The sequence below is a fragment of the Kosmotoga olearia TBF 19.5.1 genome, from assembly GCF_000023325.1.
Lineage (GTDB): Bacteria > Thermotogota > Thermotogae > Petrotogales > Kosmotogaceae > Kosmotoga > Kosmotoga olearia.
The window spans coordinates 980,418-1,038,088 of record NC_012785.1; the positions used below are offsets into that span (position 1 = coordinate 980,418).

Here is a 57,671-nt window from a genome sequence, read left to right on the forward strand (position 1 = left end):
CGAGGCAATGAAAGGATTGCCGGATTTCGAAGCAGATCCAGTTGTTAAGGAAAGAAAGGAACAGTTAAAGGAAGAAGCAATGCTTATCGTTAGAGCGATAGAAAGCCTTGGCAAAGATTCAGACAATCCTTTAATCGATCCAGAAGTCATCCAGGCCGCTATAAAAACAGGCATACTCGATGCACCGGGACTTAAAAAAATGTCAGTCGCCTGTGGAAAGCTTCGTACAAGAGCAATAAATGGTGCTTATTACGCTGTGAATGAAAAGGGAAAACCGATTTCCGAAGCTCAAAGACTTAAGTCGCTGGGATTTGAAGTATGAAGGAGATGATAGGATGAAAGTCGCGGTTGTTTATGACCTTCCAATGAGTGAGGAAGATAAAAGGATGGTGGAAGCCGTTATCAGGGCTCTTTCTAAGAAGCATGATTCTCAACCTCTTCCAATAGACGAAAAATTTATGGAAACAGTGAAAGAATACGACTTTGCTTTCAACCTCTCAACCGGTGGTGGAAAACTTTCCAAACAGGTTCATGCTCCTGCGATTTTAGATAGGCTTGGAGTACCTTTCACCGGCTCATCGGCGATCGTCCACGCAATATGCATTGATAAAAGCATAACAAAACTGATACTGGAAAAATCCGGTATCCCCACCCCAAGGTTCGTCAAGATAGATGACCCGAATAATATTCCTGAAATAGACTTTTACCCAGCCTTTGTTAAACCCTCCTGCGAAGGAAGTGCTCTTGGCATCTCCAGAGATTCCGTTGTAAAAAACCAGAAGGAATTGAAAAAACAGGTTGAGATGATCATGAACAAATTCAATCAACCTGCGATCGTAGAAGAGTTTATAGACGGAAGAGAATTTACCGTTGGAATTATAGGTAATGGTAATGATTTGAAAGTTTTACCCATACTGGAGATCGATTTTTCAAATCTTCCAGAAGGATTGGAACATTTTTATTCCCACAGGGTGAAACATCATTATGGGGAAAAAACGACCTACATTTGTCCTGCAAGGTTGGAAGAAAGCCAGAGAAAGAAGTTAGAAAATTACGCAAAAAGAGCCTTTAAAGCTATAGGTCTCTTTGATTTTGCACGGATCGATGTTAGAATGCGAGTTAACGAATTTTATATAATCGAAGTTAATTCACTACCGCTTCTTGTTCCTGTTTATTCAGACCTGACGAAAATGCTTGCACCTATTGGCTGGAAGTACGAGGATCTTGTTAACGCAATTCTTGAGGCAGCGATTGCACGATACCAGAAGTCTTCTGAAAACTCAAAACTCAATCTCGGATAAGGAAGATTCCACAGATTCAAGGAACGGCCATTGAGAAGCTCCTAACTCATTAACATCTTTCCAGTGTACCTGTGTCTTGATTTCTATTTTCCTGACATCCTTCGAAGCAAGTGAACGCTTTGCGAACTCTATCATCCTGCATTCCATAGCCTGAAGAAGGATCTCGCTGGCGCTTTCAAATTCAATTCGGGAGGGGTCACGAAGATTAACGATTACAGTATCACCATTTTCGAGAAATGACACGGGTATTTGAGAAAGATATGTTGTATTCACGTACTTTCCTTTGAAAAGCGGAAAAAATCCTGGAAAAGCTAAACAGGCTCTTGCCACATCGGCTGAAGAGGCTCCATAGAGTTCAACAGTTTGTCTGGAAAGATCTATTACTTCGGCTTTAACACAGGTGTTCCCACTTAATCCTGTCAGAAATTCGTCGGCTTGCTCCCAGGTGTGGGCAGCTATCGATGTGGTCCAGAGAACACAATATTCTATCTGCTTTTTTCTTGCCGTCTTTTTGTCTATATTCTCACTTTTTTGCCTTCTATTTATCACACGCAGGGTTCCTTCAAATTTCTTAATGAACCCCTGAAGTCTCTGACGGGCTTCTTCTTTACCAAAATTTTCAAAAAGAATCGCATAGAAACCAGCCAGTCCGTTAGCAATTATCTCCAATCTTTGTTTTTTTTCAGACAGAAGTTTTTCTAAAACCGGTATGGTAGCTAACCCTTGAAGACAGAACCCACCGACGTGTATTCTCGTTCGAACATCTCCTCAGGAAGTGTGAGATTAAGGGTATGTTCGTAGCTCTTCTCCATGATCTCAAGACAACGGCTGAAATCGAGACTATCTATATCTTGGACAGGTGGACGAATTATAAAATCTGCTTCTTTCCTTAAAAAAGAAAGAATTCTGTTCTCGCATATAAGATTCATCGCGTTCAACAAAGCGTTTGAAGTTTCGGGGATGGTAATTGGATAGCTTTTTCCAGATAAATCAACCGCAACCACATAATCAGCCCCAAGGTCTCTTGCAATATCTGCCGGTAGATTGTTCAGCGTACCGCCATCAGCCATGATGCTGTTTTCAAGTACGACCGGAGGGAAGATTCCGGGGATTGCCATTGACGCTTGAAGTGCCTGAAAAAGCTTCCCTGAAGAATGAAGGATAATTTTTCCGGCTTTTAGATCGGTAGATACGCAGTGAAACTCAATCTGTAAATCTTCAAAGTGTAGTTTGCCAAGATATTTCCGGAAAACCCTGAAATACAATTTTGATGGTAAAACAGAAGATTTCTTTGTCATGTAGGAACAGCTTATCTTCACAAGAAAACGATTGCGACCATAGGAGACTGAAGAAAAATTAAAAGGAAAAAACTTAGCGGCGCGCTTGTAGATTTTCACCGAATAGTCCCAGAGAAGTTCTGCATCTTTCAGGACAGCATATCCAGCTCCGACGACGGCACCTATACTCACACCAATTATCGCATCAGGAACAAATCCTCTTTCCTCAAGAGCACGAATCACGCCAACGTGCGCGGCACCTCTTGCACCTCCACCACTCAGTACAAGAAATTTACGAGATTTCTTCTCTCCCATTTTTTTCATTTTTCCTTTCCTCTAACCAGATTTCCAGGGTGATTTCGTACAGACGTTCCAAAAATATTTCGGTTACTTGTTATTGCTTTTCTTTCTTCTGAGACACAAGTTGCTCAATTTCTTCAGGGGTTTCATAAGAGAAACGGCCAAACTTGCCATTAGCAAGTTCCCTGAGGAAAGCAAACGCACCACGTTCGAGATTCAATTCTCCTCTGGATTGGAGGAACCTTCTCTTTTCTGTGAAATTTTCAAGAAACTCGAATGGATCATCGGTATTTATGTCAATAAGACCGGATAATACTGCCGTTCCATAACGTTCAGTAAGTAACGTGAAAACATCCCTGAAAGCTTCCAGAATATCAAGTTTTTCCAGCGGAAGGGAACCGACTGCGGCGAGTTTAGTAATTATCGAAGGACTATGGAGCCGCGTGTACAGAATACCCGGGGTATCTAAAACCATAAGTTGCTTACTGACGGTAATCCATTGAACTCCCCGGGTAACACCGGGGGTATTTCCAACAACGAGAGACTTCTTTCCCTTTAATCGGTTTATGAATGTTGACTTTCCAACGTTTGGTATTCCAACTATCATGATTCTTTTTTCAGCGTATCGACTTTTTATGAGAGGAAAGACCTTTTTTGTAAGGAATCTTCTAGCATCCGCACTTTTTAGATTGATTTTAAGAATAGGGACGTTACCTTTTAAAAAGTATTTCTGCCATCTGGAGGTGATGGCCGGGTCGGCGAGGTCTTCTTTATTGAGCACGAGGATTCTTTGTTTATTCCCAAAGAGCTTTTCATATTCATATGCTCTACTTGTATATGGAATGCGTGCATCTACCAATTCAACAATTGCATCGACAATCTTCAGATGTTTCTGAATGTTTTTCTTCGCTTTTTCAATATGACCCGGGTACCACAAAGCATTATACCCCCTGACGGATTATACAGTGGTTTTATCTGTACATGCAAACAGAATATACCACAAATACCAGGATGAAGTGGAAAACGAATTTTATCGAATTTCGATAAACCCGCCAGAAAGGCATTCGTTGACTTGTGAGTTGAAAATCTCTTTCAGGATTTTAATAGCTTTATTACCTGTACAATGGCACGGATAAAGACTTTCAAACTGGAAGGCTTTTAGAGATTCCGCAATCTTATAAAGTTCTTCGTCTGTTTTCTTTATTAGATGAAATCCTCCAACGATCGCTTTTATCTTTTTGTCTTTAGACAAATGCGACATTATGTTTATTATTCCACGATGGGAACACCCGGTGATTATAATTGTGCCTTCTGGAGATTCAAGAGAGAGATATAGCTCTTCTTCAAAAAAATCCCGTTTTAATTTTTTCGATTCATCTTCAACTTTAAATCTCTTTTCTGGTTGTTCAAAACTCACCATAGGTACAGCTGTTAAAAGCTGAATACCATCGAAGATTTCAGAATCCTTTTCTATCGTTTGAAACTTACCGCCCAGCTTTTCGTAATAATCTATGGTGTGTTCGAGACCTATGTACTTCCCTCCGCCGTATTTATGGTTGAAGAATCCATTTCCAATGAAAATCCGCTTGGGACCGGTTTCCCTCAATAATGATTCCAACCCATTTCCATGATCATAGTGTCCGTGACTTATAACCACAGCATCTATGTTTCTAAGATCCAATCCAAGTTTTCTGGCATTTTTGAGAAAGACATCACTTTGACCGGTGTCGAAGATAATTTTTTTGTCTCTGAATTCAATCAAGGCACTGAATCCATGTTCCGATTCAAATCCGGCTTTAGCCTTATCATTTATTAGAATCCATATTTTCAACGTTTTTCACCTTCTTTTGGTGACTTTCAGGAGCTTACAGTTTGATTTTTCTTATTCTTACCAATTGGAAAAGATGATATATAAAATGCACTGATGTTAGCCAAAACAAGGCTGAGAGAAATGACCACAAACATCCATTGATACCCTCTGCTGTCGATTACACTACCGATCAGACTTACAGAGATAGATTGGGAAATAACCACAATTACGCTGTTTATCCCAAATACTTTTCCTTGATCGATTTCAGAAACCATAGTTGAGAGTATAGAGGAATTTAAGGAGTATAAAAAACCTGTTGCTATGCTCAACGCGATGAAGCATGCTATTGCAAACACTGATGTTGCAGAGGCAGTTAAAATGGAGTGATAGAAAAGCGCTATAACCGCTGAAAACGAAGTGATTGTAGTTAACGAAATTATAAACAGCCTTTTTTGCCCGATTATTTTGCTGAACTTTCCGGTAGCGAAAGATACGATACCACTAAAAAAGGTGGAAGCTCCAATCCATGCTGAGGCCGTCCCTATATTCATGCTTGCCTCAGAATTCAAAAAAGAGGTTAAATAAGGGAAAAGCCCTCCAAGGGCGAACCATAACCCAAATTCCATTATGAAATAAGCCAGTAGTCCTGGATATTTTCTGAGAACATTGAAAGAATTGCTGTTCTTTTGTCCTGCTTCAAATTCCGAGAACTTTACAGGGTGCTTTTTGGTGTATATCATCGTGGGGGCTATAGAAATCAACACAACTACTCCCAAAACCAGGAAAGTCAGATTTGGTTTAGAATCATAGATAGCTCTTATAAACAACGATGTGATGAAAGTGGAAAGGCTCATTACTCCTGTCACAAAGCCATAATTTCTATCTTTGCTTTCGATGGTGCTATAGTCACTTACCAGTGCGGAATAAGGAGTTAAAAAACTGTAAGCACTGGCTACAAGGATAACCGCTGATATTCCTTTTAACACCAGCGAGTGTAATGTCAACCCAATTATTCCCAGTGATGCCATCAACGTTATGGCAAAAATAAAAGGCGTTCTCTTCCTGATCCTATCGCTGAGAAAGCCTAGCAATGGGCTTAGAAAAATCGTTGAAAGCATTCCCAGAGAAATAAGCTGTCCGGGTATGGATTGTGAGCCAAATTGCGCGGAAAGATAGGGAATGAGTATCAAATTGAATATCCCAAATATAACACCTACACTGATTATTCCCAGAGAGATTACTATCATTTTTTACCCCCAAGCATTTCTTGAACCATTTTAGCGTATCTTTCTAGATTCAGGTTGTTAATTCGAAGTACCTCTTCGACGACTTCGTTGGGAATATTGTGACCTCTGCTGTAAAGACAGGAAAGAGCTCCAGAAATCGCTGCTATGGTGTCGGTATCTCCACCAATAGAAGCACCAATCCGTATTGAAAGCCACGTATCATCTCTTGCGTAGGCAAAGATTGATACTGCTGCGGGAACCACTTCATTAGATTCCATATTAGTTCCAATAACATCATATATAAAAGACATTACCTCTTCTGGTGAATGGAGATTACTTATTTTATCCAGCGCATATCTTATCCTCTCACCTGTGGATGCTCCCACAAACTCATTGCCCGATATCTCTCTGCCTATTTTTGCACCTTCAAGAATTGACTCGAGTATCTCATCGAAAGAAGCGCCCATAACAGCGGTATGAAAACCAAAACCAAGACTCATGGCTGCTTCTAAAGCTATATTTGTATTATGAGTGGGAATAGAGCACGCGCGTATAGCTTCTTTGAGTTTTTCTTTGTTGCCCTTCTCAACGCTGAGTGCCGGTGCCAGAACCCTCATAGCGGCTCCACATGTCGTTCCACCTGTACCTGCTTTTTCAGGATTTTCACCGTCCTGTATCTTCTTCAGCGCTTTTAGAGAGCTTGGCCCGATATATCCTTTCTCATCTGCATGGGTCTCTTCTATCCAGCGACGAAGTCCTTCGACTGTCCCTTCAACTGTTACCCCTTTCTTTTCATAAAATGTCTCGAGCAGATAAAGCACCTGTTCTGTATCATCTGTTATCTGCCCTTTTTTCAAGTTTTTGTGGATAAGAGAAACTGAAGGGTCGATCAATGTATCGATCAAACCAAATCTATTACGTATCATTTTTAAGGTCATGAATTCAGTGGGCATCCCCATAGCGTCTCCGACTGCAAAGGCTTCAAGAACTTGCTTAAAAATGAGCACTTTATCTTTCCTCTCCTCTCTACCAGGGAATGTCTAAATTTTCAGCGATTTTTCTCAATTCATAATATGTAGGTTCGTCAATCTCCACTCCGCATTCGAGTGATTTCTCGCGTTTTTCATATTCTTTTTCTCCGTGCACATAAATCCTTTCTTTTCCATCCGCTTTTTTAGCGCTTCTCAAACTGTTTATCAACTCCATCGCATGTTCCTTTATTTTCTCAGGATTGCCGAAAATCGCCGGGTCAAGTGCGGCAAAAAAGTGTGTTATTTTACCTTTTCCTTTATAAGTATCGTAACTAAAAGAACCGAGCGACAACCCCGAAGTCAGAAGTTCAACCAGAAGCACCAATCCATAACCTTTATGACCGCTAAATTCTTCCCCTTCTCCACCTAAAGGCAGAAGTCCTCCGCCTTTTCTCTGTTTTAAATTAGAAAGAACTTTTTCTGGATCTGTTGTTGTATGCCCCGTTTCATCTACGGCCCAGCCTTTCGGAATCTTTTTGTTCAACCTGGAATACACTTCCAGTTTTCCCCGGGGCGCAACACTTGTTGCCATATCTATGAGTATCGGATATTTTTCACTTGTTGGAAAAGCAAAAGCTATTGGGTTTGTTCCAAGAAGGGCTTCCCTCGAGAATGTATGAACAACCAGAGGGGCTGTATTGGTGAGTGATATTCCTACTAAACCCATTTTCACAGCCATTTCAGCGTAATATCCAGCTATTCCATAGTGGTTTGAATTTCGGACGGTTGCCATTCCAATTCCGTATTTTTTCGCTTTTTCTATGACCTTTTCCATTGAAAATTTAGCAATGTGTTGTCCTACCCCGTTGTTTCCGTCTATAGCTAAAGTAACAGGAGTTTCAAAGATTATTTCCGGTTCACCATTCGGATCTATAATCCTTTCTTTTATATGATTTACGTATCGTTTTAACCTTGCTACTCCGTGTGACGATATTCCCCTCATATCTGCTTCAACGAGTACTTCGGCAACCACTCTCGCCTTTTCATCGTCGCATCCCATCTTTTTCATCACATCAGCGGTAAAGTTCATTAACTTTTCTCTTTTTACCTTCATTTTTTCCACCCCACTGGCCAACCAGCTTTTTGGCTACCTGAAAGGACTTTAACACATTTTCTGAGCCCTTGCAGTTTTATCGGGTAGTCACATTCACACATTGGATTTCCGTCAAGTACGATGTACACACCTCTCTTAATTCCAGATACCTCGATGGTTTCCCCATCTCCAAAAAGAATTTGCTCGATAAGTACTGGATCTTCCAGTTCGTGTTCTTTAAGGTATGAATCCACAATAACCCTGTTTGAGATAGTCAAAATTCCGACTGATTTGAAAAAAGAAGCCCAGGAAAGTTTTCCTGTGACTGCTTTTCCTATATAGAATTCCGAAAAATTCAAAGGAGATGCTATAATTTGTGCAACTTTTTTTGAGCTGAGAGAAATTCTCCTGCTGTTTTTCAAAACATCCAGTTTTTCTGCTATATCGTCGCAGGGTATTCTCTCAACTTTCCTGCCGGATTCCAGAAAATCTTTTACGCTGAGATTAACCATCTTTCCATTCAACGTTCCCAGAAAAGTATCCCCAAAAACGACATCGATAAATGCATAACCTATGTGCTCGTTCCCTTTCCAGACCTTCAGACAATCCACGAAGTCTATATGTGAAGGCTTTTCTATATTTTCCAATGAAAAGCGGACGAGGGGACCGACATTTGCGGTCCCCCCGGCTATACCCATTATGGGGGTGTTTAATTTTTCATCAATGAGCGTTGCAGCAATGAAATTGGCCGTGCCGTCTCCTCCAACACTTACTATAACGTCTGAACATTTTGAGAGCTCAATCGTTAATTCCCTGATCGCGCTTTTAAAATCGCTTGAAACAATGTCAACTATCTTAACGTCTTCCAGGAAATCTCCACCAAATCTACCCGAACCAGTAACTATCTCATCGAATACTTCTTTTAGCTTCGATATCCTTTTTCTTATATATTCGAATTTACCAGCCGATGTGTTTACTATCACTCCAGCTCTCAAGCATGTCACCCCTGCAAATTCGTTAAAAACTTCAACACGGCCTTCATCTTCTCCTCCGGTTCTTCAAGGAAGTATCTGTAGGATGGTTCTACGGTGAAGAACCCGGAAAATCCCTTTTCCTGCAAAATAGAAACGATTTTCACCCAATCGAGATCTCCTTCGTTCGGCAGAATATGTTTGGCTTCACCTTTATGATCACTTGCATGAATGTGTATCACATCCAGTTTTTTCAGCATCTCCACTGGATCTTGATCGGACTCAACCGCTTCTGTTGTATCAAGCATTGGAAAAATATTCTCATGGTTCACAGCACGAATTACCTGCAGCATCTCTTCAGGTGTACGCCCGCCCTTTGGTGAGTTTTCAAGAGCAATTTTTACACCGTTTTCCTTGGACTTTTCGCATAGATATCTCATATTATCCATTATAGGGGTGTAAAATAATCTTTCCGTGGTTTCATTACCAAAATAGGGCGGATGAATGACAATGACTTCCGTTCCGAGGGTTTCCGCAAGTGTGGTGATATTGTCTATCAGAGTTTTTGCTTCCCTCACCATTCCGGGATAAGGGTTGTAAAACATCGAGAAAAAGACAAGTGGGAAGTGTATGGAGGCAACTTTTATCTTCACTCTGCTCGTTATTTCTTTCGCAAAGCAAGGTTTTGTTTCCTCCATACACTGAGGCATTAATTCTGCATACTGAAATCCCGCTTCTTCTACAATTTTTAAAGAATCAAGACTGTTTCTCGGAAACAAGGCTGCAGTCGAAAAGGACAGGTTCATTTTCATTCGTTTTCTATCTCCTTCTTAAGCTTTTCTGCTGCTTCTTTCATTGCCTCTTCTGGTGTTAATATACCCCTCTCGATCTTGTCGAGGTATTCGTATAATAGATAGTCCATTGTTCCCATCTGTTCAAAATGCCAGTAAGCTTTTCCATATTTCATCTGTTCAAAAGCAACTCTATAATCTGGGTTTTCTTCCATGAATTTTTTAACCTCAGGTACTTCCAAAACAGATTCTCTTATAGGAATATAACCGGTCTTTATACAGAATTCACCGAGATTCTCGGGTGATACGAGCCATTTTATGAGTTTCCACATGGCGTCATCTTCTTCTTTGCTGTGAGGGAACATAACGAGAACAGCTCCACCTATTGGAATAGCCCTTTTAACCTTCTTTGGAAGGAATGCGACTCCAACCTCAAAGGGCAGTTTTCCGCACCATTTTCCTATCCTCGAAGAGCTTCCCATATAAAAACCGAGGGTTCCAGATATAAACTGTTTGTCAGCTAAATTATGCATTCCGACGGGCATTGCCTTTTCATCGATTAATTTCTTCCAGAAAGCAGCGGCTTCTACCCCTTTCGGACCATCGAAGAGAGGGGTCATAGTATCTGCATCTATTATTTCACAATCATTCTGGAACAGCATTGCTTTGAAAAGCCATGGAGTGTCTTTAATATTCAATCCCCATACGTCTGGTTCACCATCGCCGTTCAGGTCCTTTGTTATTTTCTTGGCGTATTCCAGTAATTCCTCCCATGTCTCGGGCGGTCTGTTGGGATCGAGTCCGGCTTCTTCCATAAGTTTCTTGTTGTATATGAGAACCGGGGTACTTATGTTGTATGGTATAGCACATATTCTACCCTTGTACTTTGCATAATCCCAGGCGACATCATAGAAATCACTAATATCAAAATCAGGATCGTACAACATATACTCGAGTATCTTGTAATTCCCATAAGCACCTGTGAATATTGGACCGGCAGGAATTATTCCTCCATTCGGAAGGCTCTTGGTTACCAGTGCCGACATAACCTTTTGAGCAGTTTCTCTGTATTTTCCAGTGTAAACAAGCTTTACCTTTATATCCGGATGAGCCTTATCGAACCTCTCGACAATCTCTTTCAATACCTGCCCTTTTGTTCCGCTCAAAGGATACCAGAACACGATCTCCACAGAAAGCACCGTAATTGTGAAAAGAACCAACAACCCCACTAAAAGAAGCTTTCTCATAACAAAACACCTCCTCCTTTAGAGTTCAAAACTTCAAACCGGTTAACGTTGTGGATTTAACCAGATATCTCTCGGCCAATATATATACAATTAATACAGGAACAATAGCCATCAGTGATGCGGCCATCATCAAGTTATACTGTGTACCGCCTTCTTCTACAAAATATTTGAGACCTATCGGCAGGGTTCTCATTTCAGGAGAATTGGTAACTACAAGTGGCCACAAATAACTTCTCCAGTATGTCAGGAATACAAAAAGGGAAATCGTTCCTATGGGAGCTTTAGAGTTTGGAACAATGACGTTAAAAAGGATTCTGAAGTAGCCACAACCATCTATCTTTGCAGCATCTTCAAGATCTTTGGGAATCGTTACAAAGAATTGTCTGAGGAAAAATATGGAGAACCCACTGTAAAGAAACGGAACAATAAGTCCCTGATAGGTATCAATCCATCCGAGCTTGTACACAATGATAAAAGTGGGTATTAGAGTGACCTGGAACGGCATTATCATTGTCGATAGAAGAAAGATCATTATTGGGATCTTTCCTGGAAAGTGCAACCTTGCCAAAGCATAAGCCGCCAGTATAGCTAAGAAAACCTGACCAAAGGTTATTGCAAAAGTCACTATAATGCTGTTCAGATAATATCTCCCGAAGGGGATCATCTCAAGAACTCTGGAGAAATTTTCAAAGGTCCAGGTTGATGGCAGCCATTTTGGGGGATAGGAGAAAACATCCATATCCGTTTTGAAAGCAGATAAAAACATCCAAACAAAAGGAAAAATCATGAGCATAGCACCGATCAAAAGTATCAAATGTATGTACCATGTCTTCTTCATTCCCATCACCCCGCTCAAGAATACTCAACGGATTTTCTGCCAAGTCTCTTTTGGACTTGTGTCAAAGCAATAACCATGCCAAACAGAATCAACGCCGCTGCAGATGCCCTTCCCATCTTGTAATTTTCAAAAGCTTGCTGGTATATGTAAAACACCATCACACCGGTACTGTACAAAGGACCACCTTTAGGTGTCATTACAGATATCTGTGCGAAGACCTTAAACGAATTAATAATCCCCATAAGTACAACAAAGTAAACGATCGGAGAGAGAAGGGGAAGAGTAATTTTGAAAAAGGTTTGCCTTGAATTGGCACCATCTATGTAAGCAGCCTCTATCAAATGATTTGGTATAGATTGAAGCCCTGCAAGGAATATGATGATATCGTAACCAAGCCCTTTCCAGAGAGAAAACAGGATTACAGACGGCATTGCCCAATTTGGATCATACAACCATTTTATGGGCTTCAAACCTACAAAAGACAAAATTTGGTTGAGCGGACCAAAAGTTGGGTCGAAAAGCCATATCCATATGAGTGCCACCGCAACCATAGGTGTTACCACAGGTGCAAAATAAGATACTCTGTAGAATTTCTTCATTCTGATCTTCTTGTCAAGCAAAACGGCAATAAAAAGTGATATCACAAGATCAAGCGGTATCTTCACACAGGCAAAGTAGAATGTATTCCTTATTGATTTGAGAAACTTTTCATCACTGAAGATATAGATATAGTTTTTCAAACCAACGAACTTTTTAACAGGGCTTACGAAATCCCAGTTGGTGAAACTGACGTAAAATACCACGATCATGGGAATTATCATGAAAATGGTGGCAAGTACCAATGTCGGTGAAAGGCACACATAAGCGGTTATGGTTTCGCGAAGCTTACGCTTTTTCATCATTTTCCCACATCCTCAGTGAGATTTTCATACACTCCTTGTCCATAACTTTTTCAAAAGCCTTGTCGTATTCAGATACTGAGTAACTGTGCGTAACAAGCTTTGAATAAAGCTCATTTTCTATTCCAAGTTCTTCAAGTGCTTCAGCAAAATCGGGCAAGCTATATCCGAAGCTTCCGCTAACGACTATTTCCCTGTAATGTAGATGGAATGGATTTAATGTGAGCCTCTTATCCTTCGGGTAACCACCGAATAGTAGCAAACTCCCGCCATCCTGCATCAAATCCATGTACTGGAAAGGTTCATCTATGGTTGCGGCAATCACTACCATATCGTAGCCTTTTTCTTTAAGAGCATCAGGTTCCATGACATCAAGCCCCATATCTTTCAAAAAAGAAGCCCTCCACTCGAAAGGTTCTAAAATCCTGACAGATGTTCCCCTAACGCTTAAATAAATGGCAAAAAGCGTTCCCATAACTCCTCCACCAACTATCAGAACACGTTCGGGAACACCAAACTTTCTAACCGTACCAATTACGCACGCAAGAGGCTCTGCCAGTACTACCTGTTTTCCCGGTTTCTCTATCTTGAAAAGACCCCTCAAACTATGATTCGCAGGAACTGTTATGTACTGTGCAAAACAGCCGCTCGGAAGATATGTCTTATTCTTACAAAGCTCGGGAAGCCCTTTTCTGCATTTTTCACAGACACCGCATTCACCGTACGGAGCGACCGCAACATAATCACCGACTTCGAGATGTTCTACAAAAGCAGGTTTTTCCACGACAATTCCGTAACATTCGTGCCCCAGTATCGTTGGCGGTTTAAAAAGATGATGCCCTCGCAAAAAGGTTTTAATATCGGTCCCACATATGCCTGTTTCCAAAACCTTGATGACTACACCGTCTTCATTCTTTGGTTCCTCAATATCCCTCAACTCAAGTTTCTTAGGTCCTAAATAGAAGAGTGCCTTCATTCCCCTCTCTCCTCTCTCAGCTTCTCAAGGACAAAATTAGCCGTTATGGAATCTGTTACAAGCACATTAAAATACCCTTTCTTAGAAGCTGTTATTATTCCATCCACTTTCTTTTCTCCACCGCACAAACATATTCTCAGAGGCACTTTTAGAAGATCATCTATATTTATGCCGAGGATAAGCTTATTCAGTGAAGACTTGCAGATTTCGCCATTTTTATTGAAAAATCTGGCTAAGATATCACCAACAGCCTTCTCCCTTATGAGATCTATTATCATTGAACTATCGATTTCGGACTTTATAATCTCAGAATCATGAATGGGCTTTCCAAGACCGAAGATAGCAACATCCAATCTTTTCCACATTTCCAGAACGTTTAAAACCTGTTTTTCTTTAAGAAATAACTCAAATGTATTCTTATCCGCAAAAAACGCCGGAGCATTGAGGTACATAACCTGAGCTTTGAAGATCTCCGCAGCTTTTTCAACAAGGGAATTAACCTGATAATACTTAACTGACTGTCCTGTTCCCCCAATAAGAGGAATGAACAAACTTGAAAAATGGGAATCTGTGCTGTTTAAGGATTGCACAGTCCTAAACATAGTTCTTCCCCAACCCCAGCCTACAATCTGACCGTTCTTCAACGTTCTGGATATAAACTCAGCACCGGCTTTTGCAACCCTTTTTAGAATGTCTTCCTCATTCCTCTCAATTGTCTCTGTTACTATCACATCCATTAGATTCAAGCGCTCTTTCAGGGATTTCGAGAGAAACTCCTTACTCTCAACGTCAGGCGCTTTCAACTTTATCTCAACCATCCCAACATCCCGTGCATAAGTTAAAAGCCTCGATACTTTTGGCCGGGATATACCAAGGCGATTGGCAATCTGTTGCTGGGTTAGACCATCAAGGTAATAAAGCCGCGAAACACGATACGCAAGTTCGTTTAAATCCATTCCGCTAAACTCCTTTGTCTCGCATCATTTTCTAATTACACTTTTAACCATGTACGATCTTTGAGAGCTCTTTTACGTATTTCATGGGATCCTCTGCCTGAAAGACATTTCGACCAAAGGCAACTCCCTTTGCTCCGAGCTGGATTGCTTCGCTTGCCATAACGAACGCATCCTTATCCTTTGGCCCGCCGGCGATTACCACCGGTATTGCGACCGAATCAACGATGGTGCGGAAAGAGTCATTTCCAGTGTAGTAGACTTTCAGTACATCAGCACCGAGTTCATATGCAGCCCTTGCACCGGTTGAAATATACGTTGGATCTGTAAAATGCTCAAGATCCTGCGGCAGCATTTCAACAATCAATGGCAGACCACACTTATCACAGGCTTCAGCAACATGCCCGATCAGTTCAAGAGATTTGCTTTCGCCAGGTCCACAGATAAAGCCCATAACGATAACCGCATCTGCACCTATCGAAAGGGCGTGTTCGACAGATGTTGTGAGTCGGTGATAATCGAAAGAAGGGCTGTAATTTGTCGATGCACCGGTGATCCTTACTATAACAGAAGTTTTGCCCGCGAGAAGATCATAATGTTTTGCAACAATTCCCGGATTCAATATCAAAGCATCAGGACCACCTGCAACAATCTTTCTTAAGGTTTCCGGCATGTTTGAAATGCCAGGTAATGGCCCCTGAAACTGCCCATGATCGAGCGCTACGATAACCGTTTTACCATCGTCCTTAAAAATTCTATTCAACCTCAATGCTTTTCCTGACATCTGCATCTCCTCCTGCACATTTGTGCTGAACATTCGTTCACATGTTAACCTTATAATATTTCATTTTGCTTTCAAAATGGTAAATACTCGTGAAGTAAAGCTGCAAATTTATATTATAAGCGTAAAACAATCGCATTCGTGAAAGAGAAAAAGAGTTATGAATAGTGACTTGTATTGGGTAACTGATAAAAAAACATTTTAGCCATTTTACTGGATATAGACGACAAAAAAACACCGGGGATATCCCCGGTGTTTTTTTGTTTTTCTTCAATCGCTTAATACTGAAAGTATGTCTGACTCAAAATATCTACTTTTATCTCTTCTAGCTTTTTCTCTATCTCTTTGTAATGAATTCTTCTTTCCTTGCTCATTGTGCGCTCCCCCTTTCAGTATTTCTGATTTCAGAACAAGAGAGGTTCAGCGTACAGTCTCTGCAATATTTCGAGTTTGCTTTTTTCAGCTATTCTCTTTTTCATCCTGCTCCCTCTTTTATAAAGGTCTTTATCTTTTACATCAATAATATACCGTTTAAATTTATAAATGTCAAGAGTGATATTAAAAATGTTATAGTTAATCTCAAAATAATTTCGATAAAAGGCGAGAGATACAGGGGGCAATTCGCCCAAACCAGCTTAGATAGCTGCATATTTCTGGTTTTATAATATAGAATAGAAAATTTGCTCTTTACTAAATAAATTTGAGTTTTTTATAAATAATCAACAAGTGTCTTTGGATATATTGTATGAATCCTATAGATGATGGTATTATACTAAAAAAAAATACGACTTCATATCTTCCGGGTATCATAAGGAGGTTCGCTATGAAAAATTTAATTCCGCTGTTAATAATCATGTTCCTTTTATCCGGGTGTTCGCTTTTGCAAATCACATGCCCAATGGAGGAAACCATTGCCAACGAGGTTGAGGTCAGACCTCCCGTTTTGAAATATTCTCTCGTAAGCTCTCTAGAAGAAATCTATCTGGCCAATGTACTCGTACCAGATAAATGGAGTGAGTACTATGAAGATGCCGACAGATCCGCTCAGGAGCACTACCAGTGGTTGAAAGACACATACGCAGCGATGGATGAAGACATGAAAGACTCTCTGGTGGAAATTTTCGAGAATGTTAGTGACTGGAAACTGATGGATCTGAGTACAAAACTATCAGATAGTTGCACGTTGGATGATATCCTGACGCTTTACAATTCAGCTATCTTCGAGCTTCCATATTCCGTGAGGCAGAATCTGAAAAAGCTTCTTCCATATTACTATGAAAATTTCTTTCGGGATTATTTTGAAAGACACGTACAAGAATTTGAGGAGTTAGCAGAAGCATTGACTCTTGAAGCCCAAAATTATGAAAACCCTTACGAGTTCATTGAAAGAATGAGCGGGATTGAGCTTGGCGATTATGCCTGTTTGTTCTATTTTACTTTCAAAAAGGTTGGAGCCTATGGATTCAGTTACGGCAACTTAAAAATCTCCACCCTTCAACGAAACGTCACAACTATCGAAAAACTTTATTTCACACCCCTGCATGAGTATTCTCACGCTTTTTTCCGGACTTTTACCAATTCAGATGAATTCGAAGATCTTGCGGAAAAGTTGAAAAATGATACCGGTTTCTATGATTTCTGGCGCGAAAACCGCAATTTAACCCGCTCCTACCCCTGGAGAAGCTTTTGCGAAGAAAATCTCGTAGAGGGATTCGCGAAGTTCCTGAGGGAAAAACTCTATGAAGAAGAAACTCACGTGGAAATTTACTACTACGATCTTGACTTCTACCTTTATCTTAAAGAGATTGATTATAATCCTGGAACAATGACACTTAAAGATGTCTCCCTGGATTTTTATAGACAAAAATTAAGTGAATGAGAAATTAGTTATCACAGAAAGTCTTTTGCTGATACTATGGCCGCCTTTACATAATCCTCCAGGCGGCCTTTCTTAATCTGTTCATTATGGCAAGTCCTACACCAGTCTCCGGAAATGCTTCGCTTACTATCCGTTCGAATTCTTCACCTGGTTCACGAAGTGCATAAAATAGATTCGCCGCAACCTCGTATAGATTATCCCTAGAACCTAAAACCCTTCTCTTGATCTCTCCCGGATAAAGGTGTTCTGTTTCTCTGGAACAGAGTATGATTGAGTTTTTTTCAAAAGCGAAGGTTATGATCTCCTTATAACGTTCCCGAGGATCACCTTCAACAAGTATCAACTCTATCTTCGGAGAATAATGTCTATATTTCATCCCGGGTGCAAGAGCCGGTCCTGAGTACTTTTCTTCCGCTTTCACGAATTCTGGAACCTCCAGATCCGGGAAAAGCGTTTTAAGCCTCTCGACAGAAATAGGCCCCGGTCTCAAAAGTGTTGGTTTTCCCCTGCTTAGATCTACGATGGTGGATTCTAAACCAAAAAGTGTCTTTCCTGCTAAAAGCATACATGCAATTCTTCCATCCATATCCTCAATCACGTGAAATTCATCGGTAGGGCTTGGTCTGCCGGAAAGATTTGCGCTCGGTGCTGCTATGGGCAATCCTGCAATCTCTATGAGTTTTTGGGCCACAGGATGGCTGGGAAATCTTATTCCTACATTGGGCAACCCTGCAGTAACGATATCAGGAATTCTCCTGGATTTTCTGAAGATTATGGTTACAGGCCCCGGCCAGAGAAGTTCTACAAGCCACTTGTAATCATTCAAGTCATCTAAAACGAGTTCTTGAGCCATTTCAATTGATGAGACATGTACTATCAAAGGATTATCCTGTGGTCTCCCCTTTGCCTCAAAGATCTTGCTAGCCGCTTTGGCATCCAGAGCATTCGCCCCAAGACCGTAAACCGTTTCTGTTGGAAAAGCAACGAGTTCTCCCTTCTGCAAATACCTGGCGGCTCTTAAAATAATACCTTTGTCCGGCTTGTTCGTATCAACGAACAGTTTTTCCGTTTTCAAAACCGCTCACTCTCCTCCATTCTCTCCATGGCAATGAGTGCCGCTCCGTAAGCACCGACGATGTCAGGGACATCTGGTATCAGGAGTGAGGTTCCGAGCATTTCTTCCAGTGTCCGTACCATCCCTTTGTTTCTGGCAACGCCTCCTGTGAAAACCGTTGGCGGTTCACATTTCAAACGCCTGTACATCGCTTTTATCCTTTTTCCAATAGACTCAAAAAGCCCCGCGGATATATCTTCAACGGATTCCCCTTTTCCTAAAAGCGAAATAACCTCGGATTCCGCGAAAACAGTGCACATACTGCTTATAGGAACTATTTTCTTCGAGTTGAATGCCGCTTCGCTCATTTTACCCAGATCCAATTGAAGAACATTCGACATAACCTCGAGAAATCTTCCCGTTCCAGCTGCACATTTATCATTCATGACGAAATCAACCACTTTGCCACTAGCATCCAGCCTTATGACCTTACTGTCCTGTCCGCCCATGTCTATAACGCTTCTCGCCTGGGGGAAGAATCTGTGCGCTCCTTTTGCATGGCAGGTTATCTCCGTTACGGCATCATTGGCAAAGTCGATTATATTCCTCCCGTATCCTGTGGCTATACAATAGGAAATATCATTCATATTGAATTCCAGTTCCCTCATTAAATCCTCGAGGAGTTCTGTCGCTTTTTTTGAAATATCCCTTCCTGTCTTTTCGCTTCTCCAGCCTATTATATTACCCATCTGATCAACAACAACTATGTTGGTTGTTGTTGAACCCGAATCAACCCCAACAAAGAGTTTTCCTTCGCCCCTTCGAACGTGGGTCATTTTCTCCTTTTTGAGTGTTTCTATGAAAGCTCCAAGCCTTGTAAGCAGCTGTCCACCCGAATAGAGAGGATAATCAACCTCCACAAATATAGAGGGCTTTGAAATCTTCACATTTCTGTATACGAAACCGTAAAAATCGCAGAATTTAGGAGAACCAAAAATGACGCCATCGATTTCGAACTCCATCAGGAGCTCTTCATAATCTTTTCTAGCAGCAACCTCAAAACGCCCGCATGGAATTCTCGACTGTAAAAGCCTTTTCGATATTGCATTTAATGGATTCTCACGAGTGCTGTAATCACCGGTAAAACCGCGGATTCCCCCACAACTTTCGTTAAGTACCATCTTCCCACCAGCTTTTCTAATTAGCTCACCAATTTGGACCGATTCAGCAATCCCGCCAAAATAGGCTATTCTCGGCAAAAAGTTAGAGTCTCTTTCGCTTTCTGGTGTATAGATCTTCCCACTTCCGGCAGCTTTCAAAGCCGCTGAAAGTTCTTCAGCGGAATAACCCTCCCTGTGAACCTTCCAGAGATGTTTTCTTAGCTTGATAAATCTCTCCATTCCCTTTATAAGCTCATCGGTGGTTATTGGTTTGCCTCTCAATTCGGAGAGAAATTCTGTTAACCTCTTCAATTCACCAGCATAGAATTCAACAGCGCTATCATCGTTTCTCCATGGGAGCCTGAGTGTGAAGACCTTTGCTTGAGAATTTTTCATCAAGACATCCGCTGTTCGTCTCATTCCATCGCACGAGTCCACAGCAATATAAACATCATCTTTCTTCAGGTTCTTCACACCTTCATATACGGATTTGCAATAACCGCAGAGATTGCGGTGTATCAACGGATCCTCTCCGGATTCTCTGACCTCCAGCTTCTGGAAAGGTAACCCTGAAGCAATCAGAATTTCAACCGGTACGTAAGTACATGCGTAATATATCATCTTCCTATACCCCCAACATCTCAAAGAAAGCTTTTACCCTTGTACTAAATTGTCCGGCACTTTCTGCCGTATGATCCACACAGTCTCCATCCAGGGACAGGAAGGGTATCTCTTTCTCGATGAACTGCTTCTTAAGATACCCAACCGCTCCACTTGATTGGCGGCATCCCCAATGAGAAAAATGAACCACAGCATCTACTTTCAATTCCTCGCTAAGCTTTATGAGAAAATTCCCTCTTTCTTCTACCGTCCCATTTTCTATGTTGAATACCAGTTTTTCAGCGAGACTCCTTATGGGATCCTTTGGATTCAAAGGATACACCCAGTCCCACCAGAGTTCTGAACTAACAACTGATACCTTACCATAAGGTGAAAACAGCTCGAAAAGTTCGTTGTCGTAGTAAGGCGGTATATGAAGCCAGAGAACTCTCTTCTCAGGATCCTGCCATTCTCTATCAAAATCTGAAAGGAATCTATTTGAAGCTTCCAGCAACCTTTCATCACCTACCAAAGTGTGGAGAACGTAAAGCGTGTTCATATGTTCATACACCTCGAAGGGAATAACCTTTTCAGCGAGCTTTTTTCTCGCTTGAAGAAGATTCTTCCTTGTTTCTTCTTCTATTTCGAGGATTTCTGAGAGCCTGTTCATATTGTAAGTTTGTCCTGTGATCTCTTCCACGAAGGTTATGAGCTCACGAAGTTGTTTCTCAACATAGGGAACGTATTCCCTTTTTCGACCGCGCGGGACATCTATCATGAAAAAGGGGACCCCGTAAGCCTTTGCTATCGAATGAAACGTTCCTGCATTTCCGTCGCATAAAACCGATGTGGTCATTGTAAACAACGGCTTTGGAAAACTTTTCCAAATTGCTGTTCCCAACGAGCACCGATGAAACGTGCAAAGAGAGGGCGTTACTCCTTCGCTCATGCTCAACTCTATTGCGTACCCCTCGAGGTGCATGGCTGACATCGTTCCGGCTATGCCCTCAGCTGAAACGGGGTTCAAACCTGCAGCTATCAGTATTTCAGAAGGCGCGAGAAGATTCACCCAGACGCTGTTGTTTCCTCTTACCGCCTGATATACCTCATAAACGGCAAGGTGATTTATACTGGCAACAAAAGAAGGTTTCTTCTTATCCGGAAAATTTTTTCTTTTGAAGAGTTCGAAACTTAATCCCATACTCAGATACCTTCTGAATTTTTCGGGCTGATCTAGGTAATTGCTTAAGAACTTTCCGAACAATCTACTCGATTTTGACATAAGCACCTCCCGAGTTCGGTAATACCCGCACTTTCGATATCTTCAGGAAAGTCTGCATTAATACTCTATATATTAAAATCATACACGATATCATCTGCCTGAAGTTAGAAATTACGTGCAACTATATGAAGCATTATACACGAGCTTTGTATGTACAATTCGCAGATAATTATGATATACATGTATGGGAAAATCAACCTGTACCTGTTAACCTATATCTACAACGTAGATCACCTTAAAAAACCACAAACCAGGGTAAGCATCAAACTCACGTGGTTTATCCATGTGTACCGAATACTCATTCAGAAGGGAGGAAATCGGTATTCCTTGTGCAATTTAGTGAGAAGAGGAATATCGTTGTTCTTTGTGAAGGGAATAATAAAGAAGGGCACAACTATCCTCATGATAGCGGTTTTCGCATTGGCTTTTTATGCGTTTGTTATCGAACCAGAAATATTGAAAGTGAGGAAATTTAAGATATCTGATGATAAGGGGTTGAAAGTCCTCTTCTTTTCGGACCTCCATATGAGGCACTACACAAATTTCCACGCCCAACTGATAAACCAAATAAAAGAACTTAAACCGAATTATATACTTTTTGGTGGTGATGCCGTCAAGTCGGGAGTTAATTTTTCCGATCTCCAGAGATTCTTTACAGAGCTTTCGAAAATAGCCCCATGTTATGCTGTTTTCGGCAACTGGGACTATGATATCGGCAGCAAATTAAAAGAGGTGTACAAAAATAGCGGGGTAATTCTCCTGGATGGAAAAGAAGCAGTCCTTTCCGGCAAAAACGGTAGCCTAACCCTCGTTGGCATGCCTTTGAACAGGCGTTACACTTTTACAGGTAATAAACACCCTCTGGTATTCGGTCATTATCCCCATACTATCTTTCGGTATACCGGGATCGAACCGGTACTTTACCTTTCCGGCCACACACACGGTGGTCAGGTTTATATCCCATATATCTCAAATCTTCTGCTTAAAAATAAATATCCAATCCTAAAAGGTATGGGTAACTTCGGTAAGCATAGGGTTCTTGTATCTGCGGGAGTCGGTTCATGGCTACATTTCAGGCTTTTCGTTCCTCCAGAGATCGTGTTAATACAGTTTTGAAACGGTTGACAGTGTTTTTTGGCAATGCTATAATAATTTTTGATATACCCATATGGGGTATAAGGAGGTGACACGATCATGCATCTGAAGGTTACGGTTTATTCCACTCCGTCCTGCCCGTGGTGCAGAAAAGCAAAACAGTATTTCAAGTCTCTTGGCATTCCTTTCAAGGATATAGACGTAAGCAAGAACCAAAAGAAAGCCGAAGAAATGTATAGAAAAAGCGGGCAGATGGGTGTTCCCGTAATAACGATAGGCAACCAGGTAATCGTTGGTTTCGATAAGGCAAAAATCGACAAAATTTTAGGTATTTAACAGAACCTATCAATGAAGTAAGGCGGTTTTTTTAGACCGCCTTTTTTGTGCTATACTTTTTGTGTAGAACGTTCAAGGGGGGGTATAGCGATAATGCACGAACTTCGGTTCAACCCGCTAACAGGTGAGTGGGTAATTATTTCTTCCACAAGAAGTTCCCGCCCGGTACTCCCAGAAGGAAGCTGTCCATTGTGTCCAGGAGTTCTTGAACTGGAAAAAGATTATGATCTTGCTGTTTTCGACAACCGCTATCCCTCCTTACTGCTAAATGCTGAAGAGCCACATACTTACGGTTCCCGGGTATTAAAAACGGAAAAAGCCATTGGAAAGTGCGAAGTAATAATGTACACTTCTGAGCATAACTCGGCAGTATCAAAGCTGAACTTAAAACAGCTTACAAAACTCATCGAGGTCTGGTGCGATAGATACCGCGAACTTTCAAATTTGAACGGGATTAAGTACATCTTCATCTTTGAAAACAGAGGAAAAGAAGTGGGGACAACCTTAAGCCACGCTCATGGCCAACTGTATGCTTTTCCCTTCATCCCTAAAAGGATAAAAGAAAAACTTCATACGATAAAAACGTATTATCTTAAAAATCTTTCCTGTGCTCTATGTGATCTTATAAAAGAAAACTCTCTTGAAAAAAACATCGTTAGAGAAACTGAGTATATGTTAACCGTCGTTCCCCCTTACGCAAGATTCCCCTATGAGGTGCATATATATCCCAAACGTCACGTTTCAGCCATTATTGATCTAACAGCCAGGGAAAAAATAGATCTCGCCGTGGCTATAGGAGACGTGGCAAAGAGGTACGACAAACTCTTCGATGAAGCTTTCCCTTACATGATGACACTGTATAACCCTCCCGTAAACACAGGAGAGATTCACGATGACTATTTCCACTTTCACGTTGAGTTCAATCCACCAAAAAGAACAAAAGACAAGCTGAAATGGATGGCCAGCGTTGAAACTGGTAGCTGGACGTTTATAAATCCATCAGAACCCGAAGAAGTAGCAAAAAAACTCAGAGAGGTGGTGATAGACAATGGGTAATTTCGAATACTATGTTGCCCCTGGGAGAATCAACATAATAGGAGAGCATACTGATTACAACGATGGCTATGTTTTACCCGCTGCGATAAACAAATATATTCAGGTCGGGGTCAGAAAAGCACCAGACAACAAGATAACCGTCAGATCCGCACAGAAAGGAACCTCTGCATTCTCCACAGATTCTATCGAAAAGGCCAATGACTGGTCAGACTATATAAGAGGCGTTTTCTGGATTCTTAAAAAGGAAAAGAACATAGATTTCCCTGGATTGGAACTGGAAATTACCTCGAACATTCCGGAAGGCGCGGGTCTTTCAAGTTCCGCCGCTCTTGAAGTCGCGGTAATAACCGCGCTAAATGGACTGTTGAACCTTGGCCTTACAGATAAGGAAAGGATTATTCTCTGCCAAAAAGCAGAAAACGATTTTGTTGGCGTCCAATGCGGAATAATGGACCAGTTTGCAAGCGTAATGGGAAAAGAAAATAAAGCGATCTTTCTCGATACCTATACGATGGATTACGAATACATCCCTCTTGAGCTAAAAGATTATTCTTTACTTGTAATAGATTCGGGAGTAAGGCATACCCTCTCATCCGGTGACTACAACAAACGAAGAGAAGAAGCAAAGAAGGCTCTTGCAGAGCTTGGGAAAACCAGCTATCGCGATGTGAAACTCGCCGACGTTCTTATGGCACGTTCTAAGATAAGCGAGATAAGTTACAGGAGAGCTATGCACATCGTTTCCGAGAACATGAGGGTTCTCGAAAGTGTGGATATTTTGAAACACTCAAATTTTGAAAACCTTGGCAGACTCTTAATCCAGTCCCATGAATCTCTGGCTTTCGAATACGAGGTATCATGCGAAGAACTCGACTTTATGGTCGAAAAGCTCAGGAATCTTCCCGGCGTTTCAGGGTGCAGGATGATCGGCGCCGGATTCGGTGGTTCTGTCCTCGCAATCTGTGAAAAAACGGCAGTGGACAGCATCATCTCAGAGCTTTCAGAGGTTTATAAAAAAGCATACAATCATGAACCAAAATTTTACGATGTTCTTCCATCTGATGGCGCAAGAAAAGTGGAAAAGCCTATTTTATGAAATTAGGCTTTCAAGTGTTGGGTCGGTCTAGCCGACCCTTTTTGTTTTGAATTGAGGGATTGGGCTTGTTAGTAAAAAACTTGAATTCCAGAGAGCATTTGTGTGACAATAACTACGTCAGGTCAACTCATCTCATCCTTAGGGGGGATTGTATGAAAAAGCTTGGTTCGTTCGGATTAATTCTGCTAATGGGGCTGTCAATCTTTGCACTCAAAATTGGGTTCGTTTATGTTGGCCCTGTAAGCGATGCTGGGTGGTCGTATGCACACGATCAGGGTCGCCAATACCTGGAGAAAATTTTCCCGGGCATCGAAACGATGTATTTCGAGGCCGTGCCTGAAGGTGCGGAGTCTGTGGCAAGAATCAGGCAATTGGCCGCTGACGGTTGTGACATAGTCTTTACAACAAGTTTTGGCTATATGGATCCAACCCTTGAAGTCGCAAAGGACTTTCCCGATACTATCTTCATGCATTGTTCAGGATTCAAAAGAGCCGAAAATGTGGGAACATACTTCGGAAGAATCTACCAGGCTGATTTCCTCGTCGGCATGGTAGCTGGTGCGATGACAAAAACAAACATTATCGGCTATGTTGCCCCGCACCCAATTCCCGAAGTGGTCAGAGGTATAAACGCTTTCACTCTCGGTGTTAGAAAAGTAAATCCGTATGCTGTCGTCAAGGTCGTCTGGGTTAACGCATGGTTCGATCCCGCCACAGAGAAAGAAGCTGCTCTCAGTTTGATAGAAGCTGGTGCAGACGTTGTAGCCCACGGTCAGGACTCTCCCGCTGTGAACCAAACAGCACAGGAACATGGTGTCTGGTCGATAGGTTACAACAATGATATGTCAGCTTTTGCGCCGGAATCTCACCTCACAGCGGCAATCTGGAATTGGGGCCCGCTTTACGAGAAAATAGTGAAAAGTGTTATCGATGGTACGTGGAAAAGCGAAGATCTGTGGCCTGGCCTTGAAATGGGCGTTGTGGACATAGCTCCCATCCATTCTGCTGTACCCCGCCCCATAAGAGCTTTTGTTGAAACCTATAAGAAAAGAATTGCCCTCGGACAATATAAAATATTTGAAGGACCTATAAAGGATCAAAATGGCGAGGTCAGAATACCCGAAGGGGTAGTACCAAGTGACGAAGAGCTTCTCTCCATGTACTGGTTTGTAGAAGGAGTAGAAGGAACATTACCAGAATCACCTGTGGAATAAGTGAAAAGCTATGCGTAAGAGCCTGTTATTACTCTCCATAGTTGCTATCACAACAGCGTTTATCGTTTCCGGAATATATCTGGCAGAAGTGCAAAAAGGCACTTCTGCTGTTTATTCTGAGCTGAAAAACCTATGCGATGAATTCGTCACTGGTATCGAAGGGGATGTTGAAAACATAAAAGAAGTAATTTCTGATTATACCTATAGCTTTTCCTTTTCTTCCAATAAGTTGAGTGAGTTTGTGGCCGGTTTGCAAAACAGAATAGAAGGCCAGGATTTTTACATCGTTTTGAATAGTGGTGACCAGGTTGACGCCTTTGGCTATTACAAACTGGTTCCAGGAAGCTTTTTCCCGCTCGATGAAAGGAAAGAACCGTGGTTCCTAAAAGCCAGAGAGTTTTCAGAAAATGTTTATATCAGTTGTATATACCTTGAAAGAGGGAAACTTTATGTTGATATCTCCTTCGATATTGGAAACATTGAAGGTGTTCTGAGAGTAACCAGGATACCTCTGAACAGTGCAACAAAGTATCTCACCAAAAAAGAACGATACGGCATGGTGTTAACGGATAAGGATTTTGTAGTTATAGCCTCGAACGACTATCAAAAAGGATCAAAAGTACCTGCTCTTGAAAAAGTTTCAGAAGGATTAAACAAATTCGATTCCGGTGATACATGGCTGGTAAAAAAACTGAGCATTTCTGGACAAACGCTGTCTACGGCTTTTTATGTAAACAAGGATATCATTGAATCACAGAAGAAAAAATTAAGGGAACGTTATACCCTTTGGGTGTTGATTTTGATAGCGCTGGAAATGCTATTCTACATATTCATTATTAGAAGGAGATATGTAATAACCATAGAGGAAAAGGAAGAAAGCTCAAAAAGCATTATAGTCCCGATAATCTCTCTTTTTGTCGCCCTTGGAATCATAGCGGTGCTGATCTTGATTTTTGGTGAAAACCCACTTTACGGTATAAGGGAAATGTTTTCATACGCTTTCCTCAGCAGAGCGGGGCTTTCTGAAACGCTCAACAAAGCTGTTCCTATAACGATAGATGCTTTTGGCCTCGCTATTGCTTTCTACGCCGGGCTCTGGAATATAGGGATGGAAGGGCAATTTTACCTTGGGGCCATTGGAGCAGTATGGATATCTGTCTTTCTCATACCCGGTGCACCTGTGTGGATATATTTCATAATCATCCCGCTTTTTTCAATCCTTATGGGAGCTATCTGGGGACTGATTCCAGGGTTCCTGAAGGTAAGATTTGGAGTAAATGAAATTCTATCGACCCTCATGTTCAACTATGTCGCCATAAGAATCGTGGATTATCTTGTTTACGGACCGTGGAAAAGCTCGTCTGTTAGAAACTTCCCGCTTTCAGATCCGATACCAGTTAAACTTCCGAAAATTCCAGGTACAGATGTGCATGTCGGGATATTCCTGCTTCCCGTTATAGCCTTGTTGTTGTGGTTCGTGTTTCAAAAAACAACCTTAGGATTCAAATGGAAAGCGATAAGGCTTAACAACCGGGCTGCCCGTTATGCCGGAATGAACCCCAGACGATTCTTGCTCTTAGCAATGGTCATAAGTGGAGCCTTTGGAGGGCTTTCAGGAGCAATTCATATGATGGGCGCACAATATGTACTTCAATCCCACTTTTCACCAGGCTATGGCTACACAGCTATCATTGTTGCCTGGTTGTCCGGGTTAAATCCCTGTGGAATTATGATTTCCGGACCGCTTCTCGCGGGGCTTTTCGTAGGAAATGCGAGGTTAGAATTATTGATGAAATTTCCTGTGGCAGTTTCCAGTTTCTTCCAGGGAATTGTTCTGCTGACGCTTTTAGTCGGGGGATTCTTGCAGCGTTATCATGTTAAAGTAATCCCCCGCACCGGGAAGGTGAAACAACATGTCTGAACTTCTTTCTATTACAACCGATCTGGCAAAAGCAGCCGTGAGAGCAGGAACTCCATTACTATTCGCGGCCGCCGGCGAGCTATTAACGGAGCGCTCCGGTGTACTCAACCTTGGAATCGAGGGAACCATGTTAATGGGTGCGATAACAGGGTTTGCTGTCGCAGTTCAAACGGGAAACCCTTACTTCGGAATACTCGCAGCAGCAGTAGTTGGAGCTATTTTTGGATACATATATTCTCTTTTTGTGGTAAATATGGGGCTCAATCAGGTTGTTACAGGTCTCGCCTTTATGATGATTGGAACTGGCCTGAGTGGTTATATAGGGAGAGCTTATGTTGGAATAGGTTTGAAAAACTCTCTAAAGCCCATAGAAATCCCATATCTTTCAAAGATTCCGGTTCTCGGAAAAGCCCTTTTTTCCCAAGATATACTCGTTTATTCATCTATAATCCTCATCGCATTACTCCATTACTGGTTATTCAAAACACAGAATGGCCTGCACCTAAGATCCGTAGGAGAATCGCCAGAAACAGCAGATTTCACAGGTATAAACGTTTTCCTTACCAGACAGTTCGCGACTTCATTAGGAGCAACTATAATCGCTGTTGGAGGGGCTTATATTTCCATCGCCTATTCTCCTCTGTGGGTGGAGAATATGACAGCCGGAAGAGGCTGGATAGCTCTCGCTCTGGTCATCTTTGCCGGCTGGAGACCATGGAGGGCTTTGCTGGGTGCATATCTTTTCGGGGGAATCTCCGCATTGCAGTATCGTGCGCAGGTTTTAAATGTGAAGCTTTCCCCCTACATTATGGATATGTTCCCGTACCTGCTTACTGTACTGATAATGATTTTCATATCCTCTGAAGCTGCAAGGCGGAAACTCGGTGCGCCTTCAGCAATTGGAATACCTTACAGGAGAAGATAGTATGCAAATCAAAATGGAGGGTATTGTCAAGAAGTTTGGTTCTGTTGTTGCTAACTCCCAAGTAGACTTTGATGTACTGCCCGGTGAAGTACACTCGCTACTCGGGGAAAACGGTGCAGGAAAAACAACTCTGATGAAGATCCTGTACGGAATACACATTCCGGATGAAGGAAAGATATTCATCAACGGAGAAGAGAGTTTCATACAATCCCCGCGTATTGCTCTTGAAAAAGGTATTGGCATGGTTCAACAGCACTTTTCATTGGTACCATCTTTCAGTGTATTCGAAAACGTTATACTGGGGCTTAAAAGTAGAGAAAAGCTCGATAAATTGAGAAGAGCCGTTGAGGAAATTATTGAAAGGTTTCATCTCGGACTCGATCTGGATACAAAGATCTGGCAGCTCTCGCACGGGGAAAAACAAAAAGTGGAAATCCTTAAGTTTCTGTATCGCGATGTGGACCTACTGATCCTCGATGAACCCACGTCGGCCCTCGCACCATCCGAGGTGTATTCTCTCTTTGACATAATCCGTGAGTTGAAATCAACGGGAAAATCTGTCGTATTCATAACCCACAAATTGGAAGAGGTTTTTACCGTTTCAGACAGAATAACCATTCTTAGAACGGGAAAGAAAATTGCCACTGTGGACGCTACAAGCGTTTCACCCCAGGAAGTCGTCAAGATGATGGTTGGGGAATACACAATCATTGAGAAATTCCCGAAAAACATCGGCAAAGAGATTTTAAGGGTAAGAAACTTCACAGTTATTGGGGATAGGGGGACACCCGCAGTTAGAAATATCTCTTTCGATTTAAGAGCCGGCGAGATTCTCGGGATAGCCGGTGTTGAAGGCAACGGGCAACGCGAGCTTGCAGAAGGGCTCTACGGTTTGCGGACCTACGATGGGGAAATATTTCTCCATGGAAATCACGTGAGAATAAACTCTCCCCAAAAAGCCCTCTCATACGGGATAGGTTATATACCTGAAGATAGATTTGTGACAGGGTTGATACCGGATCTATCGGTTAGTGAAAATATCGTTCTTAAGTCGATAAGTGGCACCCCATTTTCATCAAAAGGGATTATCAACCGGGAGAAAGTCAGGAATTTTTCCGAAAAGGTGGTGAAAAAATACAGGGTATCACTTCCTTCTATATGGGCACCGATAAAGAAACTGTCAGGCGGTAACGCTCAAAAGGTTCTGGCGGGAAGGGAACTGGAGGCTCCGTTGAATCTTTTGATAGCTGTTAACCCCACTAATGGACTTGACGTAGCCTCAACCGAACATATTCATAAATTACTACTGAAAACAAGTCAGAATGGAATCCCTGTCTTACTTATTTCCACCGATCTCGAAGAAATATATAAGATTTCTGATATCATAGTAGTAATGTATAAAGGTAAACTGACAAAAAGGATAGAAGCATTACCTGAAAACCAGGAGCTTATCGGTCAATTAATGGCCGGGGTGAACTTCGAGAAATACCTTTAAAGGAGGGATCTTATGAAAAGGCTCTACAAATCACGAAAAGACAAAGTGATCGACGGAGTTTGTGGCGGGATAGCCGAATATTTTGGAATAGACCCGACAATAATAAGGCTTATCTGGGTACTGCTCCTCTTCGCCCATGGCGCAGGGTTAATCCTTTATCTCATCGCCATGATTATCATTCCGCGAGAACCACTGGGTGCTTCTGCAGAAAATACGGATCAAAGCGCTGAACGTTCGGTTAACACTACCCCGACTTCTTTAGAGGACAAAGAGAATAAAATTGACAAAAATCGATTGTTAATGGCTCTCATTGTGATTGTAATTGGGTTTGTCCTCTTGATGAGTTCTTTCACTACTTTTACAATATTTTCGGTAGTCTTCGGAAAGATTTTCCTTGGTGTCCTGCTCATGGCAGGAGGGGGTTATTTGTTGTACAAGCTGGTTAAAGAAGGGGAGTGAAATCCTTGAAACTAGCCCTTGGATTAATTCTCGTCATTTTAGGCATTTTACTCGTTACTGGAAACCTTACAATGGATTCGTTTCATAACGTGATGTTTAACCTCTCAGACTTTTGGCCAATGATTTTGATCTTCGTCGGTCTGGGAATACTTTCCAGCGTCAAAGGGTTCCACTGGGTAAAATACGTGAATAATATTCTTATCGCTCTATTCGTGTTGTTCCTATTCTTCTGGCCCTCAGGAATCATTGGCGAAGGGGAATTTCAAACCAGCGAACTTCTTCTGGAAAATCCGGAGAATGTGAAAGTTGAAGCGGTTGAGATTTATCTCAAATCTGACGTTCTTACGCTCACTATAAACAACTTATCTGGCGTGGTACAGGAAGACAAGATTGGGGATGTTTGGTATTCCGTATCTTCCGGAACGGTTTTCGACATTCAAAAAAAGTTAAAAGGTGATAGATTTATCATCACCCTGAATGTGCAAAAGAAAGATTTTCTAAGCTTCATAGATAAATCAAAGGTCGTTCTAAACCTTAATCCAGCTTACAAATACATTATTTACACGAAATCCGGCGTGTTCAAAACTGATCTTGATCTTTCCGGTCTTACTATTAAAGAACTGAACATCGAGAGCGGTATTCTGGAATTTTCATTAAATCTCTCTCAGTCCATTTATACGTCTGTAACTCTCAAGGGTGGAGTTATTAAAGGAGAAGTAAACGTCCCCGAAGGTGTAAAGCTGACGCTCAATGCTGGCACTAGTATGAAAAAGATACGTTCCCTCGGGGTACAGGAACATCGTTTTGATTCAAATTATATCTTTGGCTCCATGGAAAGCCCCATCGAAAGTACACTGAAAATTGACGCCGGCATACTGGATCTAGAGGTTTCACGCTGAAGCTATTTTCAATGCTCTATCTACGATCTTTATTGTCATGGGGAGTTTTCCTACGACCTCTCCATCCATTTCTATGAGCGTCTCTTTTTTTCCTTCAATTTTTATAACACGTCCCGTGTTGTGAAGCACGGGATTTACTTTTAAATGTTCTCCTTTGTAAACATCAGGAAAATGACAAAAGAGCTTTAACTTCGGCATCTTGGTTATTCCTACTATATCTATTTTCCCATCAGAAGGATCAGCCAGAGGGCAGATCTTCATGCCTCCACCAAAGTATTTTCCATTTCCAAAAACCATGAAAAACTGCTCTGTATCGAGTTTTCTGCCATCAATCTCAAGGTTCAATGGGTACGTTCATGTTACAAGAAATTCTATGAAGAAAGACATCAAATACGAGAACGTCCCTCTGAATTTAAAACGTAACCTATTAAATCTTGTAGTGACCGCAGCATCAAATCCAGTTCCCACAACGTTAACCGCATAGCGTTTTTGCACACGACCATTAAAATCAGTGAACTCCGTATACAATAAATCACATTCTATAAACTTATTTCCCAATGCATTCTTTACCATATCAGGATAATTATTTGGAATGCCTAGTGTCCTTATGAAATCATTCCCTGTACCAACACCAATTATTCCAACAGGTATATCATGTCCACCTTCAATGAGACCGTTAACAACTTCATTGAGTGTTCCATCTCCACCAACGCTTATAACTCTGTCGTAGCCTTCAGCTTTTTTGGCAATTTTCCAGGCGTGTTCCTGAGATTCAGTAAAGACAACATCGAATTTTCCAAGAATATTTTCTAAAAGCCCTGAAATTTCGTTCTTATAATCGGTAAGACCTTTTCCATTGGAAGCGGTTGGATTAACGATCACCAAAACCTTCACGTTTTCACTCCTTAAACTTTTTCTTCACTTTTCTTTCCTCATTCTTCTAACCATTTCTTGGGCTATGAAAGCCGCAACATCTTCCGCAAATGTTCCAGGTCCAAATCCCGCATCGTAACCGAGTTCTTTGGCAAGTTCGTAAGTTATTCTCGCACCACCCGCAATTAATATTACTTTATCACGAATTCCCTCGGCTTCCAAAAGTTCTACCAATTCGGTCATATTTTTGATGTGTGCATCCTTAGCCGTAACTGTTTGAGATACAAGGAGAGCGTCAGCATTAACCTCTATGGCTTTCGCAACAAACTCTTCATTTGGAACCTGGCTGCCCATGTTGTAAGTTTCAAACATCTGATAGCGCTCCAGACCGTAGTGGCCGGCAAATCCCTTCATATTCATAATAGCATCCAGACCAACTGTATGCGCGTCAGTACCTGTAGTAGCCCCAACAACAACTATTTTCCTGCCAATGTTTTCCTTTATATACTCATCTATTTCCTGCATCGTCATTTTTTTCACGTTTGCCTTTGGAACCTTTATAGCTGTGTAATCAACCGTGTGAACACATTCTCCATAAGCCACAAAGAAAGTGAATCCGTGGGTTAGCTCCTTCCAGTAAACAATCTGCGGGTTTTGGAGTCCCATTTTCTTCATGAGACGTTTTGCAGCCTCAACGGCTTCCTCGCCAGCGGGAACGGGTAGTGTGAAGCTGAGCTGAACTTTTCCATCATTCATTGTATCTCCATAAGGCTTCACCGCTCTGAAGTTAAGGGTCTTATCGAATTCTTTTTTCTCAAGATTGTATCCACTCATTCTTCATCAACCCCCAACATCTTCGGAATAAACGGATTGAAATAATTTTTCCCTTTTTCTACAACTCCATCGAGTCCTTTTCCGCCGGTTTTACTGCGTTTTATATCCGCAAAAATTCCTCTTTCAAGAGCACCGAAAAGACCTATTTCACGAATTTTTTCCAGGAGTTCCGTGGTTTCTTGAAGAACCTGCTGAGCTCTTTTCTGGATTATACCGTCCTTTTTGAAGTATATCTCATCACCGATATTTCGCATGTTATTGAAAATATAGCGAGCGTTCTCAATGGAGAGATACCTATCTGACATGAAAGGAGTGTGTATGGCTTCTGTGAGCATTCCAAGAAGTTGAATCCCCTGATGCGTCCATATGGCGATGACGTTGAATAGAGCGTCTTGTATGTGCCCTCTAAAGATGTTTCCGGTCATATATTTTGTGGGAGGCATATATTTTAACGGCGCTTTTGGGAATATTTCCCTCGCCATCTGAGCCTGGGCAAGCTCGTATAAGAAACCATTTTCCAGTTCGGGATCCATTTCGAAAGCGTGTCCTAATCCCATTTGCTCTTCTGGTATACCAGCAAGCAAGGCTAATTGCTCATTTATAAACTGTGATGCCAGAACCGTGTGAGCTGCTTCATAAGCGTCTGCTGTTGTCAGATAGTTGTCTTCACCGGTATTTATTATGACCCCGGCAAAACCATTGATAACCCTACTGAAAAACTGGTCAACGAGGGTTCGCTGCATGTTTATATCCCTGAAAAGAATCCCGTAAAGAGCATCGTTTAGCATGACATCAAGTCTTTCAAATGCACCCATTGCAGCTATTTCAGGCATACATAAACCCGAGCAATAATTACAGAGGCGAATGTACCTACCAACTTCTTCCGCGACTTCATCAAGTCCTTTCCTCATTATCTGGAAGTTAGCCTGGGTAGCATAAGTCCCACCAAAACCCTCTGTCGTAGGACCATATGGAACATAGTCTAAAAGGCTCTGACCTGTGGATCGAATAACTGCAACTATATCGGCTCCCTGTCTGGCCGCTGCCTGGGCTTGAATAACATCTTCATATATATTGCCGGTAGCTACAATAACATACAGATACGGTTGAGGTCCTTCTCCCAGGCGTTCTATCATCGTTTCCCGGGTCTTTCTGTTGTCTTCTATTTTCTTTATTGCTTTGTCCACATACGGTTCAAGTGCCTCTCTGATCTTGTCTATCGGATGCATTGGCAATTCCGTAATGTTCAATTTGCCTTTAGCGATTTCTTCTGCTATCTCCTGCGGAGTCATTCCCGTTTCGAGTATCGCGTTTCCCATAAACAGACTTATACCCTCAGAAAGCAAGCCCTTTTCCTTTATCTGATTTACCACAACATTCGGTAATGGAACACCAGTATTATCTACACCGTCAATACCTAAAAGTCTGGTAATGGTTCTTTCAACGCTAACCGTGGTATGTTTATCAACAAACTGCTGTACATCAGCAGCGATGTCTTTCGCAAGGTTCCTGGCATATTCAACTTTCTTAAAATCTAGACCAAGCTTACTTTTCATAATCTCAAGCCTCCCTGATCTATTTCATTCATTTATTCAATCTAATGTAACTCTGTTTCTTCGTCTAGTAATTCCCTGGCAGTTTCTATAATGACGGGATCGACTCCCAAAAGAGTTGCCACTTTCAAAGCTTCGCGTGGTACCTGATATTCCCCTTTCACCTTAACAAGTGAATAATCGGTGTATTCCGTAAGTGTTTCTGGTTTGACTTCACCACTAACATCAATATCTTCTCTCAATCCTTTTACCATATAATGGTGTACGTTTTCACCTCTGGAAACTCCATCATAATGCGTGGTAATAACTGTGAAAGATTTCGATGAATTAAATCTTCTCAAAACTGATTTTACAATGGCTTTCCCCTCGTGGGGGTTCGTGTTCCTTGCTAACTCGTCAAAAAGAAATAATCCTCTTTTCCCCACCTTTAAAAATTCTACCGCTGTGTTCAACTGAATCATTTCAGCGGCAAATGAAGATAACCCGTGTTTGAAAGACTGATAATCCCCCGATAAAAAGAAAACCCCATCAACAGGCTTTATTTTTGCCCTCTTCGCCGGAACATAGAAACCAAATTGAAACAACACTTGAGCGACAGCAAGGGAACGCAATAGAACGGTTTTACCAGTCATATTAGCACCGGTTATAAGAGTTACTCCGGGTTGTAGCTGTATATCAACAGGTTGAAATTCTTTTCCCTTTTTCTTCAGTTCATCGCTAACCTGTGGCTCAAACAACCCCACATATTCTGTTACACTATCAGAAACAGTGGGTCTAATGAAACCAAACTTCTCTATGATCTCCAGCTTTGCAAGAGAAAAATCTAAAAATCCAACCTTTTCAAGCGCTTCTTCGAGAAGCTCACGATATTTTGAAAGCCTCTCTGTAAGCATTGTTCGGATGCGATCTTCAATATCTCCTATCCTGTTAATCAAATCGTTAAGTTCCTCGTTTACCTGAACATCATCACCATCTGAAAGTCCCTCTAACTCCCGCTTTCTTTTCCTTAAAGCAGCAAGTTCGACGGAATAAGCATCGTATATGTAAAAACTTTTCATTCCGAACCCTTCAGGATCCAGAAGTCTGATAACTTCCGAAAGCTCTGGAATTTCAATCGACTTCGGCGGGGTAACAAGCAACCTTCGAAGTTCTTCCGCTTCAATACAGAACGCCTTTATTTCAAAAAGTGCGATATCATCGAAGGTTTCACCTGTTCCCAATCTCTTAACCACACCAGAAATATCCCTGAGTTGACACAACCTATGCTTGAGATTATCCTTAAGAGAAAGGTTACAGGCGATGTACCTGGCTATTTCATCAAAAATTCTGAGTTCAGCTTCGATCTTTTCAGGATCGGTGAGATATTCAAGGGACTCAAGATGCTTCCTGCCCATAGGCGTGATTATATCGAGAGCGTTTTTGATATATGTGAAACCAATCTTTTCCGCAAAATCCCTTTCAATCACGTCAAATCACCTTCTTCAACGACATCGATAACCGGTACTCCCAGTTCCTTCTCCAGAAGCCCTACAAGCTCTTCCGAATTGAGCTTGTAGCCCTTTGGAGAAAGAGGATTAACGGTAACCGCCAGAAGATTTACCTGTTTCAAAACAAAGATCCTGCCACCAAGACGGAAATACCTATCCAATGTTTCTGGAGAAACGAAAACCTTTGTGTAATCTCTAACGATGATTTCAGGCATAGTTTTCCACTTTCTCTGAATAATGTTCCGTACAAATTTTTCAGAAAGTGATCCCGTCACGTATATACGTTTTCCCTTTAAAACATCTTCTTCCAGATCCCCTATTCCTAATAGCGTAGTCTTCATGGGAATTTTTTCAAGCTCCCCTTTATCGTCAACGAGCCACAGCGCTTCGATTACGCTGGAAAGTTTTTTCCGCAGTTCTTGGCTAACTTCAGGGAGTTTCATCAAATTAACCTTATGCTTCGTCTTTTTCAGAAGTTCGTATTTATTCAGGGATAATGCTGCTCCCGTTGCAAGAATAACACCGTCCGTTATAAACGGTGAAGAAGAGCTCAGCCTAAAAATCGCCCCATCCACCAATACGGTAGTGGCACCCAACTTTATCATATCTTCTATCACTCGTTTAACCTGGGTAGTTGTCGAAGGACCTGTAAGAATTATTTTCCCCGGTTCTAATGCTTTCGCTAACACAATTCTTCCCAGCGGAGTAAAAATCTCACTAACTTCAAGTATCTCGGCAAGAAATTTTTTCTCTTTGAAATGGCGTTCCGAAGTTGCAAAAAAGTTGCCCTCTCTGAGTATTATTTCAGGTTTTGGCGTCAACGTTACCTGATCGATACTTTCGCCATCCATTCCAATAGAAGTAACCCCAATTTTAGTTGAAGAATCACCGAGGTGCTTAACGATGAAATTAAGCACCTCGGTTTTTCCGGTATTCTTTTCCATTCCAACGATAGCAACGCTATCTAGATCTAGTATTTTTTTAAGGAGATCACGTGTTTTCATCGGTACTCCTTCTTAAAAGAAACTAAGATTCATCCCTGAACATAACCAGCGCTTCGCCATCAACGGCGATTTCTCCGTTGCTTTTGATCACCTGCGTCGACAATCTTATTCTTGATTTCCCGGTTATCTTTTCAAGAACTTCTACCCGAATGGTGATTTCTTCATCAAGATAGACAGGCCGTTTGAATTTTGCATCCTGCTTGAGATATATCGTACCTGGCCCCGGGAAATCTCTTCCAAGAACCGCCGAAACAAGACCGAGGATGAGGATTCCATGGGCAATTCTGCCACCAAAAATCGTACTCCTGGCGTACTCTTCATCGAGGTGAACCGGATTATCATCCCCGGTAATCTTCGCGAATTCTCTAATCATCTCGTCGGTGACCTTTCTTTTCTTCTCAAAAACTTTACCAACTGTTATGTCATCATACTTTCTGGCCACCCTTTCCCCTCCCTTCTTTCCAGCGGAGGATCCGCTCTTTTCTATCAAGATTAGCCGGTTCTATGTTGAGCTGCTTACCGTCAAGAAGGGCTGCAACTCCTTTGAGTTCGTATTTCTTCCTGTATTCAGAATCATCAACGTCGGTATCCGTTTCTTCCGGTTCATGATAGGTGGTTATTACTCCTTCATAGTTTCTGAGAACCACCGTTCTATCCGACTGTGAAACAACGTATTGTGGCATCACCCTGATCTTCCCGCCGCCACCGGGAGCATCAACAACAAAGGTAGGAACACAGAATCCCGATGTATGCCCTATCAACGATTCCATGATCGCTATACCTTTTCTGATAGAAGTTCGGAAATGACCTATTCCCTGGGAAAGATCACACTGGTAAATATAATAAGGCCTGACCCTTATCTTCACAAGCTGGTGAACGAGTTCCATCATTATGTAAGGACTGTCATTGACACCTCTAAGCAAAACGCTCTGGTTACCAAGTGGTATACCTGCATTTGCGAGAGTTTCACAGGCTTTTGCGGATTCAGGTGTAATTTCTTTTGGATGATTAAAATGAGTGTTCAACCAAATAGGATGATATTTTTTAAGCATCTTCACCAGTTCTGGTGTTATTCTTTGTGGAAGAACAACAGGCGTTCTGCTTCCAATCCTTATTATCTCCACATGTGGTATTTTCCTGAGTTCCTTCAATATGTATTCTAAAACAGAATCATCAACGAGCAGAGCGTCCCCACCGGAAAGCAAAACGTCCCTCACCTGCGGAGTTTCTCGAATGTACTCAATGGCTTTATCGATTTCCCTTTTGGTTCTCGGTTTGTCCAGCTGGCCGGCAAATCTCCTTCGGGTACAATGACGGCAATACATAGAACACTGATCGGTTATCAACAGCAGAACACGGTCAGGATATCTGTGAGTTAGGCCAGGAACCGGAGAATCCTCATCTTCGTGCAATGGATCAAGCATGTCCCATCTGTCAACAATGAGTTCCTTTTCAGTAGGAACAGCTTGCCTTCTGATAGGACATTTTGGATTGTCAGGATCCATCAACGTGGCGTAGTAAGGAGTAATAGCCATTCTAAGGGTTTTGAGGCAGTTTTTGATACCTTCTTCTTCTTCCTTGGTTATATTGATCACCTGTTTTAACTGTTCAACTGTGGTGATCCTATTCCGTACCTGCCATCGCCAGTCGTTCCACTCCTTTTCTGTGACATCCTTCCAAAGCGGTATTTTCTTATAGTCTCTCATACGCCCCCTCCGACTTTATGTTTTTTATATAAGTGTATCCCTGCAACAACCCCTCTTCTAAGCATATACGCTTTCAAACAATTCTCTTATTTTCGGTGCTTCTCTGAGAATATTCAAACTGAGTTCTGCATGACCCTTGGTGTAACCATTTCCGATTATCATTGTCACATCTTTGCCGACACCTTCAGCTCCAAGGGCCGCTCTAGTAAATGATGTTGCCATGCTGAAGAAATAAACTATCCCCTCGTCTTTGGTTATAAGAATAGAAGACATTTCTGTGGCTTCAACGTTGACATTGTTTATAACTACATCGCATAAGTTACCATTTGTGAGCTTATTGATTTCTTCAAAAACTTCGACAGGTTTTGTGGCGTCAAGCTGAAGGACGTGATGTGCCAGTCCAAGTTCTTCAATTCTTTTAGCATTTTGTTCGGATTTTTCAATAACAATTACTTTTCCGTCTTTTCCGGCATTTTTCATCGCCTGATAGGCACACAAAACACCAGACTTTCCGCCACCACCAATTATGGCAACGGTCATTCCCGGGTTGACCAGCTTGTTCACCTGTGCTGGTGCTCCAGCAACATCTAAAACCGCAAGGGCAAGTTTTTCCGGGATATCATCTGGAAGTACAGCGTAGATTCCACTCTCGAAAAGAATAGCTTTACCTTCTATATCTACCTGATCAGTATTCAGATTTATAGACTTTATCTTTTCTATTTTGAGTGGTGTGAGTGAAAGGGAAACAAGAGTTGCTACCTTGTCACCAACCTTTAAGCCTCTATCCTTAAGATCGGGGCCAATCTCTCTGACCACTCCAATGAGCATGCCACCAGAACCCGTCACAGGGTTCTGAAGCTTTCCGCGTTCGTTGACTATGTCCAAAATCATCTGCTTGATCTTTTCAGGATCGTTTCCACAAGCTTGTTTCATCTGGGTAAAGCTCGCAGAATCAACATTTAATGTTATGACATCAAGAAGAATTTCGTTGGAGTATATCTCCATAGTGTTGTCTATCTTCCATGCTGCTTGGGGCAACGATCCGACTGGCTCTATCACTCTATGAGTTCCAAAGGGACATCCTTTTTTCACAATTTCTACCTCCTGATACCAAGGATTTCTCTTGCTTCATCCGGGGTAGCGATCTCTCTACCAAGTTCCTTAGCAATCCTCACAATCCTTTCTACTAACTGTGCGTTTGATTTAGCGAGTTCACCCTTTCTGTAATAAATATTGTCTTCAAACCCAACTCGCACGTGTCCTCCCATAGCAATAGCATGAACAGCTAATGGCAGTTCGTAACGTCCGATTCCCGCAACACTCCATGTGGAACCTGGAGGAATACAGTTAACAAGATAAACAAGGTCCTGAATGTTTCCTGGTATAGCACCTGGTACTCCCATCACAAAATCGAAATGCAAAGGAGGTTCCAAAATACCTTTTTTCACCAATCTGAGAGCATTTTCAATCATTCCGCGTTCAAAAACCTCAATCTCAGGCTTTATACCACGTTTTTTCATTTCTAAAGCGAAACGCTCGATATACTCCTCAGGATTAGCGAAAATATCTTTGCCGAAATTGCAAGTTCCTGTTGAAAGCGTTGCCATTTCTGGGTTGAGGTAAAGTGGTTGAATTCTCTCTTCAACGGTGTGCCACACTGCTCCACCCGTAGATGGCTGCACGATGATGTTACATTTAGCTTCTATCTTTTCCTTTATCTCTCTATAAATTTCAAGTGACTGTGTAGGCTTTCCTTCCGGATCGCGTGCATGAACGTGCACAATGGAAGCACCAGAAAGATAACACCTGTACGCTTCTTCAGCTATTTCATCTGGTGTTATTGGAAGATTGGGTTGTTGTTTCTTGGTAACCTCCGCACCAGTCACCGCAGCGGTAATTATAAGCTTTTGCGTATCAACCACCTCGCTTTCGCTGTTTATCAAGCGGAACAACACAGGTTCCGGAAGCTCTACAAACTACTATCGGTTCTTCCAAAACCTCAGCAGCCGAATCGGAAATATCAGGTCTTGCGGTTATCACTTTTCTTGCTTCAAAAACCATTTTTCTCGAGGTCCTTCCAACCTCAACGATTTCTCCAATTGCTTCGATATAATCGCCCGCATAAACGGGAGCAAGAAATTCGATGTTGTCATAAGCTCTGAAAAGTCCCTCATCACCATCATGTCTTATAAGAAGCTCAGTTGCAACATCTCCGAAAAGTTGCAGTATTCTGGCCCCATCCACAAGGTTTCCGCCGTAATGAGCATCGTGTAGACTCATTCTCACTCGAATAATCGCTTTTTCCATTCACATACCCCCTTACTTTAATATTTTCTCAGTATATTTATATTTCAGCAATTACAAAAACAAACGTTTATAGCCAAAAGAATTCAGGAAATACGCTCTAAATGCTTTATGCTCGCTTATAATGTTCCATAATCCGCGCGTTTTTAGGAGGTCAATCAAAACTTTTATTGGGCAAATATTTGTTATATTATCGTTATAAGGTTGGTGGGATAATGAGTGGGTTCACTTATGACGCAATAGCAAAGATATATGATCTGCTTCTTTTTCCTCTCGAAAAATTTGGGATTGAAAAGCTAAGAAGAAGGTTTGTTCCCATGATTGAAGGTTATACTCTGGATCTTGCTGTTGGCACAGGGAACAACATAAAATATTATCCAGAGAGTTCAAAGGTCGTTCTCATAGATGCTTCCAGTAAAATGCTTAAAATTGCAGAGGAAAAAGCAAAAAAACAAGCGAAAAACGTAAACTTAAAATTTGTCCATTCGCGCCTTGAAAATCTACCTTTTCCAGACAACTTTTTCGACACTATCCTATCTATAGATGTTTTTTGTTCAGTTCAAGACCAACAAAAAGCTCTTTTAGAGGTCGAAAGGGTTCTTAAACCCGGCGGAAAGGCTATCTTTGTCGAGCACATGCTCACCGGGAAGCCTCTTAAAGACTTATGGTTATATTTGTTTAACGTAATAACTTATCCCACCGTAGGTTCATCAATGACTCGTAGAACTCTGCAAAACATAGAAAAAAGCGGTCTAGTTATTTTGAAGGTAGAGAACCTTCGGGGATCTTTCAAATATATACTCTGCACGAAAAACTGAACGGAAAAAGGAGCTGTATTTAAGACCTCTTCATTCCCACAAGTATCGTGGCAACGGTAACAACCTTTTCTTCTACCTTTGCTTTGCCTTCAACAGTCACTATCCCCATTCTTTCACGAACCAATTCAACCTCGTAAACGAGCCTATCTCCCGGTTTCACCTCTCTCTTAAATCGGGCTTTCTCAATCCCTATAAAAAGCGGTGTCCCCTGGGCTTCCTTCATAAGCAATACCCCGGCAGCCTGAGCTAGCCCTTCAATTATTAGAACGCCGGGATAAATGGGATAATCCGGAAAATGCCCCTTAAACACTGGATCGTCCTCCCGGATATCCCTGAACGCCACTATTTTTGATTCTTGCTCTTCAATTACACCATCAACAAGTAGAAAAGGATCCCTGTGTGGAAGTACCGACATAACATATTCTTTTCCTCTCAACATAACATCACCTCAAAAAAATAATAGCATTAAAATGTGGATTATGCGCTGTCCAGATTTCGTACGTTCAATATGGAAGTACCGACCGAATATCGAACGTTTTTTTGCTTAAAAAGCATGGCATATTGTTGCTATGAGTTAAGAGCACTCACAAAAACGAGTTGCAGAGATTATGGAGGGGATCAAAATGTCAATAAATGTTATTGGAACAGGGGCGTATTTACCGCCCAAAGTTGTTACGAACCAGGAATTAGCCACAATGCTAGACATTTCTCCAGAGTGGATTGAACGCCGAACGGGCATCAAAGAAAGACGATTTGCAACTGAAGATACTCTGCTATCTATGGCTGTAAAAGCATCTCTGAAAGCTCTCGAGAATTTTGATAAAAATGTTGATTTTATTGTTGCTCATTCATCTTCTGTGGAGGAAAGCTTCCCATCGCTCTCTTCCTCAATTGCCAAAGAATTGGGTATAAAACCCAAGCTTGCTTTCGATCTGGTTTCAGGATGCACTGGTTTTCTTCAAGCACTTTTAACAGCATCTTCTGCAATGGAACAATTCAATCTGAACACAGCTTTAGTTGTCGCTTCAGAACATCTAAGCAAACATCTCGATTTTTCCGATAGAGATACCGCTATCATCTTTGGTGATGGTGCCGGGGCCCTTCTCTTGGAAAAATCCACTGGTAACGACTTTATTATCGGCTACGATCTTGGAACCATGGTGGAAAGGAAAGACAGTCTTTCATTGAAAGCTGGAACAACAAGCAAGATCAAAATGCGAGGTACCGAAGTATTTCGTTTTGCCGTTCGTGCACTAACACGTTCCATAGAGAACTCACTCAAAAAGGCCGGAATCGGTCCGGAAGAGCTGGATTTCATCATACCACACCAGTCAAATTCAAGAATTTTGGAATCCGCAAACAAAATTCTACAAATTCCTGAAGAGAAGATCATTTCACATCTAACGTATTACGGTAATACCGGGTCGGCTTCTATTCCGATAGCAATAGATCTTGCTACAAGAGAAGGAAAATTACAGCAGGGTCAAAAAATACTCTTCACCAGTTACGGTGCTGGTTTATCATGGACAAGTTTGCTGGTTGAGTGGAGAACCGGGAAGGAGGAATGGAGTTGCATCTTAGAAACAGTATTTCAAGGTTACTAGGGATAAAATATCCAATTCTACAGGGAGGAATGGCCTGGGTTTCTACGGCGGAGCTGGTCTCCGCTGTCTCGAATGCTGGTGGTCTTGGAATAATAGCGGCAGGAAACTTAACTCCAGAAGAACTTGAAAAAGAGATTAAAAGAACTCGAGAAATGACGGATAAACCTTTCGGGGTCAACATAATGTTGTTGTCTCCTCACGTTGATTCTCTCATAGAAGTTGTATGTCAACAAAAAATACCTGTTGTTACCACAGGAGCAGGCAATCCCGGAAAATACATGGACACATTTAAGAACGCCGGTATAAAAGTTATTCCCGTGGTAGCTTCACCTTCTCTCGCAAAAAGGATGGAAAACCTTGGTGCCGATGCAGTCATAGCTGAGGGGATGGAAGCAGGTGGACATGTGGGAAAATTAACAACAATGGTTCTCATTCCACAGGTTGTGGATGCTGTTTCTATCCCGGTCATCGCTGCTGGAGGAATAGCTGACGGCCGTGGTGTTGCGGCAGCTTTCTGTCTCGGAGCTTCAGGAGTACAGATTGGAACACGCTTTGTTTGTTCACAAGAATGTACAGTCCACACTGAATACAAAAAAAGAATAGTAAAAGCAGGGCCTATGGATAGCGTTCTAACGGGTCTCAGTACCGGTCACCCGGTAAGATCTCTGAGAAACAAACTCACAAGAAAGCTTCTACAAATAGAAAAAAACGGAGCCTCTTTCGAGGAAATCGAAAAGTTGACCCTCGGATCACTTCGTAGGGCGGTTGTGGAAGGAGATATAGCTGAAGGTTCCGTGATGGCAGGTCAGATAGCCGGAATGATAAAGGATATAAAACCCGTAAAAGAAATCATCACTGATTTAATTGAAGAAGCCAATAACGTACTTGCCAGTCTCCACGGAGGTGTAACCGCATGAATGCATGGATATTCGCAGGTCAGGGAAGCCAATACGTTGGAATGGGAAAGGAGCTCTACAAACGCTATCAAACAGCAAAGAATATTCTGGAACAAGCAAACGATATTCTCGGTTTCGACATATTGAAACTCATGTTTGAAGGACCTCAGGATCAACTCACGTTGACCGAAAATGCTCAACCTGCCATTTTAGCCCATAGTTTCGCAATAGCTCAGGTTCTTGAAGAAATGGGAGTAAAATGTAACATAACAGCCGGCTTTAGCCTTGGTGAAATCACCGCCCTGACTGTTTCTGGAGTACTTTCATACGAAGATGCTCTTAAGCTAGCTCACTTGAGAGGAAAAGCGATGCAGTCACAGGTACCGGAAGGTGTCGGAAGCATGGCTGCGGTAATTGGCGTAGACAGCAAAAAAGCCGAGGAGATCTGCAATGAAATCTCTCCGGAAGGTGATCTCGTGGTAGCCAATTACAACTGCCCGGGCCAGGTAACCATTTCGGGTCTTAAAGAACTTGTTGAAAAAGCAGTGGAAAGGTTCAAAAATGAGGGCGCAAGAAAAGTGGTTCCGCTCAGAGTCAGCGCCCCTTTCCACACAAAATTTCTAAAACCTGTTGGAGATACCCTTTTAGACTTTCTCAACACTATCAACGTTTCCGTTCCAAAAATCCCGGTCATCTCGAATGTAACCACTGAACCCTATCCAGATGATACGAAAAAAATCAAAGAACTGGTTGCTTTACAGGCTTACAGCCCTGTGAAATGGGAACAATCCATCAATACAATGCTCGGAATGGGTGTGGAAAAATTCATTGAAATCGGTCCCGGTAAAACTCTCACCGGATTTATGAGAAGAATCAACAGAAACAGTTTTGCAAAATCCACTGATGGAACTGACTTAGAAGAATTGGCCAGAGAACTGGCGGATACATAAGTTTAGCAGTAATGTTTTACATATCACAGTTCAGATGTACACAACAGATAGTGGATAGCCCCATAAAATCATAAAACTTCTTAAGAAAGGAGCTGAAAAAAATGGAAGAAAAAGTAATTTCTGTTATTGCGGAGCACCTTGGAGTTGACAAGGAGGAGGTCAAACTGGATTCAAGGTTCGTGGAAGATCTCGGTGCTGACTCCCTGGATCTTGTCGATCTCGTCATGAAACTTGAGGATGAATTCGGCGTACAGATAAGCGATGAAGAGGCAGGAGCACTGAAAACCGTCAAAGACGCCGTTGAGTACCTGAAAAAACTGGGGGTGGAATAAATAAAATGGGGAGAAGAGTTGTAGTTACCGGGCTAGGCATCGTTAGCCCGATCGGAAACAACGTACCGGAATTCTGGAACTCTCTGGAGAACGGCATTTCCGGGATAGATTGGGTTAAAGCCTTTGATGCATCAGAATATCATTCAAAAGTAGCCGGAGAAGTTAAGAACTTTGATCCTACCCAATACATGGATCGCAAAGAAGCCAGACGAACCTCCAGATTCATTCAACTTGCGGTGGCAAGCGCTACGCAGGCTATTGAAGACAGTGGATTAAATCCTGATGAAATCCCACCATATCGCTCCGGGGTTGTTTATGGCGTTGGTATGGGGGCTCTTGACCTGATCGAAGAGCAACACAAAGTATTGTTGAACAAAGGGCCAAGAAGAGTGAGTCCATTCTTCATACCAATGACTATTTCAAATATGGCCTCAGGAACCCTCGCAATAAAATTTGGCTTCAAAGGGGTTAATATAACGGTTACCACTGCCTGCGCATCAAGTACCAACGCTATTGGTGAAGCCTACAGAATGATTCGAGACGGCATACTGGATGTAGCACTGACGGGAGGTGCGGAATCCACGATCACTCCTCTTGCATTTGCAGGATTTGGCTCAATGACCGCACTTTCTACCAAACCACCCGACGAAGCATGCCGACCATTTGATGCTAATCGCGATGGTTTTATCATAGCAGAAGGCTCAGCAACGCTTGTACTCGAAGAATACGAACACGCCAAAAAAAGAGGTGCAAAAATCTACGCAGAGATAGCTGGTTATGGTGCCACAGATGATGCCAATCACATGACAGCTCCAGATTTGGAGGGTACTTCAGCGGCTATGGCTATGAGACTCGCACTTGAAAGTGCGAAAGTGAATCCTGAAGAAGTAGACTACATAAACGCTCATGGAACCTCAACTCCATTAAACGATAAAACAGAAACCAGAGCAATCAAAAAGGTCTTTGGGAAGAGAAAAGATCTCAATATAAGTTCTACAAAGTCCATGCATGGCCATGCTCTGGGTGCCGCCGGAGCGCTTGAGGCAGTAGCGACGGTACTCGCCATAATAAATGAAACCGTTCCACCTACCATAAACCTAAAAACCCCGGATCCGGAATGTGATTTAAACTATACCCCAAATACCGCTGTTAAAAAGAAAATACGCTGTGCTCTGAGTAACTCATTTGGATTTGGTGGGCATAACGCTTCAGTACTCTTCAAAAGGATCTGAAAAGGCTGACCGGAATTCTCCGGTCGGTCTCTTTTTATTCCTAAAGAATCCTCTCATTCTTTCCTTTCGTCAAGGCAAGTACTCAATGAAATGGTTTCTTGATAACAGCTCTCAAAGTACGTATCTTCCTGAAAGCGAAATATACTATAATTGAGTTAACCACTAAATAAAGGAGGGGATTTCATGGGAGAAAAACTTCCAATAAAGACTGTCATGGCTATTATTGTCGATAACAGAAAAAATGTTGCCGAGAAGGTACAAAAACTATTAACAGGTTGGGGATGCCTGATTAAAACCAGACTTGGTTTACACGACGGGGTTCTGGATAATTGCTCTGACGTAGGTTTAATTATTCTCGAACTGGTTGGAAATTCCGAGCAGCATGAGGAACTCTGTAGAAAGCTCAACCTCCTCGATGGTGTCTCTGCAAAATATATGGATCTGTCATTTGAAGAAAATAGGTAAAGTTTGAGAACAGGTCTAATAGCATTGTTGTACCTCACAAGAGGAGGAATGTTTATGAGAAAAATTGTTAGCATCCTACTGCTATTGTTTTTATCGTACCCTTTATTTTCGCAGTTGGTGATTCATCAGGTTGATTCTTCTAAATTTCCTGAGGTTACTCTTTTTGTAAGTGGTGAGAAATTAGAGCTTGAGGAAATAGAAATTATGGAAGCGGGATCCACAGCTGAAATAATCTCTATAAAGACAGAAGCACAGGAAAAGAAGAAACCGGTTGACATCGTTTTTGTCGTTGATAATTCGGGTACAATGTATGATAAAGTGCAGATTGTTATAGAAAAACTAGGGGATCTGGTAAGGTTGCTTCACGAGAACGGTTACGATGCAAGATTTGCCGTTCTTGGATTTGGCACAGAGGTAAATAAAGAGTTTGTTGTTACCGGCGGGAGTCGGTTTACAAGCTCACCTGAGAAAACCATTGAACGTTTAAAAGAAACGATACAGTATCCCGGTGGCAAAGATGAGTGCCAGATACATGCTCTCTGGATCGCATCAAATTACGATTTCAGGAAAGATGCTTCGAAAATCCTGATCCTTCTCACTGATGAAGACACAACCCAGAACAAACTCAACGAGGTTGCGAAGCCGAAGCTGGTTGAAAATATAATCAAACGAAATTTGACAGTTTTTACGCTTCGTTATGATCCCGATCCGGTTTATGAAGAACTTGCTAAACTCAGTGGTGGACAGGTTTTAAGTTTTAAAAGCGAATTTTTTGAGGAGGCCTTGAAGAGGTTATTTACCTTCGCTGAATATTATTCCACTGTTACTTATATTTCCCCTTTGAGCTATCCTCTTGTGACTTTTTCGGAACCTAACCAGCTCATCCTTAAAAATATGCTTACCGGTTCGCAGGTTTCAGTAAATTACATGATTCCAGAAAGAAGTGATGTCAAACTTTCTATACTGGAGATAAATAAGAACTCATTCCCGGATATAGACGTAAAGGTGATTATAGAGAGTACCGATAAGTACATTCTAGAGAATATAAATGTTTTTGAAGATGGGATTCCTGTTGGGACAACTGAACCCCGATTGGTTTCTGAAAAACTGGTCAATTTCGTTGATGTTGTTTTTGTTTTGGATACTACGGGAAGTATGACGCAGGAACTCAACGGAATGGTTGAAAACCTTATAGAGTTTTCGAATATTCTTGAGAATTACGGTGTTCTTGCTAGGGTTGGGTTGGTTACCTTTGGTGATGAGATACGTTTAACCGCGGATTTAACCCCAAGCTTTGAAAAAATAAGGAGATTGCTTCAGAGTCAAACTGCTGACGGTGGTGGAGATGTACCGGAGATTTCCCTCGACGCACTTAATGAAGCTTTGAACATGAATTTTCTTGATAACTCCCAAAAGATTTTGATCCTTATAACAGATGCTTCTCCTCATATTGAAGGAGATGGCACGAAATTTTCTAGTACAACAATTGAGGAGACACGTAAGAAAATTCTTGCAAGTGGTGCAACGCTGATCCTGGTTGTTCCCTCTAACAAAGAAGAATTTGTGAGGTTGTCAGAAGATATTCCTGGTCAACTTCTTGATATTCACTCAGCAAAATCTTTTGGTGAACTCATAAAATTTGTGGCAAAACAGATTACGAGGCAGTATGATATCCATTACACGACTTCGAATCTCGAACCCAATACGGAAAGGGAAGTAATTGTTAGCTATGGACTTACCTGGGATTCAAAGGTTTATCTTTCTCCGGAACTGGTTACAAGTTCTCAAACCACCCCAACAGCAGTTGTTAGTGACTTTGAGATCAATTCCTTCACAGCCAAACCTTTTGTTGTTGAACCGGGTGGAATCGTCACCTTGAGGTGTCTTACATATCCGGAGGATGGATTGGTTTTCAACTGGAGTGCCGAATCAGGTACCTTCGTTGAATTTAGGAATAATACTGCAAAGTGGGTAGCGCCGGATGTTCCGGGATATTATAGCGTCTTTGTGATTGTTTCTGACGGAAGCGTTAAGAAGGTTGCTGAGGTAGTTGTTTTGGTAAGTGACAAATCGCCCTATGATTAAAAGTTATATTGGTTGTTACTCCGGGAGTTTTTTCTAGAGCTTTCTTTATATGTTTAATATATTTTGGATGGTTCCTGTTTGTGGATAATGGGAACCATTTTTTTATTAGTTATCATGGTTGAGAGATAGCTGTGGGAATTTTAGTTAAATCTCTGTGTTTTTGTCTTTCTATTACTTATTACTTATATAGTAATAGTAGTAATATAGGTGTTCAAAACCGTGTTCAAAACTTCTGAAAATTCGGTTGAAATTAATTTACCTACCATGTAGAAAACTCTTGAGTTTTGAACATATTATGTAGAAAAAGCCTGTAAATCTCTTCTGGTGTAAAAAAGCTCTATGTTCAAAACTTTTTCTTTCGAAAACAGCTTTTCATAAGTGTTTCGGAGATTTTGTACCCAGTTCCTGGAAAGAAACAAATATCGTTATGTTCAAAACTTAGAGCACGTGAGCATCATAACGTCTAAAATCGGCTCTAGAAAATAATTTTGTGCAGAAAAGTTTTGAACATAAATCTAAAGTCTCTATGGAAGCCAAAAATGGAAGTTTTATAGAAGATTTTCTACATGAAAAGTCGAAAAAATGTAGAAAACTCCGAAATGTGATTCCGAAAACAGGAAACTGGTTTCTCACGAAAAATCATCCATAAAGAAGCTGACAGAGTCTTTTATTATGCGTTTCTTGAAGAGAATTGAACTGAGATGACCGGAAGGGATCCATTTCAGTCGTGCATTCGGCAGAGTTTTGAAAAGCTGGAGGGTAGATTCTTTTGGAATGAAAATATCAAATTTTGCACCCAACAGCAGCACTGGTTGTTTTACAAAACGTGCATATGTTAAGGGATCGTATTCCAGACAGGATATAGGAGCACTATTAAAGGGAATACCGGGTCCTTTGAGTTTGCTGAGATATTCCTGATAGATTTCCGAGTGATAATTCAAGCATTTTTCAGGGTTACATGTTTGGTCTTCTTCATAACGTATTCTCAAAACCCTGGTGGCGAAACTCTTCCAGGTGATGTGATAGAAATTTCCACCGGTAACGACCAGAGACAGCTTTTTTACCGAGGGTTCGAGTGCTGCGGATATTGTCGAGATAAATCCTCCGAAACTGTAACCCATAAGGTATATGGGAGATGGATACCTGGACTTAATAAACTCTATACAGGTTAAAGCATCGACAACGGCGTTTTCGAAGCGGTCTCTCAAAGGATCCGTTCTTGGGTCTAAAAACAATTCTCCGGATTTGTAGCCGGCCGGGGTTCTGGCGAAGTGATACGGAAGAATCATCAAAGCACCGGTGAATCCATAGTTTGGGAAAGTTTGAGGAAACCATTTTAGGTATTTTAGATTTCGATGACCTGTGCCGTGTATAAAAAGAACGGTTCCTCTGTTACCGCCTTCGTAAACACTCAGAGGTATTCTGTCATTCTCCGGATAACCCGAATTGTAATTGGATTTCAGGATAAATCTATGTACGTTCTCTATTTTTTCATCTTGAATGATGTTTATTTTTCTTCCAAACCTTAAAGCAAACAGTTCTTCTTTTGTACTCATGAGATACTCTCCTTTGGTTTATAACAATAAGATATTCGGTCGACGTATAACTTTTCCATAGATTTCAAAGGTAAGTGAGGGCCATTCACTTTTTTCGGGATAAGAAAGTAGCTCTACATCATTTTCTCCAACCAGGATAGTATCTTCTGATTTAGTTCCGGTGATGGTTGGATTCCAGGCTACAACATTTCCTGGCCTCAGGGGGTAGTCTATATCTTTGGTGGCTATCAGTTCACGAGGATTGTATCCTGCCAATCCCCCCTGATGGTGTAACTTCCATTCTTCCGGTTTTCCCACTTTAGCATAGGCCTGTTTTAGCATATCAGAAAGCTGTGAAAGTTTTGTTCCGGGTATGGAATTGGCGATAGCAACGGCATCAACATAGCAATTATCCAGGTGCTGTTTTATGTATTTTTTGTTCTTTTCAAACATGATCGAACGAGTGCAAGAAAGTACAAGCCCTTTTTTTCTTGCGCAGATACTGACAAAGGCCTTTTTTCCGAGAGGAACCTTTCTTGAGAGATTATGGCGATAGAGAAGAGCACTTTCATCACCAAAAACGATGGTCAGCAAAGGTTCAATTCCTTCGGCAGCGAGACTATGATAAAAGCGTCCCTGAACTTCCAGTTCTGTAACATCTGGAGATAGTTTTCTTATTTCCCGGTTCATTATATGATCACAAATTCTGCCCAATTCCCGGTAAGTTTCTATCTCAGGCTTTGTGAGAACATATCTGAAGGGATCAATTTTAGACGCGACATTGATTGTACCGTATCGACCCGTATCTGACAAAATTTTTTTGTCTTCCAGAAAAGGCATAATAGCGGTTCTTTCACTCTTCCACCAATCATATTCGATCACTTCCAGTTCTTTCCATATCTCAGGGGCTATTTCTTCCTTTCTCAGCCGTTCTTTTTCTATATTGTCGACGAAAAGGTATATTTTTTCTCTAGTTAACAGAATACTGGCTACGCCCTCTACTGAGTTCAGGGTAATATGGTTTCTGCCCCCGAAGGTAAACCATGAAAAGTTATCACATCGACTGATAAGTAGCCCTTCGGCTCCTTCATTAGTGATGAAATTTCTTAGCTGTTCAACCCGTTGTGGGAAAAGCACCTTTTCACCCTCTTTTTCAGGAAAACCCCAAATATTTGTCGTTGGTATTATGATTGTCATGTTCCTTTATGTTAATTTTGCAGGTGGAAACTCTTGTATTTCTTATTCTACAGTATTCATTTGAGAACTACGTATATGAGATCATAATAAAAATCGACTACTCTATCTCAAAAAATGGGGTAGTCGATTTTTATTGTTGTTCCTTCAAACATCAATGGTTAAGGCATAATAGCGGTTCTTTCACTCTTCCACCAATCGTATTCGATCACTTCCAGTTCTTTCCATATCTCAGGGGCTATTTCTTCCTTTCTCAGCCGTTCTTTTTCTATATTGTCGACGAAAAGGTATATCTTTTCCCTAGTTAACAGAATACTGGCTACGCCCTCTACTGTGTTCAGGGTAATATGGTTTCTGCCCCCGAAGGTAAACCATGAAAAGTTATCACATCGACTGATAAGTAGCCCTTCGGCTCCTTCATTAGTGATGAAATTTTTTAGCTGTTCAACCCGTTGTGGGAAAAGCACCTTTTCACCCTCTTTTTCAGGAAAACCCCAAATATTTGTCGTTGGTATTATGATTGTCATGTTCCTTTATGTTAATTTTGCAGGTGGAAACTCTTGTATTTCTTATTCTACAGTATTCATTTGAGAACTACGTATATGAGATCATAATAAAAATCGACTACTCTATATCAAAAAATGGGGTAGTCGATTTTTATTGTTGTTCCTTCAAACATCAATGGTTACTGTAAGGTTTTAATTCTTTCATAACATCTTCCAGCCTGGCAATGAATATCCCTATGCAATAATCACTTACCCCACCGATCCACAGGAGATAGTCATTATATAAAACCAATCCATCACCGAAGATGACCATAGCTCTATCTCCATACTCTTCATTTAGGCCGGTGGGAAAAAGCAGGTAATCGCTGATTGCCAGAAGCTTACCATCTTTATCTACAAGGGCAAGTCCGTTTTTGTAGGACAAATTATCTTTCAGCACAGCGTGCCATCCAACCAGATATTCGTTGTCGGATATCTTTACTGTGTTTGTTGACCAACCAACTTTATGCTCCCATTTTTCTGGTAACAGTACGGGTTCTATACTCTCCGCATTCAGTGTCAGTGTTTCCATATCTGCTCTGGCACGCCAACACGCAAGTGTGTCCTGAACCTCTATTCTGATGAGCATTGTTGCGTCATTTCCATCGATGTTTATAAAAGCGCTGTCTTTGTTAGATACCGGAAAGAAATCTTCATTACCGTTGCTTATTTTAAAATATCCTCTTCTTTTTAGCTCGTATGTATCTGTGAACTCCGCAAAGCCAAGAACATCTCGCCTGGTTAACTTGTTGTTTTCACCGTAGAAGTACCCTTTACCTGTGTAGAGCATGTACAAATTATCATCATTTAAGGAAACTCTCGCATCTTCACACCCAAGGAACTCCCACAAATGTTGTGGCCACAGAATTATCTCTGTTTCTATTGGCTGGTTTATCTTGCCTTTTATCACTTTCTCAATATCCAGTGAGATTGCTCCCACGCTTGAGGTGTATTTATAGTAGTCGAATATCAGTCTTGGAAAAACGTGGAGCATTCCATTTTTTTCCAGTGCTCCGGGGTTAAAAACAGCGATAGGCTTTGACCTTATGTAGTTTTTCACGTACAAATCTTCTGGACCTATGTAGTACCTTTCTTCAAAAACATTGCTTGATCTCTGGTTTCTTATACCAGCTGCACAGCTTTCAAGTTTTCTTTTCAAATTTTCTTCAATGTTTATCATTGTCTCCTGACTTCTCCTTTCTTTAAGGAATGTACGGTTCGGTTGGAGATATGAGTTTGAACATGTATATGGTAGTAATGTTATCCTCAGGAGCGAAATACATCACATCTTTGTGATATGAAAAACCTTCGCGGGATAGTGTGTTTCTGTCAGTCTTGCAACTGGTAAAGCCTGTTTCAACTCTTTTCACTACTTTTCCGGTTTCCAGATCCAGCCAATCAACCATTCCAAAGATATCGTCATATCCATGGAAGTAAGGATAACCGAATATGTATCCATCAGGATCTTTATAGGGTTTTCGTGTATCACCATTGCACAATAACAGTCCACTTTCAAAATCATAATGAATGTCCTGATAAGCGCATATGTACCCCATTTTCTGTGTGATACCGGGATTCAATATTTTTTTGATTACTTTCCCTGAGAGATCAGTGATATATATGTACAAAGAATCCCAGTTGGCAAGATAGAGTCTGTCCTTGCCATTGGAAGCCACGGCACCTATATGATCACCGAAGTTTATTTTGTCAGCTATCTCCATGGTTTCAGGATCTATTTTGAATATTATGGTTGGTGATTCTCGTCTGTAACCAGCGGCAGGGGCCCAGAGATAATTTCCATCATGGTATATGCCACCAACATGTATTGTGAGTTCACCGATAGCATTTTCATTTGTTAAGTCCAGGACTTTCACAATTTCAAGAGAGGATCTGTCGATTTTCCAGAGCCACCCTTTGTTGTGTATTTCATCAACGGAACTGAGATAGTAATGCTCGTCAGTAACTGCCAGCCCTTGAACATGGTAAGTTATAAAAGGGAGTTCAACATTACCAAGTGGTTTAAGATTTGACGCACTGAGAATGGGGAATCCAAGTGATGAATCTGAACCCCTGCTCATTACTTAAATCTCCTCCTCTTTTTGAGTACTTAAGTTTTTCTATAAGGACCCGGATATTGCATTTTTTCGGTGGTAATTCTGGCTGCAAATTTAGTTGCAGTAGCGATATCAAACTTTGCATAGCCAACAATAAAAGCCGCTGTGCAGGTATCGCCTCTACCTGTTCTTCCTTCTAGCTTCCATTCCCCAAAAGGAGCTTCGTAGAATTTTGAACCATCATAAACACACACACCAGCCGAATGGGTAGCGATGACCATTGAAGGCCCTGTTTCCTGGATGGTTTTTACGGCTTTTTTGAGATTATCGATGCCTGTTAGAATCCTGGCTTCATTCACGTCAACTTTGAAAAGGTCAAAGTATTTTAAGTATTCTTTTTTTCTCTCCCAGTCTCTGTAAACCATCTGACCATTTTCAATATTTCGCAAAAAGCCCTGTGCATCTCCAGCTAAAAATTTTGTTTTTTTCCTAATAACTGGAATGAGTTCTTCAGGAAATTCACCATGCCATAATGGATTTATGTGTACAAATTCTTCGTTGAGATCCTCTAATTCTTCTGCTTCAAACGGTGCGGCGAGGGAAAGTATTCTGCTGTATCTGTCATCCGGATTTGTCGTTGGATAAACATTCTCGATACTGGTGGAAGAAGGACTTGGTAGGAATTGAACTTCAACACCGGTTTCTTCCATCGTTTTGAATAAAGGTCTATCATCGGCAGAACATTTTGTGTAAACCATTGCATTTTCTCCAAGATTGGTGACGGCGATACTGCCAAAAAACACGCCGCCACCAGGAACGATACTTTTCTTACCCAGAACAACATTGATATCCTTTGATACGTGCCCAACAAAAGAAATTTTCACGATGATTCCTCCATTCTTTTCCGAATGCTACATCAGCTTTTCCCGAAGGAATTTGAGAGTTTTCGCATACTCATCTTCAAAACGATCTTTGCTGTTCATTTCTACTGTAACCACTCCATCAAATTGTGAAGCTTTTATCAGTGAGAATACCTCATCAAAGGGAATAGCTCCTTCGCCGGGTGGTAGGTGAAGGTCACCTATTCCGTATGTAAAACTGAAGGATTCATTGTTAGAAATGTTTCGTAAATGAACAGAGGGCAACTTGCCGAAATTATCATGAACATGGAGTTCAACAGCGTATTTCAGACCGATCTCGATTTGTTCGAGAAAATCCACTTTGAAATAATTACATGCCAGGAAAAGATGCCCAATATCCATAACGACCCGCAGAGCTGGATGATCAACCAGCTCTATAAACCGATTTACATCTGACATGGTTTGTGTAAGATTCTCTGCACCTATCAGTATTCCGTACTTGTGTGCAATATCGGCGAGTTGTCTGAGATCTTCAATCTCGGCGGATTCCTGTTCTTTTTCGGTGATTTCCGAATCGGGATAGAATTCTCCAAGATGATAAACGATAACTTCGGCACCTACTTCATGTGCAAATTCGATAGTCGCTTCCATGACCTCTCGATGTGATACATCCATTTTGTCCTTCAAATTCACTGGATCAGGAGTGTGAACGGTGTATCGAAACTTGAATCTGGATAGTATCTTTTTAATTCGTTCCACCTGTTTGCTTCGTATCTTACCCCAGTAAATTACATCGAGGCCAGCAGGTGGAAGTTCAACATAATCGAAACCTACGGACTGAAAAAATGCCAGTTCATTTTCAAACCTCGCGATTGATCCATTAATCCTTTTAGTGTCCACATTTATACCTATCCCTTTGATCATCTCAAAATCAGTCCTCCAAAAACGTTTGTGGTTGTTTTTTATATAGCCTCAGGACTTAAAGAAAATGGATTCCCCTGTTTCCGCATCGAAAAGGTGATAATTATCGAGACTGATATTCATATATATTTGATCACCGGGATGCAGATCCATACGTTCTTCAGTAAGTACTTTGAAGATCACGTCTCCAATTTTGATGTTGTAGATGATCTCTCTTCCCAGAGGTTCCAATATGTAGACAACGGCTTTGATCGAATTTTCGTCCAGTGGTTTTGGGGACAGTTTGATATGCTCAGGACGAATTCCAAACTTCAATTTCTTGCCGATGAGTTTTTCAAGTTTTTCTGCTCGTTCTTTTCTTGTTTTGAGCTTTATACTGCCGTTTACAACGTAGAAGCTGCCGTTTTCCAGAATTACCGTTGCATCTATGATATTCATAGCGGGTGTTCCCACAAATTTTGCTACAAAAACGTTGGCAGGTTTGTTATAAATATTCTCCGGAGTATCGTACTGT

59 protein-coding genes (2 of these 59 cut by a window edge) are annotated in these 57,671 nt (G+C 41.5%); 21 read left to right on the forward strand and 38 right to left on the reverse strand.

Annotation, left to right across the window (positions count from 1 at the left end):
• Together KOLE_RS04670 and KOLE_RS04675 are read left to right on the forward strand one after the other, a co-directional pair.
• Window positions 1-322: the 3' portion of a methionine synthase gene (locus tag KOLE_RS04670; RefSeq protein ID WP_015868296.1), read on the forward strand. The gene continues 1,316 nt to the left of window position 1, outside the view; the window shows 322 of its 1,638 coding nt (coding positions 1,317-1,638); the start codon falls outside the window, past its left edge; it ends in the stop codon at window positions 320-322.
• A gap of 13 nt (window positions 323-335) precedes the next feature.
• Window positions 336-1,301, forward strand: coding sequence for a D-alanine--D-alanine ligase family protein (locus KOLE_RS04675; RefSeq protein ID WP_015868297.1), 966 nt, complete (start codon window positions 336-338; stop codon window positions 1,299-1,301).
• On the opposite strand, the gene KOLE_RS04680 is transcribed toward KOLE_RS04675, so the two are convergent.
• The 15 genes from KOLE_RS04680 to KOLE_RS04750 all read right to left on the reverse strand — a co-directional run bounded on the left by KOLE_RS04680 (window position 1,281) and on the right by KOLE_RS04750 (window position 15,437).
• Window positions 1,281-1,970 carry a hypothetical protein gene (locus tag KOLE_RS04680; RefSeq protein ID WP_015868298.1) on the reverse strand — a complete coding sequence of 230 codons (690 nt, stop codon included), beginning with the start codon at window positions 1,968-1,970 and terminating at the stop codon, window positions 1,281-1,283. The genes KOLE_RS04675 and KOLE_RS04680 overlap by 21 nt on opposite strands.
• 47 nt (window positions 1,971-2,017) lie before the next feature.
• A complete protein-coding gene (locus tag KOLE_RS04685) occupies window positions 2,018-2,902 on the reverse strand; it encodes a patatin-like phospholipase family protein (RefSeq protein ID WP_015868299.1) in 885 nt (294 codons plus the stop codon).
• Window positions 2,903-2,972: 70 nt separating this feature from the next.
• Complete coding sequence (ylqF, locus tag KOLE_RS04690) at window positions 2,973-3,815, reverse strand: ribosome biogenesis GTPase YlqF (protein WP_015868300.1); 843 nt, start codon at window positions 3,813-3,815, stop codon at window positions 2,973-2,975.
• A 93-nt stretch (window positions 3,816-3,908) separates the two neighbouring features.
• On the reverse strand, window positions 3,909-4,709 hold the full coding sequence (locus KOLE_RS04695) for an MBL fold metallo-hydrolase (RefSeq protein ID WP_015868301.1): 801 nt from the start codon (window positions 4,707-4,709) through the stop codon (window positions 3,909-3,911).
• A gap of 26 nt (window positions 4,710-4,735) precedes the next feature.
• Window positions 4,736-5,935, reverse strand: a complete 1,200-nt coding sequence (locus tag KOLE_RS04700; RefSeq protein WP_015868302.1) for an MFS transporter — start codon at window positions 5,933-5,935, stop codon at window positions 4,736-4,738.
• The gene (locus tag KOLE_RS04705; protein WP_015868303.1) at window positions 5,932-6,921 is read right to left on the reverse strand and encodes an ADP-ribosylglycohydrolase family protein; all 990 of its coding nucleotides are present in this window, start codon (window positions 6,919-6,921) and stop codon (window positions 5,932-5,934) included. Before KOLE_RS04705 ends, KOLE_RS04700 begins: the two co-directional genes overlap by 4 nt.
• Before the next feature lie 19 nt (window positions 6,922-6,940).
• Window positions 6,941-7,999, reverse strand: coding sequence for an Ldh family oxidoreductase (locus tag KOLE_RS04710; RefSeq protein WP_015868304.1), 1,059 nt, complete (start codon window positions 7,997-7,999; stop codon window positions 6,941-6,943).
• Window positions 7,996-8,973 (reverse strand): diacylglycerol kinase family protein, encoded by a 978-nt coding sequence (locus KOLE_RS04715; RefSeq protein WP_041288654.1) that lies wholly within the window; start codon window positions 8,971-8,973, stop codon window positions 7,996-7,998. Before KOLE_RS04715 ends, KOLE_RS04710 begins: the two co-directional genes overlap by 4 nt.
• Window positions 8,974-8,978: 5 nt before the next feature.
• Entirely contained in the window at window positions 8,979-9,761 is a 783-nt protein-coding gene (locus KOLE_RS04720; RefSeq protein WP_015868306.1) for a sugar phosphate isomerase/epimerase family protein, read from the reverse strand.
• Window positions 9,758-10,987: an ABC transporter substrate-binding protein gene (locus KOLE_RS04725; protein WP_015868307.1), complete on the reverse strand. Its 1,230-nt coding sequence runs from the start codon at window positions 10,985-10,987 to the stop codon at window positions 9,758-9,760. Before KOLE_RS04725 ends, KOLE_RS04720 begins: the two co-directional genes overlap by 4 nt.
• A gap of 25 nt (window positions 10,988-11,012) precedes the next feature.
• Window positions 11,013-11,825: a carbohydrate ABC transporter permease gene (locus KOLE_RS04730; RefSeq protein ID WP_041288655.1), complete on the reverse strand. Its 813-nt coding sequence runs from the start codon at window positions 11,823-11,825 to the stop codon at window positions 11,013-11,015.
• A gap of 14 nt (window positions 11,826-11,839) precedes the next feature.
• Window positions 11,840-12,727, reverse strand: coding sequence for a carbohydrate ABC transporter permease (locus KOLE_RS04735; RefSeq protein WP_015868309.1), 888 nt, complete (start codon window positions 12,725-12,727; stop codon window positions 11,840-11,842).
• Complete coding sequence (locus KOLE_RS04740) at window positions 12,711-13,700, reverse strand: arabinose dehydrogenase (RefSeq protein WP_015868310.1); 990 nt, start codon at window positions 13,698-13,700, stop codon at window positions 12,711-12,713. Before KOLE_RS04740 ends, KOLE_RS04735 begins: the two co-directional genes overlap by 17 nt.
• Window positions 13,697-14,656 (reverse strand): sugar-binding transcriptional regulator, encoded by a 960-nt coding sequence (locus tag KOLE_RS04745; protein ID WP_015868311.1) that lies wholly within the window; start codon window positions 14,654-14,656, stop codon window positions 13,697-13,699. Before KOLE_RS04745 ends, KOLE_RS04740 begins: the two co-directional genes overlap by 4 nt.
• A 43-nt stretch (window positions 14,657-14,699) precedes the next feature.
• Window positions 14,700-15,437, reverse strand: a complete 738-nt coding sequence (locus KOLE_RS04750; protein WP_015868312.1) for a class I fructose-bisphosphate aldolase — start codon at window positions 15,435-15,437, stop codon at window positions 14,700-14,702.
• Window positions 15,438-16,257: 820 nt separating this feature from the next.
• Between KOLE_RS04750 and KOLE_RS04760 the strand changes: the two genes are divergently transcribed.
• Window positions 16,258-17,313 carry a hypothetical protein gene (locus tag KOLE_RS04760; protein WP_015868314.1) on the forward strand — a complete coding sequence of 352 codons (1,056 nt, stop codon included), beginning with the start codon at window positions 16,258-16,260 and terminating at the stop codon, window positions 17,311-17,313.
• 46 nt (window positions 17,314-17,359) lie between these two features.
• On the opposite strand, the gene KOLE_RS04765 is transcribed toward KOLE_RS04760, so the two are convergent.
• From KOLE_RS04765 to KOLE_RS04775, 3 genes are read right to left on the reverse strand one after another with little or no spacing between them, the layout of a single operon-like run.
• Window positions 17,360-18,388, reverse strand: a complete 1,029-nt coding sequence (locus tag KOLE_RS04765; protein ID WP_015868315.1) for an L-threonylcarbamoyladenylate synthase — start codon at window positions 18,386-18,388, stop codon at window positions 17,360-17,362.
• Window positions 18,385-20,148 carry an acyl-CoA dehydratase activase gene (locus KOLE_RS04770; protein WP_015868316.1) on the reverse strand — a complete coding sequence of 588 codons (1,764 nt, stop codon included), beginning with the start codon at window positions 20,146-20,148 and terminating at the stop codon, window positions 18,385-18,387. Before KOLE_RS04770 ends, KOLE_RS04765 begins: the two co-directional genes overlap by 4 nt.
• 4 nt (window positions 20,149-20,152) lie before the next feature.
• A complete protein-coding gene (locus tag KOLE_RS04775) occupies window positions 20,153-21,409 on the reverse strand; it encodes a 2-hydroxyacyl-CoA dehydratase subunit D (RefSeq protein WP_015868317.1) in 1,257 nt (418 codons plus the stop codon).
• Between the two features lie 366 nt (window positions 21,410-21,775).
• Between KOLE_RS04775 and KOLE_RS04780 the strand changes: the two genes are divergently transcribed.
• The 10 genes from KOLE_RS04780 (at window position 21,776) to KOLE_RS04825 (ending at window position 31,905) form a co-directional block, all read left to right on the forward strand.
• A complete protein-coding gene (locus KOLE_RS04780; protein ID WP_237697553.1) occupies window positions 21,776-22,525 on the forward strand; it encodes a metallophosphoesterase in 750 nt (249 codons plus the stop codon).
• A 78-nt stretch (window positions 22,526-22,603) separates the two neighbouring features.
• Entirely contained in the window at window positions 22,604-22,840 is a 237-nt protein-coding gene (locus KOLE_RS04785; protein WP_015868319.1) for a glutaredoxin family protein, read from the forward strand.
• A 93-nt stretch (window positions 22,841-22,933) separates the two neighbouring features.
• Entirely contained in the window at window positions 22,934-23,896 is a 963-nt protein-coding gene (gene galT, locus KOLE_RS04790) for a galactose-1-phosphate uridylyltransferase (RefSeq protein ID WP_015868320.1), read from the forward strand.
• The gene (locus tag KOLE_RS04795; protein WP_015868321.1) at window positions 23,889-24,992 is read left to right on the forward strand and encodes a galactokinase; all 1,104 of its coding nucleotides are present in this window, start codon (window positions 23,889-23,891) and stop codon (window positions 24,990-24,992) included. The genes galT and KOLE_RS04795 overlap by 8 nt, the downstream gene beginning before the upstream one ends.
• A gap of 152 nt (window positions 24,993-25,144) precedes the next feature.
• Window positions 25,145-26,206 (forward strand): BMP family ABC transporter substrate-binding protein, encoded by a 1,062-nt coding sequence (locus KOLE_RS04800; protein ID WP_015868322.1) that lies wholly within the window; start codon window positions 25,145-25,147, stop codon window positions 26,204-26,206.
• A 10-nt stretch (window positions 26,207-26,216) separates the two neighbouring features.
• Window positions 26,217-28,127 (forward strand): ABC transporter permease, encoded by a 1,911-nt coding sequence (locus KOLE_RS11115; protein ID WP_015868323.1) that lies wholly within the window; start codon window positions 26,217-26,219, stop codon window positions 28,125-28,127.
• Window positions 28,120-29,052, forward strand: coding sequence for an ABC transporter permease (locus KOLE_RS04810; RefSeq protein ID WP_015868324.1), 933 nt, complete (start codon window positions 28,120-28,122; stop codon window positions 29,050-29,052). Before KOLE_RS11115 ends, KOLE_RS04810 begins: the two co-directional genes overlap by 8 nt.
• A 1-nt stretch (window position 29,053) precedes the next feature.
• Window positions 29,054-30,547, forward strand: a complete 1,494-nt coding sequence (locus KOLE_RS04815) for an ABC transporter ATP-binding protein (RefSeq protein WP_015868325.1) — start codon at window positions 29,054-29,056, stop codon at window positions 30,545-30,547.
• Window positions 30,548-30,559: 12 nt separating this feature from the next.
• Window positions 30,560-31,006, forward strand: a complete 447-nt coding sequence (locus tag KOLE_RS04820) for a PspC domain-containing protein (protein WP_015868326.1) — start codon at window positions 30,560-30,562, stop codon at window positions 31,004-31,006.
• A 5-nt stretch (window positions 31,007-31,011) separates the two neighbouring features.
• Window positions 31,012-31,905, forward strand: coding sequence for a hypothetical protein (locus KOLE_RS04825; protein ID WP_015868327.1), 894 nt, complete (start codon window positions 31,012-31,014; stop codon window positions 31,903-31,905).
• Here the strand turns inward: KOLE_RS04825 and KOLE_RS11735 are convergent.
• The 11 genes from KOLE_RS11735 to kal are packed head-to-tail and all read right to left on the reverse strand — an operon-like array spanning window position 31,897 to window position 41,669.
• Window positions 31,897-32,250: a diacylglycerol/lipid kinase family protein gene (locus tag KOLE_RS11735; protein ID WP_049753247.1), complete on the reverse strand. Its 354-nt coding sequence runs from the start codon at window positions 32,248-32,250 to the stop codon at window positions 31,897-31,899. The two genes, KOLE_RS04825 and KOLE_RS11735, sit on opposite strands and share 9 nt — an antisense overlap.
• Before the next feature lie 9 nt (window positions 32,251-32,259).
• Window positions 32,260-32,799, reverse strand: coding sequence for a diacylglycerol/lipid kinase family protein (locus tag KOLE_RS11740; protein WP_049753248.1), 540 nt, complete (start codon window positions 32,797-32,799; stop codon window positions 32,260-32,262).
• 24 nt (window positions 32,800-32,823) lie between these two features.
• Complete coding sequence (kamE, locus tag KOLE_RS04835; protein WP_015868328.1) at window positions 32,824-33,612, reverse strand: lysine 5,6-aminomutase subunit beta; 789 nt, start codon at window positions 33,610-33,612, stop codon at window positions 32,824-32,826.
• On the reverse strand, window positions 33,609-35,168 hold the full coding sequence (gene kamD / locus KOLE_RS04840; protein WP_015868329.1) for a lysine 5,6-aminomutase subunit alpha: 1,560 nt from the start codon (window positions 35,166-35,168) through the stop codon (window positions 33,609-33,611). The genes kamE and kamD overlap by 4 nt, the downstream gene beginning before the upstream one ends.
• A 41-nt stretch (window positions 35,169-35,209) precedes the next feature.
• Complete coding sequence (kamC, locus tag KOLE_RS04845) at window positions 35,210-36,631, reverse strand: lysine 5,6-aminomutase reactivase ATPase KamC (protein ID WP_015868330.1); 1,422 nt, start codon at window positions 36,629-36,631, stop codon at window positions 35,210-35,212.
• Window positions 36,628-37,656: a lysine 5,6-aminomutase reactivase subunit KamB gene (gene kamB / locus KOLE_RS04850; RefSeq protein ID WP_015868331.1), complete on the reverse strand. Its 1,029-nt coding sequence runs from the start codon at window positions 37,654-37,656 to the stop codon at window positions 36,628-36,630. Before kamB ends, kamC begins: the two co-directional genes overlap by 4 nt.
• Before the next feature lie 22 nt (window positions 37,657-37,678).
• Window positions 37,679-38,098 (reverse strand): MaoC family dehydratase, encoded by a 420-nt coding sequence (locus KOLE_RS04855; RefSeq protein WP_015868332.1) that lies wholly within the window; start codon window positions 38,096-38,098, stop codon window positions 37,679-37,681.
• Entirely contained in the window at window positions 38,082-39,362 is a 1,281-nt protein-coding gene (kamA, locus tag KOLE_RS04860) for a lysine 2,3-aminomutase (protein WP_015868333.1), read from the reverse strand. Before kamA ends, KOLE_RS04855 begins: the two co-directional genes overlap by 17 nt.
• Window positions 39,363-39,419: 57 nt before the next feature.
• Complete coding sequence (gene kdd, locus KOLE_RS04865; protein WP_015868334.1) at window positions 39,420-40,454, reverse strand: L-erythro-3,5-diaminohexanoate dehydrogenase; 1,035 nt, start codon at window positions 40,452-40,454, stop codon at window positions 39,420-39,422.
• Between the two features lie 5 nt (window positions 40,455-40,459).
• Complete coding sequence (gene kce, locus KOLE_RS04870) at window positions 40,460-41,305, reverse strand: 3-keto-5-aminohexanoate cleavage enzyme (protein ID WP_235599712.1); 846 nt, start codon at window positions 41,303-41,305, stop codon at window positions 40,460-40,462.
• The gene (gene kal, locus KOLE_RS04875; protein WP_015868336.1) at window positions 41,277-41,669 is read right to left on the reverse strand and encodes a 3-aminobutyryl-CoA ammonia lyase; all 393 of its coding nucleotides are present in this window, start codon (window positions 41,667-41,669) and stop codon (window positions 41,277-41,279) included. The genes kce and kal overlap by 29 nt, the downstream gene beginning before the upstream one ends.
• 212 nt (window positions 41,670-41,881) lie before the next feature.
• On the opposite strand from kal, the gene KOLE_RS04880 reads away from it, so the two are divergent.
• Window positions 41,882-42,484 (forward strand): class I SAM-dependent methyltransferase, encoded by a 603-nt coding sequence (locus tag KOLE_RS04880; protein ID WP_015868337.1) that lies wholly within the window; start codon window positions 41,882-41,884, stop codon window positions 42,482-42,484.
• Between the two features lie 19 nt (window positions 42,485-42,503).
• Here the strand turns inward: KOLE_RS04880 and fabZ are convergent, their stop codons facing one another.
• The gene (fabZ, locus tag KOLE_RS04885; protein ID WP_015868338.1) at window positions 42,504-42,923 is read right to left on the reverse strand and encodes a 3-hydroxyacyl-ACP dehydratase FabZ; all 420 of its coding nucleotides are present in this window, start codon (window positions 42,921-42,923) and stop codon (window positions 42,504-42,506) included.
• 184 nt (window positions 42,924-43,107) lie between these two features.
• Here fabZ and KOLE_RS11350 point away from each other — a divergent pair, with 184 nt between their 5' ends.
• The 7 genes from KOLE_RS11350 (at window position 43,108) to KOLE_RS04920 (ending at window position 50,048) form a co-directional block, all read left to right on the forward strand.
• On the forward strand, window positions 43,108-44,088 hold the full coding sequence (locus KOLE_RS11350; protein ID WP_015868339.1) for a 3-oxoacyl-ACP synthase III family protein: 981 nt from the start codon (window positions 43,108-43,110) through the stop codon (window positions 44,086-44,088).
• Window positions 44,049-45,005, forward strand: coding sequence for an enoyl-[acyl-carrier-protein] reductase FabK (gene fabK / locus KOLE_RS04895; RefSeq protein ID WP_041288660.1), 957 nt, complete (start codon window positions 44,049-44,051; stop codon window positions 45,003-45,005). The genes KOLE_RS11350 and fabK overlap by 40 nt, the downstream gene beginning before the upstream one ends.
• Complete coding sequence (gene fabD, locus KOLE_RS04900) at window positions 45,002-45,934, forward strand: ACP S-malonyltransferase (protein WP_015868341.1); 933 nt, start codon at window positions 45,002-45,004, stop codon at window positions 45,932-45,934. Before fabK ends, fabD begins: the two co-directional genes overlap by 4 nt.
• A gap of 101 nt (window positions 45,935-46,035) precedes the next feature.
• Window positions 46,036-46,266, forward strand: a complete 231-nt coding sequence (acpP, locus tag KOLE_RS04905) for an acyl carrier protein (protein WP_015868342.1) — start codon at window positions 46,036-46,038, stop codon at window positions 46,264-46,266.
• A 5-nt stretch (window positions 46,267-46,271) separates the two neighbouring features.
• Window positions 46,272-47,498, forward strand: a complete 1,227-nt coding sequence (gene fabF / locus KOLE_RS04910; RefSeq protein WP_015868343.1) for a beta-ketoacyl-ACP synthase II — start codon at window positions 46,272-46,274, stop codon at window positions 47,496-47,498.
• 183 nt (window positions 47,499-47,681) lie between these two features.
• Complete coding sequence (locus KOLE_RS04915; protein ID WP_015868344.1) at window positions 47,682-47,963, forward strand: CPF_0552 family protein; 282 nt, start codon at window positions 47,682-47,684, stop codon at window positions 47,961-47,963.
• A 54-nt stretch (window positions 47,964-48,017) separates the two neighbouring features.
• Window positions 48,018-50,048 carry a vWA domain-containing protein gene (locus tag KOLE_RS04920; protein ID WP_015868345.1) on the forward strand — a complete coding sequence of 677 codons (2,031 nt, stop codon included), beginning with the start codon at window positions 48,018-48,020 and terminating at the stop codon, window positions 50,046-50,048.
• A 629-nt stretch (window positions 50,049-50,677) separates the two neighbouring features.
• Here the strand turns inward: KOLE_RS04920 and KOLE_RS04925 are convergent.
• From KOLE_RS04925 to KOLE_RS04960, 8 genes are all read right to left on the reverse strand, one after another.
• Window positions 50,678-51,604: an alpha/beta hydrolase family protein gene (locus KOLE_RS04925; protein ID WP_015868346.1), complete on the reverse strand. Its 927-nt coding sequence runs from the start codon at window positions 51,602-51,604 to the stop codon at window positions 50,678-50,680.
• A gap of 18 nt (window positions 51,605-51,622) precedes the next feature.
• Window positions 51,623-52,780, reverse strand: a complete 1,158-nt coding sequence (locus KOLE_RS04930; protein WP_015868347.1) for a M24 family metallopeptidase — start codon at window positions 52,778-52,780, stop codon at window positions 51,623-51,625.
• Window positions 52,781-52,938: 158 nt separating this feature from the next.
• Window positions 52,939-53,304, reverse strand: a complete 366-nt coding sequence (locus KOLE_RS04935; protein ID WP_015868348.1) for an aminopeptidase P family N-terminal domain-containing protein — start codon at window positions 53,302-53,304, stop codon at window positions 52,939-52,941.
• A gap of 151 nt (window positions 53,305-53,455) precedes the next feature.
• Window positions 53,456-54,502, reverse strand: a complete 1,047-nt coding sequence (locus tag KOLE_RS04940; protein ID WP_015868349.1) for a glycoside hydrolase family 130 protein — start codon at window positions 54,500-54,502, stop codon at window positions 53,456-53,458.
• 22 nt (window positions 54,503-54,524) lie between these two features.
• Window positions 54,525-55,400: a DUF6454 family protein gene (locus KOLE_RS04945; RefSeq protein WP_015868350.1), complete on the reverse strand. Its 876-nt coding sequence runs from the start codon at window positions 55,398-55,400 to the stop codon at window positions 54,525-54,527.
• Between the two features lie 29 nt (window positions 55,401-55,429).
• Entirely contained in the window at window positions 55,430-56,260 is an 831-nt protein-coding gene (locus tag KOLE_RS04950; protein ID WP_015868351.1) for a PfkB family carbohydrate kinase, read from the reverse strand.
• A gap of 27 nt (window positions 56,261-56,287) precedes the next feature.
• Window positions 56,288-57,160 carry a sugar phosphate isomerase/epimerase family protein gene (locus tag KOLE_RS04955; protein ID WP_015868352.1) on the reverse strand — a complete coding sequence of 291 codons (873 nt, stop codon included), beginning with the start codon at window positions 57,158-57,160 and terminating at the stop codon, window positions 56,288-56,290.
• A gap of 48 nt (window positions 57,161-57,208) precedes the next feature.
• A protein-coding gene (locus KOLE_RS04960) for an ABC transporter ATP-binding protein (RefSeq protein WP_015868353.1) crosses the window boundary here: on the reverse strand, window positions 57,209-57,671 show its 3' end. 638 nt of this gene lie beyond the right edge of the window; only the last 463 of its 1,101 coding nucleotides appear in the window; its start codon lies off the right edge, out of view — the gene reads right to left on this strand; its stop codon occupies window positions 57,209-57,211.

Coding starts and splice junctions, on each gene's coding strand:
- fabD (WP_015868341.1), top strand. CDS start 45,002: ATGAATGCATGGATATTCGCAGGTCAGGGAAGCCAATACGTTGGAATG.
- kal (WP_015868336.1), bottom strand. CDS start 41,669: ATGGAAAAAGCGATTATTCGAGTGAGAATGAGTCTACACGATGCTCAT.
- KOLE_RS04740 (WP_015868310.1), bottom strand. CDS start 13,700: ATGAAGGCACTCTTCTATTTAGGACCTAAGAAACTTGAGTTGAGGGAT.
- KOLE_RS04930 (WP_015868347.1), bottom strand. CDS start 52,780: ATGACAATCATAATACCAACGACAAATATTTGGGGTTTTCCTGAAAAA.
- kamD (WP_015868329.1), bottom strand. CDS start 35,168: ATGAAAAGTAAGCTTGGTCTAGATTTTAAGAAAGTTGAATATGCCAGG.
- KOLE_RS04925 (WP_015868346.1), bottom strand. CDS start 51,604: ATGAGTACAAAAGAAGAACTGTTTGCTTTAAGGTTTGGAAGAAAAATA.
- KOLE_RS04945 (WP_015868350.1), bottom strand. CDS start 55,400: ATGAGCAGGGGTTCAGATTCATCACTTGGATTCCCCATTCTCAGTGCG.
- KOLE_RS11115 (WP_015868323.1), top strand. CDS start 26,217: ATGCGTAAGAGCCTGTTATTACTCTCCATAGTTGCTATCACAACAGCG.
- galT (WP_015868320.1), top strand. CDS start 22,934: ATGCACGAACTTCGGTTCAACCCGCTAACAGGTGAGTGGGTAATTATT.
- fabF (WP_015868343.1), top strand. CDS start 46,272: ATGGGGAGAAGAGTTGTAGTTACCGGGCTAGGCATCGTTAGCCCGATC.
- KOLE_RS11350 (WP_015868339.1), top strand. CDS start 43,108: ATGTCAATAAATGTTATTGGAACAGGGGCGTATTTACCGCCCAAAGTT.
- KOLE_RS04795 (WP_015868321.1), top strand. CDS start 23,889: ATGGGTAATTTCGAATACTATGTTGCCCCTGGGAGAATCAACATAATA.
- fabK (WP_041288660.1), top strand. CDS start 44,049: ATGGAGTTGCATCTTAGAAACAGTATTTCAAGGTTACTAGGGATAAAA.
- kamA (WP_015868333.1), bottom strand. CDS start 39,362: ATGAGAGACTATAAGAAAATACCGCTTTGGAAGGATGTCACAGAAAAG.
- KOLE_RS04700 (WP_015868302.1), bottom strand. CDS start 5,935: ATGATAGTAATCTCTCTGGGAATAATCAGTGTAGGTGTTATATTTGGG.
- KOLE_RS04955 (WP_015868352.1), bottom strand. CDS start 57,160: ATGATCAAAGGGATAGGTATAAATGTGGACACTAAAAGGATTAATGGA.
- KOLE_RS04935 (WP_015868348.1), bottom strand. CDS start 53,304: ATGACAATCATAATACCAACGACAAATATTTGGGGTTTTCCTGAAAAA.
- KOLE_RS04915 (WP_015868344.1), top strand. CDS start 47,682: ATGGGAGAAAAACTTCCAATAAAGACTGTCATGGCTATTATTGTCGAT.
- KOLE_RS04720 (WP_015868306.1), bottom strand. CDS start 9,761: ATGAAAATGAACCTGTCCTTTTCGACTGCAGCCTTGTTTCCGAGAAAC.
- KOLE_RS04920 (WP_015868345.1), top strand. CDS start 48,018: ATGAGAAAAATTGTTAGCATCCTACTGCTATTGTTTTTATCGTACCCT.
- KOLE_RS04735 (WP_015868309.1), bottom strand. CDS start 12,727: ATGATGAAAAAGCGTAAGCTTCGCGAAACCATAACCGCTTATGTGTGC.
- KOLE_RS04820 (WP_015868326.1), top strand. CDS start 30,560: ATGAAAAGGCTCTACAAATCACGAAAAGACAAAGTGATCGACGGAGTT.
- kamE (WP_015868328.1), bottom strand. CDS start 33,612: ATGAGTGGATACAATCTTGAGAAAAAAGAATTCGATAAGACCCTTAAC.
- KOLE_RS04810 (WP_015868324.1), top strand. CDS start 28,120: ATGTCTGAACTTCTTTCTATTACAACCGATCTGGCAAAAGCAGCCGTG.
- fabZ (WP_015868338.1), bottom strand. CDS start 42,923: ATGTTGAGAGGAAAAGAATATGTTATGTCGGTACTTCCACACAGGGAT.
- kamB (WP_015868331.1), bottom strand. CDS start 37,656: ATGAAAACACGTGATCTCCTTAAAAAAATACTAGATCTAGATAGCGTT.
- KOLE_RS04725 (WP_015868307.1), bottom strand. CDS start 10,987: ATGAGAAAGCTTCTTTTAGTGGGGTTGTTGGTTCTTTTCACAATTACG.
- KOLE_RS04770 (WP_015868316.1), bottom strand. CDS start 20,148: ATGATATATTACGCATGTACTTACGTACCGGTTGAAATTCTGATTGCT.
- KOLE_RS04730 (WP_041288655.1), bottom strand. CDS start 11,825: ATGAAGAAGACATGGTACATACATTTGATACTTTTGATCGGTGCTATG.
- KOLE_RS04675 (WP_015868297.1), top strand. CDS start 336: ATGAAAGTCGCGGTTGTTTATGACCTTCCAATGAGTGAGGAAGATAAA.
- KOLE_RS04880 (WP_015868337.1), top strand. CDS start 41,882: ATGAGTGGGTTCACTTATGACGCAATAGCAAAGATATATGATCTGCTT.
- KOLE_RS04800 (WP_015868322.1), top strand. CDS start 25,145: ATGAAAAAGCTTGGTTCGTTCGGATTAATTCTGCTAATGGGGCTGTCA.
- KOLE_RS04940 (WP_015868349.1), bottom strand. CDS start 54,502: ATGATAAACATTGAAGAAAATTTGAAAAGAAAACTTGAAAGCTGTGCA.
- KOLE_RS04775 (WP_015868317.1), bottom strand. CDS start 21,409: ATGTCAAAATCGAGTAGATTGTTCGGAAAGTTCTTAAGCAATTACCTA.
- KOLE_RS04785 (WP_015868319.1), top strand. CDS start 22,604: ATGCATCTGAAGGTTACGGTTTATTCCACTCCGTCCTGCCCGTGGTGC.
- KOLE_RS04815 (WP_015868325.1), top strand. CDS start 29,054: ATGCAAATCAAAATGGAGGGTATTGTCAAGAAGTTTGGTTCTGTTGTT.
- KOLE_RS04750 (WP_015868312.1), bottom strand. CDS start 15,437: ATGTCAGGAAAAGCATTGAGGTTGAATAGAATTTTTAAGGACGATGGT.
- KOLE_RS04745 (WP_015868311.1), bottom strand. CDS start 14,656: ATGGATTTAAACGAACTTGCGTATCGTGTTTCGCGGCTTTATTACCTT.
- KOLE_RS04710 (WP_015868304.1), bottom strand. CDS start 7,999: ATGAAGGTAAAAAGAGAAAAGTTAATGAACTTTACCGCTGATGTGATG.
- acpP (WP_015868342.1), top strand. CDS start 46,036: ATGGAAGAAAAAGTAATTTCTGTTATTGCGGAGCACCTTGGAGTTGAC.
- KOLE_RS04760 (WP_015868314.1), top strand. CDS start 16,258: ATGAAAAATTTAATTCCGCTGTTAATAATCATGTTCCTTTTATCCGGG.
- KOLE_RS04685 (WP_015868299.1), bottom strand. CDS start 2,902: ATGAAAAAAATGGGAGAGAAGAAATCTCGTAAATTTCTTGTACTGAGT.